This window comes from Rhodanobacter sp. DHB23, from assembly GCF_014842975.1.
Classification (GTDB): domain Bacteria; phylum Pseudomonadota; class Gammaproteobacteria; order Xanthomonadales; family Rhodanobacteraceae; genus Rhodanobacter_A.
In genome coordinates this window covers 1-45,301 of record NZ_JACYXK010000011.1, presented here as the reverse complement: position 1 = coordinate 45,301, position 45,301 = coordinate 1, and the positions used below count along the sequence as shown (strand labels likewise).

Sequence of the window (45,301 nt, the reverse complement as noted above, 5' to 3'; positions counted from 1 at the left end):
CGGCGCGGCGACGGGCGCACGCTGCGGCGCAGGGGCCGGCTTCGCCACCGGCGCGGGCGCAGGGGCCGGCACGGCGGCACGGGACGACGCCGGCGTGGCCGGGCGTGGCGCGGATGACGCCTTCGCGTCCGGCTTCGCCGGCGGCTGGAGCGCCACCAGTTCCGGCAGGCCGTGCTTGGCCGCCTCACGCACCAGCCCCTCGTCGTAGTCGACCGCGGCGATCACCTCGATGCCGCTGTCCAGGCGTCGCGTGGACAGGATCACCGCATCCGAGCCCTGCTCCTCGCGTACTTCGCGCATCGCCTGGCGCATGTCGGGCGCCACGAAACGTTTGATCTTCATGTGTTGCTCCGCGAGAGGGATTCGGCGGACGAGGGTCGAGATTCGGTAAAAGCCAGATCGCTACAAACCCGCCGCGCACCGCTTTCCGAATCCCGAATCCCGTCTCCCGAAATCCCGGTTCTTACCGCCCCAAGGCCTGCACCAAGCGCACCCGACGGTTGTCGGGCACCTCGTTGTAGGCCAGTACGTGCAGGTTCTGTGCCACGTGACGGGTGAAGCGTGCGAGCCATGGCCGCAGTTGCGGCGCGACCAGCAGCACGGCCGGTTCGCCGCTCATTTCCTGCTTGCGCGCGGCCTCGGCCACGCCCTGCTGCAGGCGGTCGGCCAGGCCAGGCTCCACCGCCGCGCCCGCCATGCCGCCGCCGGAGACCGAGCCGAGCAGGATCTGCTCCAGTTCCGGCGCCAGCGTGACCACCGGGATCTCGGTGCCCAGCCCGGCGATCTCCTGCACGATCTGGCGGCCCAGCGCCACGCGCACGGCGGCGGTGAGCACGCCGGGATCCTGACTCTGGCCGGCGTTCTCCGCCAAGGATTCGACAATGCCGCGCATGTTGCGGATCGGCACGCGTTCGGCCAGCAGGTTCTGCAGCACCTTCACCACCACGCCCAGCGTGAGGCGCTTGGGCACCAGGTCCTCGACCAGCTTGGGCGCGCTCTGCGCCAGGCGGTCGAGCAGTTGCTGCACGTCCTGGTGGCTGAGCAGTTCGTGCGCATGGCCCTGCAGGATGTGCGACAGGTGGGTGGCGATCACGGTGGCCGGATCGACCACGGTATAGCCGTAGCCCTGCGCCAGCTCGCGCTGACCCAGCTCGATCCATACCGCCTCCAGCCCGAAGGCCGGGTCGCGAGTGGCGATGCCCGGCACGGTGCCGTGCACCTGGCCCGGGTTGATCGCCAGCAGGCGGTCGGTATGCACCTCGGCCTCGCCCATCGGCACGCCCATCAGCATGATGCGATAGGTGGTGGGGCCGAGGTCGAGGTTGTCGCGGATGTGCACCGCGGGAACCAGGAAGCCCAGCTCCTGCGACAGCTTGCGGCGCACCGACTTGATGCGCCCCATCAGCTCGCCGCCCTGGTGCGTGTCCACCAGCGGGATCAGCCGGTAGCCAACCTCCAGGCCCAGCGGATCAACCGTGGTGACGTCCTCCCAGCCCAGCTCCACGCGCTCGGAGGGCGCCGTCGGGGCCGGCGCCGCCGCGGTGTCGGCGGCCAGTTGCTGGCGCGTCTCGCGCTGGCGCTTGGACAGCAGCCACGCCGCGCCGCCGCACACGCCGCCCAGCAGCAGGAAGGCGAGGTTCGGCATGCCGGGGATCAGGCCCATCACGATCAGCACCGCCGCCGCCACCGCCAGCGCGCGCGGCTGGCCGAACACCTGGCGGGCCAGTTGCCGCCCCATGTCCTGCGCCTTGGAGACGCGGGTGACGATGATCGCGGTGGCCACCGACAGCATCAGCGCCGGCACCTGCGCCACCAGGCCGTCGCCGATGGTGAGCAGGGTGTAGGTCTGCGCCGCCTCGCTGGCGGACAGGCCGTGCTGCATCACGCCCACGAAGAAGCCGCCCACGATGTTGATGAGCAGGATCAGGATGCCCGCGGTGGCGTCGCCGCGCACGAACTTGGAGGCACCGTCCATCGAGCCGTAGAAGTCCGCTTCCTCGCGCACTTCCTGGCGGCGCTCGCGCGCCTGCTCCTGGTTGATCAGGCCGGCGTTGAGGTCGGCGTCGATCGCCATCTGCTTGCCGGGCATCGAATCCAGGGTGAAGCGCGCGGTCACTTCCGACACGCGGGTGGCGCCCTTGGTCACCACCACGAAGTTGATGATGGTGATGATCGCGAACACCACCAGGCCCACCGCGAAGTTGCCGCCGATGACGAACTCGCCGAAGGCCTCGATCACCTTGCCCGCGGCGCCGGCGCCGTCATGGCCGTGCAGCAGCACCACGCGGGTGGAGGCGATGTTGAGCGCCAGCCGCAGCAGCGTGGCCATCAGCACCACGGTGGGGAACGCGGCGAACTCCAGCGGCCGCATCACGTAGACCACCGCCAGCAGGATCACCAGCGACAGCGCGATGTTGAAGCTGAACAGGATGTCGAGCAGGAACGGCGGCAACGGCAACATCATCATCGCCAGCATCACCAGCATCATCGCCGGCGCGCCAAGCCCCCGTCGCGCCAGTTGCTTGAAGCTGCCCAGTACCTGCGTGCCCGTCATGGATTTGACTCGTGCCTGTTAGCGATAAGGCCCCATGAGATCCGGATCGACCTCGGGGTTCGGTGCGGCCGGCGGCGCCTCGCCATGCGCCGCAGCCTGCTTGAGCTGGTAGACGTAGACGAGTACCTGGGCCACCGCCACGTACAGCGCGGCGGGGATCTCCTGATCCAGTTTGGTGGTGGCATACAAGGCTCGTGCCAGCGGCGGCGCCTCGACCAGCGGGATGCGGTGGCTGGCCGCCACCTGGCGGATCTGCATGGCCAGCACGTCCACGCCCTTGGCGATCACCCGCGGCGCGCCCATGCGGCCGTCGTCGTAGCGCAGCGCCACCGCGAAGTGGCTGGGGTTGACCACCACCACGTCGGCCTTGGGCAGTTCCTGCATCATGCGGCGGCGCGCCTGCGCCATCTGCACCTGACGGATGCGGCCCCTGATCTCGGGGCTGCCTTCGCTCTCCTTCATCTCGTCCTTGATCTCCTGCCGGCTCATGCGCAGCCGCTTGCCGTGGTCGTACTTCTGATACACCGCGTCGATGCCGCCGATCAGCGCCAGGATGCCGCCGAACCACAACGCCGCCTGCCCCATCAGGCCCATCGCCTGCGTGATGCCGGCCGCCACCGAACCACGCCCGGTGGTCTGCAGCGCGTCCTGCCAGTGGCGCAGCAGCAGCGCGAGCACACCGCCGATGAAGATGACCTTGAGCAGCGCCTTGCCCAGTTCCACCAGCCCGCGCATCGCGAAGATGCGGCCCAGCCCCTCGATCGGGTTCAGCCGCTCGAACTTCGGTTCCAGCGCCTTGCCGCTGAAGTTGATCCCGCCCAGCAGGGTGGGTGCGAGCAGCGCCGCCACCAGCGTGGCCAGCGCCACCGGCGCGAACAGCGACAGCGCTTCGTGCAGCGCCGCGCCCAGCGTGCGCTGGGGCAGCGCGTCGGAGAACAGGGCCTCGCGCGAATAGCCCAGGCCCAGGGAAAAAATGCGCTGCGCATGCTCGAACGAGCGTTCGCCGCCGGCCATCAACGCCGCCACGCCGGCCATCACCACCGCCGCGCCGGAAAGGTCGCGCGATCGCGGTACGTCGCCCTTTTCGCGCGATTCCTTGAGCCGCTTTTCTGTCGGCTGTTCGGTTTTTTCCTGGTCGCTGTCGTCGGCCACTGCTCAGCTCCCGCTCACGAGCCCAGGAGTTGCCGCATCAGCTCCCATGCATCGGCCTGCAGGGCCTCGAACGCACCGGGCAGGCTGCGCAGCGAAAGCCACAGGGCGACGAAGCCCAGCGTCACCGTGATCGGGAAACCCACCGCGAACAGGTTCATCGCCGGCGCGGCGCGGCTGATCGCGGCGAAGCCGATGTTCACCACCAGCAGCGAGGTCATCGCCGGCAGCGCCACGCGCACCGCGCCGCCGAACAGCTGCGTGCCGAAGGCCAGCACCGCGTGCAGGCCGCCGGCGTCGATCATCGATGCGGACGACGCACCATGGAAGCTGCCGGCGAGCAAGGCGATCAGTTGCAGGTGGCCGTCCATCGCCAGGAAGATCAGGCTCGCCAGGGTCAGGTAGAACTGGCCCAGCACGCCGGTGCTGCCGCCGGCCTGCGGATCGACGTCCTGGGCAAAGCTCAGGCTCATGCTCTGCCCCACCAGGTCGCCGCCGAACTGCACCGCGCCGAACACCAGCTTCAGCACGAACCCCACCGTCGCGCCGATCACCACCTGTCCCGCCAGCGTGACCACCCCGGCGATGCCGACCACCTCCACCGTGGCGGGCGCGAGCGGCGCCAGGATCGCGGCAAGCATCAGCGCCAGGCTCAGCCGCACGCGCGGCAGCATCGCCGAGGAACTGAACACCGGCGCCAGCAGGAACAGCCCGCCCACGCGCGCCAGCGCCCACAGGAAGCGGCCCAGCCACGGCAGCAGCAGGGCCACGTCCAGCGTCGTCACCGCACCACCCCGGCCAGGCTCTCGATCACCTGCGTGGTGTACTGCACCAGCAGGTGCAGCATCCACGGCCCGGCGATCAGCATCACCAGCGCCATCGCGATCAGCTTGGGGATGAAGGAAAGCGTCATCTCGTTGATCTGCGTGGCCGCCTGCACCACGCCGATCAGCAGGCCCACCAGCAGCGCCGTGAGCAGCAAGGGCGCGGCCACCAGCATCGCCACGTACAGCGCGTGCTGGCCGATCCCCATGATGGACTCGGGCGTCATCGGCGCAGCCCTTTCCGCACGTGACAAGCCGTCATGCCGCGGCTTCCGGCGCGCACGATGCACGACTGCTTTCCATGAAACCCTTCGGCGACGGCAAAAGCCCCTCTCCCCCAACCCCTCTCCCGCAAGCGGGAGAGGGGAGTGATGTGTGTGGCGGCGCTCATGTGTAGAAGCTCCCCGCCAGCGTGCCCAGCAGCAGCGTCCACCCATCCACCAGCACGAACAGCATGATCTTGAACGGCAGCGAGATGATCGTCGGCGACAACATCATCATGCCCATCGACATCAGCACGCTGGCCACCACCAGGTCGATGATGAGGAAGGGGATGAACAGCAGGAAGCCCATCTGGAACGCGGTCTTCAGTTCCGAGGTGAGGAAGGCCGGCATCGCCACCGTGAACGGCACGTCGGCCTTGCTGGCGTAGGGCTGCGCGCCGGAAAGCTTGGTGAACAGCGAAAGGTCCGCCTCGCGGGTCTGGTCGAGCATGAAGCGCTTGAACGGCGCGGTCGCCGCGGGCAGCGCCTGCTCGGCGCTCATCTGGCCGCTCATGTACGGCTTCACGCCGTCGTCGTAGGCGCGGTTCAACACCGGCGACATCACGAACAGGGTGAGGAACAGCGCCAGTCCCAGCAGCACCTGGTTGGGCGGCGTGGACTGCGTGCCCAGCGCCTGCCGCAGGAAGCTCAGCACGATGATGATGCGGGTGAACGACGTCATCATCAGCACGATCGCCGGCAGCATGGTCAGCACCGTGAGCAGTGCCAGCATCTGCAGGGACAGCGTCCAGTTCCTGGTGCCGTCCGGCGCCTCGCGCACGCTCAGCACGGGCAGGCCCGTGTTGCCCAGGCCCGGCGGGCTGGCCGGCATCGTCAACGCCGGCGCGGATGCGGCGCCATGCACCGCCTGCGGCGCGGCCGCTGCGCACAGCGGCAACAGCAGCAGGACGAGCGCGAGCAGCCAGCGCGTGCAGGACAGGCGACCGGCGCTCACGACTTGCCCTTCCAGCGCGACAGCAACTGCGCGATGTCGGGAACCGCCGGCAGCGCCGGCGGGTCGGCCTCGACCGGCGCCGCGCCCTCGTAGACGTGCAGGGTGCGCATGCCGCCCGGGCCCACGCCCACCAGCAGGCGCTTGCCGTCGGCGTCGAGCAGCAGCACGCGGTCGCGCGCGCCCACCGCCATCGTCTCCACGCAGCGGATGCGCCGGCCGCCGGGCCGGCTGCGCGCCTGCAGGCGCCGGCTCAACCAGCCCGCCACGAAGATCAGCGCCACCACCGCCACCAGGCTGAGCAGCACGCGCAGCAATTCGCCGCCCACGTCGACGTCCGCCGCCGGCAACGCGGCCGGCGCCAGCGCGGCGAAGCCGTTCCCGATTGTCGATAACCCGGCCACGATCCCGGTCACCGCAACTTGCGCACGCGCTCGGCGGGGCTGATCACGTCGGTAAGGCGGATGCCGAACTTCTCGTTGATGACCACCACCTCGCCGTGCGCGACCAGGGTGCCGTTGACGAACACGTCCAGCGGCTCGCCGGCGGCACGGTCCAGTTCCACCACAGAACCCTGGTTGAGCTGCAGCAGGTTGCGGATGCTGATGCGGGTGCGCCCGACCTCCATCGCCAGGGTCACCGGCACGTCCAGGATCATGTCGAGGTTGACTTCGCCATTGCCGGCGGGGCCGCCGCGCAGCGCGTCGAACTGGACCGGCTCGCCGGCGTCGTCGGCCACGGTTTCATTGGACTGGTTCATGCGGTTTCTTCTCTGCTGGTCTGCTCGCCGGCGCTACGCATTTCGCGTCGCCCGACCTGGGTTTGGAAGCGGATGGCATTGCGGCCGCCGGACTGGCCGTAGCGGCCGCGGAACAGCGGCACGTCCTCGGCGTACACGGTGACCAACTCGGGCAGCTGGACCGGGATCACGTCGCCGGGACGCAGGCGCAGGAAGTCGCCCACCGTGATCTCGAGGTCGAGCAGTTGCGAGCTCAGCGGTACCTCGGCGTCGAGCACCTCGTCGCGCAGCAGCTCCGCCCAGCGGTCGTCGCGGTCGACGCGGTCGCTCTGCACGCCGGCGTCGAGCAGGGTGCGGATCGGCTCGATCATCGCGTACGGCAGGGTTAGGTGGATCTCGCCGCCGCCGCCGTCGAGCTCGACGTGGAAGCGCGAGACCACCACCGTCTCGGTCGGGCTGACGATGTTGGCGAACTGCGGGTTGATCTCCGAGTTCTGGTATTCGAACGACAGGCCCAGCACCGGCGCCCAGGCCTCGACCATCGCCGTGAACAGCTCGCCCAGCAGGATCTGGATCACGCGGTTCTCGGTGGCGGTGAAGTCGCGCCCTTCGATGCGCGCATGGAAGCGGCCGTCGCCACCGAAGAAGTTGTCGATCACGCTGAACACCAGCCTCGGCTCGAACACCACCAGCGCGGTGCCTCGCAGCGGCTTGATCTTCACCAGGTTGAGGTTGGTGGGCACCACCAGGCCGTGCACGTATTCGGCGAACTTCACCATCTTCACGCCCAGCACCGACACCTCGGCGGTCTTGCGCAGCACGTTGAACACGCCGGTGCGGAAGTAGCGGGCGAAGCGGTCGTTGACCATTTCCAGCGTGGGCAGGCGACCGCGCACGATGCGATCCTGCTGGGTGAAGTCGTAGGACAGCACCGCATCGCGCGGCAGCGGCTGGTCGCTGCCGGTTTCCACCGCGCCATCGGTCACGCCGTCGAGCAGCGCGTCGATTTCGTCCTGTGAAAGCAGGTCGCTCATGGGCGCGATCCTTACTGCATCACGAAGCTGGTGAAGTACAAGGCATCGATGCCGGGCTTGCCGGTGCGTTCCTTGACGATCTTCTGCACGGTCGCCAGCGCCTGGTCCTGCAACTTGCGGCGCCCGTCGGCGCTGCTGATGACCGAGAAATCCTGGTTGCTGAACAGCGACACCAGCGCGTCACGGACCACCGGGCTGGCGTCCTTCGCCGCATCGAGCGCCTTCTGGTCGTGCGACATCAGCGTCACCGCCACCTGCAGGTAGCGCAGCGAGTCGCCGTCCTTGAAGTTCACCACGAAGGGCGGATCCAGCGGCAGGTACAGATCGATCTTGGAGGCCGCCTCGGCGGAGGCCTGCGCACGGGCGGCGCTCTCCATGTGCCAGAAATAGCCACCGCCAGCCAACGCCAGCACGGCCACCGCGCCGATCACCACCAGGAGTTTCGACTTGCGTGGCGCCGATGCTGGCGCTGCCTGTTCTTCGTCGGCCATGGAAACCTCGATGCATTCGATTGTTGGGGATGCGCGCATCGGCGCGCCTGCGGAGTGGAAGCAATCCGCGTGCCATGCATGTTATCCCTCACCATGGCTCGTTCGTGGCCATCGCTGCAGGGAAAACGGAAGCGACGGCGCTTTCTTGACGCACGCCGTGATTTCGCCGCGTCGCGTTGGCGACACCTGCCATCGGACAGCGTGGATGGCACCAGGTCGACGCCGGTGCCGTGCGAAGCACGGATTGCACCGCGCATGCCCGCCGATGTTCAACCGCCCCCTATCCCCTGCGATGTGACTGCCCAAAGGCTGCAGTCTCTCTCCGTCCGCGTGTGGAGCATGCGAAGGGGAGCGCCCCGGATCGCCGGGACCGCCAAGAGGTAAGGACATTGCCCGACCCGCTGAAACCCTGGACGGGCTCGCAACGTGCGGGACGCCGCAGCTCAGCCCCGCGAGCGGCGGATGCGGCAATCGCCCAGCGACTTTGCCGCCAGTCCCGCCCGGCCCCCGCCGATGCCCCTGCGCACAGCATCAAGAGGCCCAGGGCAGGCTCTCAGGCGAAGGCGTCGAGCAGGCCGATGCGGCTCGTCATGGCGACGGGCAGGGACACGCCCTGCACTTCGCCGGCCTCGTCGCCGGAAGTGGCCGACGCGCCGCCGCCCTCGCCACGCGGATGCCCACCGTTGCCCTGCTGGCCCACTTCGGCATGGCCCAGCGAGAGGCCATGGCGGCTCAGCATGCTGTCGAGCTGCGGCAGGCTTTGCTGCACAGCCGTGACGGCCGCCGGATGCTGCGCGCTGAACACCACGTCGATGCGGCTCTGGTTCACGGTGACATGCACGTCCAACGACCCCAGGTCCTGCGGATTCAGGCGGATCTTCGCCTGCTGGATGCCTTGCTGGCCCAGCCACATCACCTGCTGGCCGAGTTCGCCGGCGAAACCGGCGCTGCCGGCCGGCGACGACATCTGCAACTGCGGCGGCGGCGCCTGCACATTGGCCGCCTGCATCGTCAGGGGAGCGCTGGCGAAGGCCAGCGCATCCAGCCCGGGGCTGCCCTTCTGCGTGTCGTCGCCCGTTCCCGTCGACGAGCCGCCTGCGGCATTGAACAGGCTGGAAAAGTCCGCGAGTGCCGCGGCATGGCCCGCCGTGGCGCCCGTTGCGGCATCGGTGGCCGCGGCCTGGCCGTTCGCGCCCAGGGCCTGCTGCAGCATGGCCGCCCTGGCGTGCCCCGACGACGATCCATCCGCCGAAACCGCGCCGTCGTCCGCATCTGATTGCGCACCCGCCGTGTTGCCGTTCACCTGGCCAAGCATGGCCAGCATGGCGCCCGCCAGCGAGGCCGCGCCTTCGTCGTCGGTCGTTCCGGTTTTCGCCCCGGACGCCTTCGGTGCGACGTCGCCCGTTCCCTCGCCGTCCTGCGTGCCCTGGGGCATCGCCGCCAACGTGGCATCGGCCAGCGCGGCATCCGCCGCCTGTCCGTTCGCGGCGGCATTCGCCTTGGACGACGCGCTTGCCGGCGCCGCGCCCGCCGCTGGCGTTGCAGACGCCGGGCCTACCGTTGCCATGTGCGACTCCTGCGCGGGCTTCGCCGCCGTGGAGGGTGGATTGCCTTGTTTGCTCGCCGCTGGCGGCGTATTCGATGCCCCGGACGACGATGCACCGCCGGATGAGGGATAACGCATGGCCTGCAGTTGCTGGCCAAACGCCGTGCCCTGCGCATCACTGCCCGGCATAGGGACCGGTGCGCTGGGCGTGCTGGGCGCGGCGGGCATCGGGGGAAGTACGGCTGGTGCTGCCATGATGCAAGGTCTCCTCTGCCGGAGGCGGGTGCGGGATCGCGCAAGGCGCGTCAGCGCGGCCGCCGGTGCTGCATGCGTTCGTCGATCTCGGCCTGCTCGCGCCGGTCCTCGGCGCGGCGTTCGTGTTCCTGGTGCTGCGCGATCACGCTGTCCAGCGCGCTTTCGCGCGCATGCGCCTTCTTCCAGTGGTCGCGCATCTGGTCCAGCCGACGCCGCTGGCGGCCCACCTCGGCGACCTGCTGGGCAATCGCCTGGTCGATGCGCGCGACGAACTGCTGGCGGTTGAGCAGCGCGCTGACGCTGACCGCGCCTTCGCCCACGCCGGCGTATTCGCGCCGGTAGCGCTCGAGCTCCTCGAGCTGCTGCTCGGCCTTGGCCAGCGCCTGCTGCTGCGCGGCGAATTTCCCCAGCGCATCCTCGGCCTTCTGGCGGGCCTGGTCCGCGGCCGGTTGCAGGCGTTCGGAACGCGGCGTCATGCGACCACCCGCTCGGCAATCATGGCCAGCCGCTCGATGGCTTCGGCCAGCGTCACCGGCTCATGGACCTCCTGCTGCAGGAAGTCGCGCAATTGCGGCCACATCTCGATGGCCTGGTCCACCTGCGGGTCGGAACCCCGCTGGTAGGCGCCCACCGCGATCAGGTCGCGTTGCTGGCGGTACGCCGAGTAGACCCGGCGGAAACGCTGCGCCGCCTGCAGGTGCTCGCGCGACGCCACCTGCGGCATCACGCGGCTGATCGAGGCTTCGATGTCGATCGCCGGGTAATGGCCGGCCTCGGCCAGGTCGCGCGAAAGCACGATGTGGCCGTCGAGGATCGCGCGCGCGGCGTCGGCGATCGGGTCGTGGCGGTAGTCGTCGCCCTCGGTGAGCACGGTGTAGAACGCGGTGATCGAGCCCTTGCCCTCGGCATCGTTGCCCGCGCGCTCGACCAGCGCCGGCATCATCGCGAACACGGACGGCGGGTAACCCTTGGTGGCCGGCGGTTCGCCGATCGCCAGCGCGATCTCGCGCTGGGCCTGCGCGTAGCGGGTCAGTGAATCCATCAGCAGCAGCACGCGCATGCCGCGGTCGCGGAACCATTCGGCGATGGCGGTGGCGTACTGCGCGCCGCGCAGGCGCTTCAACGGCGGCGCGTCGGCGGGCGCGGCCACGATCACCGCGCGGCGGCGACCTTCCTCGCCCAGGGTGTGCTCGACGAACTCCTTCACCTCGCGGCCGCGTTCGCCGATCAGGCCCACCACCACCACGTCGGCGTTGGTGTAGCGGGTCATCATGCCGAGCAGGGTGGACTTGCCCACGCCGGAACCGGCGAACAGGCCCAGGCGCTGGCCGCGGCCCACGGTGAGCAGGGCGTTGATCGCACGCACGCCCACGTCCAGCGGCGCGTCGATGGGCTTGCGCGCCATCGGGTTGATGGGTTCGCGCTTGAGCGCGGCGTGTTCGTCGACGTCGAGCGGCCCATGGCCGTCCAGCGGCAGGCCGTCGGCACCCACCACGCGGCCCAGCAGGTGCAGGCCCACCGGCAGGCCGCCGCTGCGCACGAAGGGGCGCACACGCGCATTCGGCAACACGCCGCGCATGTCGTCCACCGGCATCAGCAGCAGGCGTTCGTCGGCAAAGCCGACCACTTCGGTTTCCAGCTTGTCGCCATCGGCGGCATCGACCAGGCAACGCGCGCCCAGGGCGGCCTCGCAGCCTTCGGCTTCCAGGGTCAGGCCGACCACGCGGCGCAGGCTGCCCTCCACCGTCAGGGTATGCGCGGCCTCGGCGCGCGCGGTCTGCCGCGCGATCTTCCGTCGCCAGCCCTCGTTGCACGCGGCAGGATCGACGGCGGCGCTCATGCGGCGCCGCCTGCCGGCTCCGCGGCTTCGCCGAGCACGGCATCGACCATCGCGGCGAGTCGGGTTTCCACCCGTGCATCCAGCCGCGAGTGTTCGCTTTCCAGCCGGCAGTCGCCGCGCTCCAGCCCGGGATCGGCCAGCAGCTGCCAGTGGCTCTCGGCCGAGCCCATGCTCTGCAGCAGGGCCAGGTCCAGCGGATGCAGGTGCACGCGCAGTTCGCGGGTCGCCGCCGGCAGCGCATTGGCCGCCTCGCGCACGGCGCGCGCGATGAGTTCGGGGGACAGCTGCAGCTCGCGCGCGATCACCCGGCTGGCCACCACCATCGCCAGCCGCGTCAGCTCCTGCACCACCTGTTCGTCGAGCGCCTGCAGCGGGCGCGTCGCCGCCACGCACACGGCATCGAATTGCGCCACGCGCTGGCAGAGCTCCTGCCGTGCCGCAGCACGGCCTTCGGCCAGCCCGGCGAGGCGGCCTTCGTCGCGCGCCTGTTGCTCCAGCGCTTCCAGGTCGCGCACGGTGGGCTGCGGCGGCGCCTCCTCGGCGGCCGCCTCGGGTTCAGGTGCGGCATCGAAGCTCGGCATCTCCCAGCGCCGGAATTCCGCCTTGGCATCGTGGATCATGGCGACCATCAGACGTACTCATCCCCGCCGCCGCTGCTCAGGTTGATCTGGCCGGCGTCGGCCAGCTTCCTGGCCGCGGCCAGCACTTCCTTCTGGGCGGCATCGACTTCGCTCAGGCGCACCGGCCCCTTCACCTCGAGGTCGTCGCGCATCATGTCGGCGGCGCGCTTGGACATGTTGGAGAAGATCTTCTCGCGTATCCCGGGCTCGGCGCCCTTCAGCGCCGTGATCAGGATGCCCGAGGGCACTTCGCGCAGCAGGGTCTGCATGCCGCGGTCGTCCAGGTCGGCGAGGTCCTCGAACACGAACATCAGGTCCTCGATCTTCCCGCCCAGCGCGCTGTCCTGGCCGCGGATGGCCGTCATCAGCTCGGCTTCGCGGCTGCTGTCCATCGCGTTGAGGATGTTGGCGGCCGCCTTCAGGCCGCCCACGTTGGCGGACTTGAGCTTCTTGGTGTTGCCGTTGAACTGGCGTTCCATGATCTCGTCCAGCTCGTTCAGCGCATGCGGCTGCACGCCGTCGAGCGTGGCGATGCGCATCACCGCGTCGCTGCGCGTGCGCGGCGGCAGGTAGCCGATCACCTCGGCCGCCTGGTCCGGCTCCAGGTGCGCCAGCACCAGCGCGATGATCTGCGGGTGCTCCTGGTTGATCATCTCGGCGATCGCGCGGCTTTCCATCCACTTCAGCGATTCCAGGCCCTTGCTGCTGCGGCCGAGCAGGATGCGGTCGATCAGGCCGCCGGCCTTGGTCTCGCCCAGCGCGTTGGTGAGGATCTTGCGGATGTACTCCTCGGTGCCCACGCCTAGCGAGGTCTGCCGGCCCATGTCCTCGTCGAGCTTGTCGAGCACGTGTTCGACCTGCTCGCGCGACACGCTGGACAGTCCCGCCATCGCGGTGCCCACGGCCTGCACGTCGCGCGCGCTCAGGTGCTTCAGCACTTCGGCCGCGTCCTGCTCGCCAAGCGTGAGCAACAGGATCGCCGCGCGCTGCGCGCCGGTGATGGCGGGATCGGAGCGGTTAGTTGCCATCTTCGTTCACCCAGTTCCTGACCACCTGCGCCACTTGCTTGGAGTTTTCGCCCACCATGCGACGGGCATGGCCGACGCGCTGCTCGTAGGCCTGCGTCGGCGTCACGTCGAGGCGCGCGTGCGCCGGCTGCTGTTGCTGGCCCGGCCCCGCCGCCTGGCCGTCGTCGCCCACGCGCACGGACACCGTCGGCATCGGCCTCGGCAAGGCGGCAGCCTCCACCCTCGCCGGCGTGCCGCGCAACAGGCCCTTGAGCAGCGGGCGCAGCAGGCCGAACGCCACCAGCAGCGCGATCAGCACGCCGACGCCCTGCTTGATGAGGTCCAGCATGCCGGGGCGGTCCCAGAACGGAATCGACGGCCCGTTGTCCGGCGTGGCGATGTCGTGGAAGGCCTGGTTGACCACGCTGACGGTGTCGCCGCGCGTGGCGTCGAAGCCCACGGAATTCTTCACCAGGTCGGTGAGGTGCTGCAGTTCCTGCGGCGTGAACGGCACGCTCTTCGGCGCGGCCTTGGCGCCGTTCGCGGCGGGGGCGCCGCCACCCAGCACCTTGTTGTCCACCACCACCGCCACGGTGAGGCGGGCCAGCCGGCCGGCGGGATCGCTGACGTGGCTGATGGTGCGGTCCAGTTCGAAATTGCGCGTGGCGCTGCTGGAACTGGAGCTGTCGCGACTCGCCGAGGCCGTGGCGCTGCCTGGCGTGGCCGCGGTGCCGGCATTGGGACGCGCGGCAGTGGGTTGCGCCACGGTCGCCGGCGGCTGGTTGCTGAGCGCGCCGGGGATGCCGTTGCTGGCATCGCCGCCGGTGTGCTGCTCGCTGCTGACCTGTTCGCTGCGCAGCGCCGGGTTGTCCGGGTTGTAGGTCTCGGTGGCCTTCTCGCTCTGGCTGAAATCGAGGTCTGCGTTGACCTGCGCATGCACCCGGCCAGGACCGACCAGCGGCGTCAGCAATTCCTCGATGCGCTGGGCATAGGTGTTCTCGATGCGCGTGGCCAGGCGCAGGCGGCTGTCGCCCGCCGCACCCGCGGCGTCCACGCTGTTGCTGGTGAGCAACTGGCCCTGCTGGTCGACCACCGAGACCTGGCCGGGATCGAGGCCGGGCACGCTGGACGCCACCAGATGCACGATCGCCGCCACCTGCCCGGGGTCGAGCGAGCGGCCCTGGTACAGCGTGAGCAGCACCGAGGCACTGGCCTCGTGGTTGTCGCGGATAAAGGGCGAAGGCTTGGGCAGCGCCAGGTGCACGCGCGCGGCGCGCACCGATTGCAGCGAGGCGATGGTGGAGCCCAGGTCGTTCTCCAGCATCTGCTGGTAATGCGTGCGTTCGGCGAGGTCGCTCATGCCGAACGGCGAGTCGTTGTTCGCCTGCGCGTTGATCGCGGCGCTTCCCTGTGGCAGTCCCTTCGCCGCCAGCCGCAGGCGCATGGCGCCGAGGTCGGAGGCCGGCGCCATGATCGAGGAGCCATCGTCACTCACCTTGTACGCGACGTTGGCGGCCTGCAGCTCCTGGGTGATCGCGGCGGCGTCCTTCTGGTCCAGCCCCGCGTACAGCAGGCCGTAGTTCGGGCCGCGCGACCACAGCACCACCGCCACGCCCAGCGCCACCGCCGCCGCCACCGCCACCAGCAGCACGAGCTGGCGCGCCGCAGGGTTGCGGGTGATCTGCTTGAGGGAATCCAGGCGCACGCCGGAGCTGTTGCTGTCGGTCGTCGCGATGGCGTTGTCGGCCATGCTTCTGCTCGTCTGTCAGGCTGTCGGTGGTCGAGGCAACGTCAGAACGACATGTTCATGATGTCTTGGTAGGCCGAGACCAGCTTGCTTTGCACCGAGACCGCAGTGCGCAGCGAGAGGTCGGCCTTCTGCAGCGCGACCATGGTGCGGCCGAGGTCGGCACCCGGATCGCCGCGTTCGTAGCTCGCTGCCATGCGCCCCGCCTCCATCTGGCTGTTGCCCACGGCGGCGATGCCCTGCTTGAGCAGCGCGGAGAAATCCCCGGGGCCACCACCACTGGGTTGCACCGCCTGCACGGCGGTTTCCGGCATGCGCACCTGCGCCGTCATCTGGCGCATCTGGGCAAGCAGGTTGTTGACGTCGATCGTGCTCATGGCGTGGATCCATGCCGCTGGAGGGAGACGGAATCCCGTCGCGAGACGGGTTCCAACATGGCAAATGCACGAGCCGTGCCACGTACCGCGCCGGCGGCGCAGCAGCGCTTACGCCGCGATGCCGCTGGCCTGCAGCCCGTACTTGCGCAGCTTCTCCACCAGTGTCGTGCGCTGCATGTGCAGCAGTCGTGCGGCATGCGCCACCACGCCGCCGGTGGCGTCGAGCGCCTGGCGGATCAATCCCACCTCGATGTCGGCGAGGTGGTCCTTCAGGTCGATGCCTTCCTCGGGCAGCAGGCGCAGCGACTCGTCCACCGGATGCACGCCAGCCACGGGCGCCAACGGCAGCTTTTCCTCCATCAGCGCCAGCAGGGCCGTGCCCTGCGTCTCCTCGACGGCGGGTCCATGGCGGTATTTCGGCGGCAATTCGCTGGTGCGCACTTCGGCATGCGGGCACAGGATCGCCATGCGCTCGACCAGGTTGGCCAGCTCGCGCACGTTGCCCGGCCAGGCGTGCTCGCGCAGCGTCTTCATCGCGCCCGCGCTGAAGTGCGCCACGCCGAGGCCGCGGGCGGCCAGGCGGTGATTGAACTCGTCGATCAGCACCGGCAGGTCTTCCAGCCGCTCGCGCAGCGCCGGCAGTTCCAGCGGGAACACGGAGAGGCGATAGAACAGATCCTCGCGGAAACGCCCGTCGGCGATGGACTGCTCCAGGTCGCGGTGGGTGGCAGCGATGACGCGCACGTCGCAGCGCTGGGTCTTGGCGCCGCCCACGCGCTCGTACACACGTTCCTGCAGCACGCGCAGCAGCTTCACCTGCATCGGCAGGCTCATGTCGCCGATCTCGTCGAGGAACAGCGTGCCGCCTTCGGCCAGTTCGAAGCGGCCCTTGCGGGCGCTGATCGCTCCGGTGAAGGAACCTTTCTCGTGGCCGAACAGCTCGCTCTCCAGCAGCTCGGCGGGGATCGCGCCGCAGTTGATCGCCACGAAGGGCTTGTCGCGGCGCTGGGAATGCTCATGGATGGCGCGCGCCACCATCTCCTTGCCGGTGCCGGACTCGCCCAGCACCAGCACAGTGGAATCGAACGGGGCCACCTGACGGATCAGCGCATTGACGTGCAGCATCGGCGTCGAATGGCCCACGAAACGGAGCGCGCCGGACTGCCCGCCCAGCAGGCGCGCATGGATGCCGCGCAGCGCCTCGGCCATCTGCTCGTAGCGCAAGGGGAACTCCACCAGCGCGGCGCGGGAACCCGGCACCGGCTTCGCATAGCGCGCGGCCAGCGGCGCGTCGGCGGCCACCAGCATCGGCACGCGGCCTGCCGCATCGCCAAGCAGGGCCAGCTGGCGCCCGACCATCGCCTCGTCTGCGTCGCTGCCTACGTATGCACCTTGCCAGGCATGGGTGGATGCGTCGACCGACCGGCACTCGGCTGCACACTGCGGACGGTAACCAAGGAAGTGGAGCGCCGACATCACGGCATCCGCACGAGCCGCATCGGACTCGACGACGAGAAAATCGAATTTTTGCATGACCCCTGGTCCTTAATTCCAACATCTATAAAAACCCACCATGCGTTCCCTCGTCTTCCTGCGGGGTGGCGCGGATCTCTTCAAGTGTCGGCGTTCCATCGCGGGCACGCCGAGTGGGAAGCATCAAAGAGGCCAACTACATGGAAGGACACGACAACAATCCGTCGCGCGACGTCAAAATATCGTGTAGGGCCGCTTGCCACATGCGCAGCCGTTCGGCGCAAACGCATGATGTGGAAAGGTTTCGACAAACCGCCACAAGCGTGACGCGGACAACCGAAGTCGTATGACGCGTGTCGAAAAAACCTACACGCGATCCGTCATTTCGTGATGACAATCACACTATTGGTGACGTTAGTCATCGCCACTCAGCCGAGTTGTTGACGCGCACCTGCCACTTTGCGTCGGTGGTGACGAAATACGAGTCGCTCGATGGCGTCACTCGTCGCGTCGTTCTGCTTCACGAATTCCACGTAGCTTCGACTTTCGTCGATTTTGCGTGAAGGGCGACCCGCCAGTTCCAGCGGAAGGCTGCGGCAGGCGTCAAAGCGCAGGCGCAACAACAGGCCTTCGCCCGAAGGCAACAATGCGGATGGCAAGACGGCGCCGATGGCATTGAAGCGCAACGCCTGCCGCGAAGGCAGCGAAGCACCGGGTGCCAGCATCTGGTTCACTATCTCCACCAGCGCGGTGAGCTTGGCATCCATGCGCAACATTTCCTGCATCAGCGGGTTGTCGTCGTCGCCGAGGTCCAGGCGACGTTCTTCCAACGCATCCAGGGTGGCCAGGGTATTCGCGTTGCGCTCGGCCAGGCGCTGCAACTGCTCCGGCGACGGCGGCCAGGCCAACGGCACGCAGTCGACGTGCAGGATCTCTTCGCTGCTCAGGCGTTGCTCGAATTCTTCCCAGCTGCTGGCAGTCATGATGGTTACGCCTTGGTAGGGTCGACAAGCCGTTCTGTCGCTGCAGCAAGATGCCCGCCGGAAGCCCGCCAATCAAGCGCCCCGTCCGTACCGGGGTCAGCGGCCCAGGCCAACGTACGTGTTCAAGGCCCGATGCGCGTAGCCGTGCCGGCTCAAGGTGTCGGCGATCTGCGCGCGCGCGCGGGCGGCCAGGCCCAGCATTTCCTCGTTGCACGCCAGCAATTGCTGCAGCAATTCGCGGCTGCGGTCGTCGCGCGGATGGCTGGCGCGAAGCAAGGGCGCGCGCTCCACTTCCATCCTGGGCAAACTGTCCCACTGGCCCTCGCGCGCGGCGGCCAGCATGGCATTGCTGACCTCAAGCGCTCGTTCCAGCGAGGCATGGCCTTCGCTCATGCGGCGTTTCCGGCGCGGCTGGCGAGGTAGCTGTCGCGAATGCCGTTCCAACCCCTGCGCACCGGTTCCAGCAGGTCCATGCATTCGGCCAGCGCATCCTCGTCGTTGTTCAATTGCGCGAACAGCAGGCGGCGGGTGATGTAGTCGTAGAGCGAGTCCAGTCGCTGCGCCACTTCACCGCCGGCCTTGTGGTCCAGGCTGACGCGCAGCTCGCCCACGATGGCCACCGCCTTGGTGACGGCGGCGCCCTTGGCGGACACGTCGCCGCGGCGCAGATGCCCGCGCGCCTGCGCGATGCGTTCGATCGCGCCATCCAGCAGCAGGGCGATCAACTGGTGCGGGTCGGCGCTTTCCACCCGGCCGGCAAGGCCGGTCTGCTGGTACAGCGCGCTGGCCTGGCGCATGTAGGCATTCGTCACGGGACGACCTCCGTCAGCCGTTCGTAGAAGAGTTGTTGTTCAGCAGCGCATTCAGCGACGTGGTGATGGAGCTGCTGGTGTTCTTGAGCGTGGACATCAGCGTATCCAACGCGGTGTATTGCTGGCGCAGTTGGGTCGCGTAGGCGGTCATGCGCGCGGTGAGCGCCGTCTGCTCCTGGCTCAGGTTGGTGAGCTGTGACTGGATGCTGCTGACACGCGTGGCGATGATGCCGCCGCTGCCGCTGAAGCTGGTCAGCGCATTGCCCAGCGTGGTGGCGTAACCGTTGGTGCCGGCGAACAGGTTCTGCACCGCGCTCGGGTTGCTCTGGATCTGGCTGCTCAACTGGTTGCTGTCCACGCTGAGCGTGCCGTCGGCATTGCGCGTGACGCCCAGCGCCGCCAGCGAACCGATGCTGTTGCCCGCCACACCGCCGCTCAGGATGCTGTTGACCTGGCGCTGGATCGACATCAGCGTGGAGTCGCCCAGCAACACGCCAGCCTGCTGCGTGGTCGGGTCATAGCTGTTCAGCGAACTGACCGTGGAGGCATAGCTGTTGTAGGCGGAAACGAAATTGTTGACCGCCGTGGTGATCGCGGTGGGATCCTGCGCCACCGTCAAGGTGGTGCTGCCGGTCGCCGCAAGGCTGAGCGTGACGCCCGGCAACGCGCTGCTCACCGTGTTGCTGGCGCTGGTCACGGCGATGCCGTCGATGCTCAGGCTGGCGTCGCTGGCCGCGCTGCTCGGCGTGTTCAGTGCGGAGGCAAGGCTGCTCAGGCCACTACTGCTGTCGGAACTGGCGGTCACGGTGAAGGCGTTGGCCACGCCGGTACTGGTGGAGGTCAACAACAATTGCTGGCCATTGGTGCCGCTGACCACGGTAGCCTGCACGCCCGGGTTGCTGCTGGAGCCGTTGATTGCCGAAGCAAGGGTGCCAAGCGAGTCGCCCGCGCCAACCGCGATGTTCATCGCGTTGCCGCCGACGGTCACCGTCAAAGTTCCGGCGCCCACCGCGGCGCCCGAGGCATAGGCACTGCTGACGCTCTTCTGCGCGGTAGCGAGACTGTTCACCACCACGCTATAGGTACCGGGCTGCGCACTGGACTGGGTGGTGACGTTGCCCACAGCGGTGTTGCTGAGTGTGGAATCGTAGGTTGTATAGGTGGTGACGCTGCCCAGCGTGGTGAGCGCATCCTGCATGGAGCTGAGCGCGCTGCTGAGCGCGGTCAGCCCCGCCTCCTGCGATTGCAGCTGCGTGGTCTGGTTGCTGATCTGTTGTTTTGGGCCGGCGGCCTTGGCGTTCACCAGCGCGTTGATGATCGAGTTCACGTCCAGCCCTGAACCCACGCCCAGCGAGCTGAGGATGGCTGTGCTGCCCGCACTGCTGTAACTGCCGCTGCTGGAGCCGCTACTGCCGGCGTAGTTGCCGGAGCTGGCGTAGCTACCGCCGCTCGTACCGCTGCTGGCACCGGTGCTGCCGGTATAGGTACCCGCCGTGGTGGACCCGACGCTGGAGATGGAAGTCATGGTGGTGTTCCTTTAATCCGATCCCGCCCGGCGGGGGTACCTGGGCACGGTACCAAGGTCACGATCCAAAGTTCTCAGGCAAAACTCACGCCAACGCATGGGTTTTACCGGGGAGCCTTGCACCAATGGCGACCCGTCGCCGGGTCGCCATGGAGTGGAGCCGCCCGCAGGATGCGGTGCGGGCGGTTCCGGTGCGCTGTTATTGCAGGAGCTTCAGCGCCATCTGCGGGTTGGAGTTGGCCTGCGCCAGCACCGAGATACCCGCCTGCTGCAGCACGCTCGCCTGGCTCAACGCCGCTGTTTCGGCCGCGAAGTCCGCATCTTGAATCGTGGACTGCGAAGCCTGCAGGTTGGTGGTCTGCGCCGACAACGTGGAGATGGTGGACTGGAAGCGGTTCTGCACCGCGCCCAACTGGGTGGCGAAGTCGCTGACCGTGGACAGGGCCGAATCGACCTGGGAGATCAGGGCATTGGCATCGGAAACCGTCAGCACGTCGCCATTGGCCAGCATGCCGGTCGATCCGCTGGTGGCAGCGGAAATGGCAGTACCTGAGGTGTAAGCACCCGAGGCAATGCCGGCCACACCGCCCGACGTGGCATTCGTCGTCAGGCTGCTGCCGCTTGCTACGGCATTCGCGTCAAACGAACCACCCGCCACGCTGATGCTGGTGTTGGTGACGCTGGAGAAGATGTTGATGCCGCCATTGCCGTCCACCGCCGCATTCACGGCACCGCTGGTCTGGGAGTTGATGGCATCGGCCAGCGACTGTGCACTGGTGGCCGTACCCGACAACGTGATGCTGCCGGTGGTGCCGTTGGTACCAGTGAAGCCGATGGTGACGCCGCTCAGCGACAAGCCGGTGGCGACGCCACCAGAGGTTACGAACGCACCGCTCAGGTTGCCCGAATCGAAGGCCGCAATACCGCCCATCGCGGCAGCCTGCACGTTGGTCTGCAGGTTCACGCTGATGGTCTGGCCCACATTGGCGCCCACCTGGAAGGTGGTGTTGCCCAACGCGCCGTTCAGCACGTTGGCGTTGTTGAACGTGGTCTGGTTGGCGATGCGGGTGATTTCCGACAAGCGCTGCTGCACTTCCTGGTTCATCGACGCACGATCGGTGGCGGAATAGGTGCCGTTGGCAGCCTGCACGGCCAGATCGCGGATGGCGTTGAGGTTGGAGGTGACCTGGTCCAGGGCGCTGCCGGCGGTCTGCGCCAGGTTGATGGCGTCCGAGGCGTTGGAGCTGGCCTGCTGCAGGCCGCCGATCTGGGTGGTGTAGCGGTTGGCGATCGCGTAACCCGCCGCATTGTCGGCGGCGCTGTTGATCTTGAGGCCCGAGGACAGGCGCTCGGTGGCCTGGTTCAACGCGTTCTGCGAGCTGACCAGGTTGTTCTGCGCCTGTAACGAGGCGATGTTGGTGTTGATAACCAGTGCCATGGGGTGTCTCCTGAAAAGGTCGGTCTTGAAGCTGTCGGATACGTTCTCCGGCGGTGCTCCTAAGACCGGAGTGCCAACCGCCTCATGGGAAGTTTCGGCGCTGACACAGGGTTCTTGAGGGATATTTTTCGTTGGCACGGAATGTGCGCCGAAGGCTTTAAAGCCCTTTCCCTCAAGGGGTTGGGATGCGAGTTCAGGCTAAACGTATCGTTGATCCTGATCGCAAGTTTCCATCCACATACCTCATCCGAACCCGCGCCAGCCTGTGGAATTCACCCCTGAGGGAGCGGTGTTCACTTGGCCGTGTCTACGCAAATGAAGGAGTAAGCCATACCCGTTGGCACCATGTTTGCTGCCGACCCTTGGATATAGTCCATCCGACGGAAAGCCGGCGGCGCATGCTCGCACCACTCGGCCTTACAGGGCGGCAAAATTGGAACTACCGACGACCCGACGCGCACAGGAACCCGCATCGATGCAGATTGAAGAACGCCTCGCGCAAAACCACGCTCGGTTCCAGCGTATGCTCGATGAGGTCGAAGCGTGCCTCGCTGTCGACAACCTCGAACAGGCCATCCAGGTCGCAGGCGAAGCCGCCATGCTGGCATGGCTGAAAGGCTGCGGCATTTTCGCGTCGCCCCGGCTTGAAGCCCTCTTGATACGCATCGGACAGGCCATTCCCTCCGAAATGCCACGCAAGCGGGAAACCGGCCGGCAACGTCACGTGCTCACGGTGGTTTCGCGTGCATTTGGCACTGGCGGCCATACGCGGCTGGCATGCCGGTGGATTGCGCTGGATCAACACTCCAGACACACACTGGTGATCACCCGCCAACACGACACGCCGATCCCGACCGTGATCGAGGCTCTCACCAACAATCACCAAGCCGCACTAGACCTACTTCCGACAAACTCCCATGTAGAAGCCGTGCGCGCTTTGCAACGCCATCTGGCTGACGCTGACTTGGTGGTGCTGCACATACACCCTGACGACCCACTGGCTGCAGTGGCACTAGCCGGCATGGATTCGCCGCCACCGGTGCTGTTCGAGGATCACGCAAGCCATGCATTCTGGAATGGTGCAACCGCAAGCAATCTTGTTGTCTCGTTGACTGAAAGCGCTACGCGCATATCCATAACGCGCAGGGGCGTACCTATATCACACATCGGCTGGGCACCCATCCCGCTCGATCTCGCCGCGCTCGATCAATCGCCTGGCATCGACATCCGCGAACAGAATGGCATTCCGCAAGATGCTCCACTGCTGATGTCCTGTGGCTCAGCCTACAAATTCATGCCCATCAACGGCGTCGCGCTGGCCCATCTGTTGCCCCCTTTGCTGGATGAGCGGCCTGACGTACATGTGCTGCTGGTCGGGCCAGCTGCCGACCCTGTGGGCACGCAACTCGCTACAGACTATCCTGGGCGCGTACATCTGGCTGGTAATATCACCGAGCCAGATGTGTTGCGGGCCACCTATGCCGCCTGCGACATCTACCTGGATGTTGTCCCGTTCCCATCGAACACCGCCCTTTGCGAGGCGGCGGCCCTGGGCAAGCCTGTCCTGAAGTTCGCGCCACAGGCATGGACCGATTGCGGCTTCACCGTGGACATGGACGCCATCCCTCAGCCGCTCTACGTCTCGCGCGATGCCGATGATTACCGCCAGAAGCTGCGCGCCCTGATCGATTCGCCGACTCTGCGCGCCGAACGCGGCAAGCTCATGGGCGACATGCTTCGCCTGTGCCACGGCGATGCGCTGTTCCAAAGCCAGATCGAGGTGCTTTACAAGCGGGCGGCTGAGCTCCCCCGCATAGAGCTGGACGAGAGCATCACCTCTTCCCGCGTGGAATTGATCGACATATTGCTCGGCAAGCTAGCCGACAACATGACCGAGGCTTCGCAATCGACTACCGCGAATGCCGCCATCGAGTTCAGCCCACTCTCTCCGAACGAGTATTACCGCCGCTGGCTGGGCACACAACAGTTGTCCGCCCATCGCATCGTGGCAGCGCGAACACGCATTGATGCCACGTGCAGTTTCCATGTGGTGATCGCCAGCACAGGCGACGCCGGACAACTGGAACGCACACTGCACTCGCTGGAACGGCAGTCGCTGCCAGCACAGACCATTACCGTGCTGGGCGAATCTGTCGCCACCCTGCCTGGAAGCGTCACAACACACTCGCTGGGCACAGGCTGGGTCAACGCGTGCAATGAAGTCGCCGCCACCAGCACTGCCGAATGGCTGCTCCCGCTGGAAGCTGGCGACGTACTGGCCGACGACGCGCTATTGCTGCTGGCCGACAAGGCCACGGCATGCTCCGGTCTTTCGTGCTGCTACGCCGACGAGGACACCCTTCTGCCCGAAGGCCCGGCAGCGCCCATCCTCAAACCGGACGTGAACCTTGACCTGTTGCGCAGCTACCCCTACACGGGGCACATGCTGGCCATGCGCCGCGAGCAGCTGCTTGCGATTGGCGGGCTGCAAGCGCAAGCCGGCGCGATGGCTACATACGACCACGTGTTCCGCTGCATCGAGCAATTCGGGCTGGGCAGCATCGGCCATCTTGCCGAACCTATCCTGCATTCGGCGGTTGCGTTCGGCACCTGGCTAGCCGAACCGGACACCGACCTGCTGGGCAAGCAGGCGTTGGCCGGCCATCTCGAACGTCTCGGCATTGCGCACGAAATCCATCCGGGCGTACTGGCCGGCTCCCATCGCATCAATTATCTGCATCAGCGCCAGCCGCCTGTCTCCATCATCATCCCCACGCGCGACCAGTTGCCGATGCTCAACGGCCTGATCGACAGCTTGCTCGCCAAGACAAGCTACACGAACTACGAACTGCTGATCGTGGACAACGACAGCCGCGAGCCGGCGGCCTGTGCCTATCTCGACGGCATCGAGCGCCTGAATAACCCGCAGTTGCGCGTGCTGCGCTGGCCGCATCCGTTCAATTATTCCGCCATCAACAACTTCGCCGCCGCACAAGCGCGTGGCGAATACCTGATCCTCCTCAACAACGACACGGCCATATTGCATGCGGACTGGATAGAAACGCTGCTCAACCACGCACAGCGACCCGAGGTGGGCATCGTCGGCGCCAAGCTTCATTACCCGGATGGACGCATTCAGCATGCCGGCGTGGCCCTTGGCCTGCGCGGCCCCGCTGACCATCTCTATATCGGCGAAGCAATGGATGCCCCCGGCTACATGCATCGGCTGCACGTGGACCAGAACTACACCGTCGTCACCGCCGCCTGCCTGATGATCCGCAAGTCGGTATACGACCAAGTCGGCGGCCTGGACGAGAAAGACTTCAAAGTCTCCTACAACGATGTCGATCTCTGCTTGAAGGTACACAAGGCGGGCTATCTCACCGTGTGGACGCCTTATACGCGCTTGATGCACGAAGGTAACGTCAGCCAGACCAAGGTAGACAAGACCGCCAGCGAAGCCAAGATCGTGCGCTTCAAGGGCGAACAAGAGGCGATGTACCGCAAATGGCTGCCACTGCTGGCGCGTGACCCCGCCTACAACCGCAACCTGGGTCTGGCCGGTAACGGTTTCGACCTCGCCGAAATGCGCGTCAGGGCATGGCAGCCCTTCGAGCAACCCGCCCTGCCCAACCTGTTCTGCATCGCCGCCGACGACACCGGCTGTGGGCAGTACCGCATCATCCAGCCTTTCCATGCCATGCAACGCGCCGGGTTGGCCGAGGGCATGATCGGCAACATGCACCTTCCACCAGTCATGATGGAACGCTATGCCCCGACGTCGCTCGTGCTGCAACGCCAGTACACCGATGGTCAGGTCAGCACCTTGCGCAACTACCGCGAGTTCATCCGTGCCTTCAAGGTGTATGAACTGGACGACTACCTGCCCAACGTGCCGCTCAAGAGCATGCATCGCGGCAACATGCCCAAGGACATCTTGAAATCCTTGCGCAAGGCGGTGTCACTCACCGACCGTTTCGTGGTATCCACCGAACCATTGGCCGAAGCCTTTGCCGATCTGCATAGCGACATCCGCGTGGTGCTAAACCGCTTGCCCGTGGACTGGTGGGGTGATCTGCGCGGTGCACGACGCAATGGCGCAAAACCCCGCGTCGGCTGGGGTGGTGGCAGTAGCCACCGTGGCGACCTGGAGCTGATCGCCGACGTGGTTCGCGACCTGGCCGACGAAGTGGAATGGGTGTTCTTCGGCATGTGCCCGGAAAAATTGCGGCCGCACGTGCACGAATATCACGATGGCGTGCCGATCAGCCAATATCCGGCCAAACTGGCCTCGCTCGACCTCGACCTCGCACTGGCGCCGCTGGAAGACAACCTGTTCAACGCCTGCAAGAGCAATCTGCGCCTGCTCGAATACGGCGCGTGCGGCTTCCCGGTGGTTTGCAGTGACATCGTGTGCTACCGCGGCGACTTGCCCGTGACGCGCGTGCGCAACCGCTACAAGGAGTGGACGGATGCGATCCGCGTGCACATCAACGACCTCGACGCTACCGCTCGCATGGGCGAAGCGCTGCGCGAAGCGGTGCATCGTGACTGGATGCTTACCGGCGGCAATTTGGTTGCCTGGCGTGATGCGTGGCTGCCGAGCTGACCTAGCCAAAACATATCGGCCATCCAGCCACATATCGCCAGAATCTCCGAGACAGACGCGATGAATTATTTTCTGCATCCCAACGGTCTTTGCGAATCCCTCCACGTGGGCGAAGGCACCCGCATCTGGGCATTCGCCCACATTCTTCCTGGCGCGAAGATCGGCAACGACTGCAACATATGCGATGGTGTATTCATCGAAAACGACGTGGTCGTCGGTAACAAAGTGACCATCAAGTGCGGCGTCCAACTGTGGGATGGCATAACCTTGAAGGATGAAGTATTCGTCGGACCCAACGCCACTTTCACCAATGACCGCTTCCCGCGCAGCAAGGCTTATCCGGCAACGTTCTCACGAACCGTAGTGGAGTGCGGGGCGTCCATTGGTGCCAATGCAACGATTCTTCCCGGCCTGCATATCGGTCGCAACGCCATGGTTGGCGCAGGAGCCGTGGTGACCCACTCCGTGCCCCCCAATGCCATCGTCGTCGGCAATCCCGCGAGGATCGTCGGTTATGCCGGCGCTGAAACCCTGGCACCACGGAGGGCTGCGGCGAGTACACCGGCACAGGTTGCCCGACCATCACGCGTACGCGGCGTATGCACGCATACGTTCAATGTGGCCGCCGATTTACGTGGCAGCCTTTCGGTCGGAGAGTTCGAGCGCGAAATTCCTTTTGCCGTGAAGCGCTACTTTCTCGTTTACGACGTTCCTTCGATGGACGTTCGAGGCGAACATGCCCACCGTCAATGCCATCAGTTCCTGATCGCCGCGCGCGGTAGCGTGCACGTTGTTGCCGACGACGGCAGGAACCGCGAGGAATTTGTCCTTGATCGTCCCAGCCTAGGCCTTTATCTACCGCCCATGACTTGGGGCATCCAGTACAAATACTCCACTGATGCGCTGCTTCTCGTGTTCGCCTCGCACATCTACGACCCCGACGACTACATCCGGGAATACGGAGTGTTCCTCGAACTCGTCACGCATGATGGTGAATCCGATCACTCCATTGGCGAACAATGACGAAATCATCACGTCGTGCATACTGGTCGTGCATAGCAACTCATCCGTAATCTTGCCATGCATTGCAGGCATCAATCACTTTGCTCACTTCGACATCATCAAGTTCGGGGAAGCAAGGCAGACTCAGGACGCTGTCGCATAAATTTTCTGTCACCGGCAATGTAGGCATATGCCCCATGCGAACCATGATTTCTTGGCGCGTATCGGCAGTCGGGTAATGCACTTCGCTCGCGACATTCATGCTCGCAAGATGCGCCTGCAGTCCTGTCCTATCTGCACTGCGCACCACGTACAAGTGCCCCGCATATTCCTCACCAGCGACTGCCGGCACTTGAATGCAGGGGTGAACGATACCTCGCGAATAAGCCTCAGCGATCTCACGACGGCGTGCATTCCAGCCGTCAAGTTGTGGCAGCATCACTTGCAGGAATGCTGCCTGCATTTCATCCAATCGGCTGTTGCGCCCACCGGCTAACTCGTTTCGATACTTCCCCGACCAACCATACTGGCGCAGTTGGCGCACCCGTCCAGCCAGCACCGGATCGCTCGTGACCACGGCACCACCATCGCCCAGCGCCCCCAGATTTTTGGTGGGATAAAAGCTGAAACAGGCCACGTCACCGTAACTGCCAGCACGACGACCATCCTCGCCCTTGGCCCCATGCGCCTGAGCACAATCCTCGACCACGGGGACGCCGTAAACTTGTGCCACTTTGAGCAGATGCGACATATCCGCGAGCCGCCCATACAAATGCGTCACTATAATCGCGGCAGGACGGGGATCCGCTTGCTTTAACAAACGCTCAAGGCATGCCGGATCGATGGTGGCGGAGGATGCTTCCACGTCCACATAGCTCGGCATCGCGCCACAGGCCATAGCAGCAGTCGCGCCATACATGCCTGCATTGGCGACCATCGCCACCGTGTGACCGCGCGTCACTCCTAGCGCACGCAACGCCAGCTCTAGGGCATCGGTGCCATTCGCCACCCCGATTGCTTCACTGACTCCGCAATAATTGGCGAACGCAGACTCGAATGCCTTCGTCTGGGGGCCAAGTACGAAGTAGCCGCTCGCAATCACTTGCCTGGCCACCTCGCCCAACTGCTCAAGAAACGGTTCCACATGGCGAGTCAGGTCATTGACTGGCACTTTCGTTTCAAGCGCCAACGCCCCAGCTTCAGTGGCACGTGCAATGACGGAGGACTCACGCATCATTGGATGTAATTGAACAGACTCATCCCCTGCACCTTCGCGAACACCTGCTGCGAGGCCTGCAGTGCGGTGGTCTGCAGCTCCAGCTGGCTGATGGCGCTGGCCATGTCGGTGTCCTGCACGCCGGAGAGCACGGTCTGGTAGGTCAGCGTGAGGCCGCTGTAGGCGGTCTGCTGCTGGGTCAGGCGGTTCAGGCGGCCGCCCACGTCGGTCTGGGTGGCGGAGATCTGGTTCTGCGCCTGGTCGAGCGATGCCATCTGCTGGCTCAGGGTATTGCTGAGCTGCGTATTGCTGGTACCGGTGCCGTTCAACGCGTTGATCATGTTGGTCAACGTGGAAAACACGTTCTGCGTCTGGCCGGATTGCACGCTCACCGTGTCGCCGGCATTGGGCGTGCCGCTCAGGGCGATGCTCATGCCGTTGAAGCTGATGCTGCCGCCGTCCTGGTAGGCGCCGGTGGCCACGGTGTTGCCGCCGGCGTCGGTGGCCGTCCAGTTGCCGGCGGCGTCGAAGCTGATCGTGTAGTTCACCGGGCCGGAGGCGGTGGCCGCGGCCCATTGCGTGGCGTTGGTAACGCTGTTGGCGCCCACCAGCAGGGTGCCGGTGTTGCCGGCCGCGGCGCTGGCGGCGAACGAGCCGTTGCCCTGCGGGATGTTCATGAACAGCGCGGCGCCATTGTCGCTGTCGGGCAGGGTGAGGCCGCTGCCGATGCTCACCATCTGGTTGGAGCCGTTGCCGTTGTAGGTCACCGAACCGTCGTTGTTGAGCACGAACGGCGTGGTGGTGGTGCTGGTGCCCGCGAACAACGCGTTGCCGTTGGCGTCCGAGGTGTTGGCCAGTTGCACCAGCTGCGCGCGGATCTGCACCAGTTGCGTGGCCATGTCCTGGCGATCGGACGATGACAGCGTGCCGTTGATGCCCTGGATCGCCATCGAACGCGCCTGGTTGAGCAGCGAGTTGAAGGAGTCGAGCGTACTGCTCTCGGTGGAGAGCCGCGCATTGGCGTTGTTGATGTTGGAGGTGTACTGCGTGTTGTTGGCCAGCACGTGATTGAGCGACACCACTTCCGCGGCGCCGTTGGGGTCGTCGGAGGCCAGGTTGATGCGCTGGCCGCTGCTCACCTGGTTCTGCGTGTCGGCAACTGCCGCCTGCTGGCTGAGCATGGAGCCCAGCGCCTGCTGGTACATCCAACTGGTGGAAACCCGGATCATGGACACGCTCCCACTTAGGCCTGGATGGCGGTGATGAGGCTGGAAAACAGGGTCTGCGAGGTGGAGATCACCTGCGCGGAAGCCTGGTAGGCCTGCTGGTACTTGATGAGGTTGGCCGCCTCCTGGTCCAGGTTGACGCCCGCCAGGCTCTGCTGCGCGCTGGTCGCCTGGTTGTAGAGGCCGGTCTGGGTGGTGAGGTTGCTGGACGCCATGCTGCCCGCCAGGCCGATCTGGTTGGTCAGGTTGGCATACGCCGCCACCGTGGTGGTCTTGCCGCCGTCGAGCACGCCGACGTCGCCCAGCCCGGCCATGGTCAGTGCGTTGGAGTTGTCGTTCAGGCCGCTGCTGTTCTCGGCCACGGCGAAGCTGTCGCCGCTGGCCGGGGTGCCGCTGAGGTTGAGGCTCCAGCCGTCGAACTGGATCGGCGTGCCGCTGGTGTAGGTCCCCGTGCTGGTGTTGCCCGCGCCGTCGGTGACGGTGTAGCTGTTGCCCGCGCCGAACGTCACCGTGGCGCCCGAGAACAGGTTGGCGTTGGTGCTGTCCGACACGTTCACCGAACTCACCGTGGCGCCGCCGGTATTGGCGCTGGCGGGCGTGCCGACCAGTGCCGCCGCCGCCGCGATGGCGTTGGGGTCGCTGGTGGCCACCGAGATGCCGGACGCCACGTTCTGGGTGGGCAGGATCTGGAAGCTGTCGCCGACCTGCGCATTGCCGGACACCGAGAAGGTGAGGCCGTTGGCGGACAGCGTGCCGTCCGCGTTGGCGGTCATCGCCACCGAACTGCCGCTGGTGGTGGCGAGCGACCAGCCGTTGACCGAGGGCGAGGCGTTGCTGCCGGTGTAGGTGAGGATGTAGTTGTCGTTGGTGAGCGAAGAAATGTCGCTCACGCTGGCGCTGACCGAAGCCGTGCCCAGGTTGGCCTTCATCGCGGCCACGCTGGGATACGGCACCACGAAGATCGGCTGGCCCTTGGCGCCGGTCAGGGTCAGGCCGTTCGCCTGCTGCTTGTTGACGCTCTGCGCCACCGCCAGCGCGGTGCGCCCCAGCTGGTTCTGCGCCGCATCGAGCGTGTTGGTGCGGTACGACAACAGCGCGCCCAGCGTGCCGCCGGAAAGGCTGTTGGTGATGTCGGTGCCGCTGGTGTTGAGCACGTCGGTGGTGCTGGTGTCGTAGGGGCTGCTGCCCACCTGGAAACCGTAGGAATAGCTGCCGCTCACCATCACCTGGCCCGATGTGCTGTAGATGCTCAGCGTGCCGTCGGGCTGCGCGGCGACGGAGATGCCGGTATCGCCCGCCAGCTGGTTGACCAGCTGGTCGCGCTGGTCGAGCAGCGAGTTGGGCTGGCTGCTGCCGGCCTGGCTGATGCTGGTATTGAGCGTCGCGATCTGCTGCACCAGCGTGTTGATGTCGCTGACGGTGCTGGAAATCTGCGTGTTGACCTGCTGGCGCTGCTGGTCGAGCTGCTGGCCAAAGGTGTTGAAGGCGGCGGTGAGCGTGGAGGCGTCGCCCAGCAGGGCCTGCCGCGGGGACAGGTCGCTCGGCGAATTGGCCACGTCGTTGAAGCCGCCGTAGAAACTGTCCATCGCGCTCTGCAGGTTGCCGCTGTTCTGCAACAGGCCGTTCAGCGCGGTGGTGAGGTTGGTGGTGGTGGTGGCGCCCTGCATCGAGCTGTTGCTGCTCCACAGCGCCTGTGTGAGGTACTGGCTGTAGGCGCGCTGCACGCCGATCACGTCCACGCCGGTGCCCATGGTGTAACGGCCGTTGTTCTGGCCCACCATGTCCACCTGCTGGACGCTCTGCTCGCTGTAGCCCGTGGTGCTGGCATTGGCAATGTTGTTGCCGGTGACCTGCAAGGCGAGCTGGGCCGCATTGAGCCCGGTGACACCGATGTTTAACAGGCTGGACATGGCCGAGACCTCCGGAATTCGACTACTGGATCGGCAGGCTGGCCGGAATCTTTAGGGCCGGGCCATGACCCGCGCCGGGAGCTGTTTGCACGCAGGCCAAGGAAGAAGGAGGAAGTGGACGTCCGTCCACGACCGAGCGATGACGCCGGCATGCGGGCAAGCAGACCCGGCCCGAAGGGTTGCCTTGCCGTGGTCATGGCCCGGCCCTCAAGGCTGCCAGCGCTTCGTTCATCTGCGAACTGTGGGCGATGGCGCTGATCTTTTCGGCGTAGCCGGGGTCGGTGGCATAGCCGCCGCGCGCCAACGCGTTGGCGAAGCCCCGCACGTCGTCGCCGTGGCCCTTCGCCGCGGCGTAACGCGGATCGGAGGCGATCAGCGTGGCGTAGTCCTGGAACGACTGCGCCGGCGAGTTGTAGGCGCGGAACTGGGCATGCCGGCGCACCGCCACGCCATCCTCGTACTCCAGCGTGGGCACGCTGACCTTCTGGCCGTCCCAGCTGCCGCCCGCCTTCATGCCGAACAGGTTGAAGCTGGTGGAGCCGTCGGAGCTGCGCGGCATGTGCTTGCCCCATTGGGTCTCCAGCGCGGCCTGGGCCAGCACGGTACGCACCGACACGCCCAGCTTCTGCGCCGCCGCCTCGGCATAGGGCGCCAGCGCGCGCACGAACTCCTGCGCGTCCTGCGGCAGCCATTTCATCGCGCTGCGGCCCAGCTCGCGCCCGGCCTCCACCACGTTGGCGAGGCGACGCTGGAACTGGTCGGCATTGGCCGGCAGCTTGGTGGGGTCGCCGATGCCGTCGGGATCGTCCGCCGAACCGCCTGCGCCGCCCGTGGCACCCGTTGCCGACGCGCCCTGGCCACCCAGTTGGTGAACCAGCATCTGCGCGATGCCCAGCCCCTTGCCGCTCTGCGACAGGCTCACCGAGAGCTGCTGGTCGAACAGGTCGCGGTAGGCCTTGCCGGCGTCACTGTCGCCCAGCGCGCTGCCGAGGCTGTCGCTGGCCTCGCGCATGGACTTCAGCATCATCTGGGTGAACAGGGCCTCGAACTGCTTGGCCACTGCCGGCAACACCGCCTTGCTGTCGCTCTGCGCCTGCGCGCGCAGCTGGTTGAACCCGGACAGGTCGGTCCAGGTGCTCAGCGAGGTGTTGGCGGGCAGCGCGGCGTCGCTCATGGCCAGAGCCTGCCCATGGCTTCCAAGCGTCCCGCGCCGGGAGCTGTTTGCGCGCAGACCAAGGAAAAGGGAGGAAGTGGACGTCCGTCCACGACCGAGCGATGACGCTGGTATGCGGGCAAACAGACCCGGCCCGCAGGGTTGTCATCGAATGGCCGCCATGCGGCAGCGCGCGGCTTGGCCTGATCGCCAGTCAGGCCGGCGCCACGCCCTACCACCTGGCGGCCACTCGATGACAACACGGGATGCTTGGAAACCATGGGCAGGCTCTCAGATGACCACCAAGTCCGCATGCAGCGCGCCAGCCTGCTTCAGCGCCTGCAGGATGGAGATCAGGTCGCTGGGCGAGGCGCCCACCTGGTTCACCGCGCGCACGATGGTGTCCAGGCTCACGCCCGGGCCGAACTTGAACATGTGGCCGCCGTCCTCGCTGACCTGCACGTTGCTGGAGGGAACCACCACGGTCTGACCCTTGCTGAAGGCCCCCGGCTGGCTGACCTGCGGCTGCTCGCTGATGGTGACCTGGATGGAACCGTGCGCCACCGCCGCCGCGGAGACGCGCACGTCCGAACCGATCACCACGGTGCCGGTGCGCGAGTTCACCACCACCCGTGCGGGCGGGTCGCCCGGGGTTACGTCCAGGTTCTGGATGGTGCCCAGCCATGCCACCTTCTGGGTCGGGTCCTGCGGCACGCGCACGTCCACCGTGCCGCCGTCCACTGCGCGCGCGGTGCCCGAACCGTAGGTGCGGTTGATCGTGTTCACGATGCGCGAGACGGTGGTGAAGTCCGGCGTGTTGAGGTTCAGCCGCAGGTCGTCCGTGCCCGCGAACGCGGAGGGCACGCTGCGCTCCACCGTGGCGCCGCCGGGGATGCGTCCGCTGGCGGAGATGTTCTTCTCCACGCTGCTGCCGCTCTTGCCCTTCGCGGTGATGCCGCCCACCACCACGCTACCCTGCGCGATCGCATAGACGTTGCCGTCGGCGCCGCGCAGCGGCGACATCAGCAGCTCGCCGCCGCGGATGCTCTTGGCGTTGCCGATCGAGGCCACGGTGACATCGATGGCCTGGCCGGGCTTGGCGAACGGCGGCAGCTCGGCGGTGATGGTCACCGCCGCCGCATTCTTCAGCTGCGGTGCCGTCACGCCCGCCGGGATGTTGACGCCGAACTGCTGCAGCATGTTCTCCACGCTCTGCGTGGTGAACGGCGTCTGCGTGGTCTGGTCGCCGGAGCCGTCCAGGCCCACCACCAGGCCGTAGCCGATCAGCTGGTTGGTGCGCACGCCGCCGACCGAGGCGAGGTCGCGGATCTTGTCCGCGCGGGCGGGAACGACAGGCAGTGCGAGCAACACGACGGCAAGCGCCAGCACGGCGCCCTTGACGCCCGCCCCCCGCCGGAGCGGGGGACGCGGCTGGCGGAGGGGCTTGGACAGGCAACGCTTGATGAAGGCCAGGGCAGCTTCCCGCGACCGCATCCCCTCCCCCCAACCCTCTCCCCGGCGTGGAGCGGGAGCAAGCGTGGCGCGCGGGTTCGCACGCTCGTTCCAGGCGGTGACCTTCAGTGTGTTGGGCCCATGGCGTTTCATTTAGAAGGGCATCCACTTGGAATTGAAGAAGCGCGACAGCCAGCCCTGTGTGTTCGCATCGGCCAGGGTGCCGCGGCCGGTGTAGGAGATCTGGGCGTCGGCGACGCGGGTGGAGGGCACGGAGTTGTCCTGCCCGATGTCCTGCGGGCGCACGATGCCGGCGATGCGGATCAGTTCCTGGCCCTGGTTGATGGTGAGCCACTTCTCGCCGCGCACCATCAGGGTGCCGTTGGCCAGGCGCTTCACCACGGTGACGGTGATGTTGCCGGTGAGCTGGTTGCTCTGGCTGCTGGAGCCGGTGCCGTCGAAGCTGCGGTCGCCGTCGGTGGCCACCGTGGCGCCGTTGATCGTGCGGCCGAGGATGGTGGGCGCGCCGAAGCTGGTCTTGTCGGTCTTGCTGGTGCTGGTGCTGGCCTTCTTCACGGCCTGCGTGTTCTCCACCAGCACGATGGTCAGGACGTCGCCGGTGCGGTGCGCACGCGAATCGGAGAACAGCTCCATGCCCTGCTCGTCGTGGTAGATCGAGCCGTCGGCGGGCGGCGCCGATTGCGCCGGCTCCGGCGGCGTGGCGGCCCACATCGCGTCGTCGCGCTTCTGCTTCTGCATGACGGCGCAGCCCGACAGCAGGAGCAGCGCGGCGGCGAGGACGGGATACGGGAAAAGGGCCGTGGTGCGCACGATGGCCAGCCTCACATGTTGGTGGTGAGCGTCTGCAGCATGCTGTCTGCGGCGCTGATGGATTTGGAGTTCATCTCGTAGGTGCGCTGGGTCTGGATCATGTCCACCATCGCCTCCACCACGTTGACGTTGGAGGACTCCAGCGAGCCCTGCAGCAGGGTGCCCATGCCGTTCACGCCGGCCTGCCCGGTCTGCGGCGTGCCGCTGGAGGCCGTTTCCTCGTAGAGGTTCTGGCCCACGGACTGCAGGCCCGCCGGGTTGATGAAGTCGGCCATCTGCAGCACGCCCACCTGCTGCGGCGCGGCCTGCCCCGCCAGCGTGACGCTGACCGTGCCGTCGGTGCCGATGGTGATGCTCTGCGCACCCTGCGGGATGGTGATGGCCGGCTCGATCGGGTAACCGTCGGCGGTCACGATCTGGCCGTTGGCGTCGGTGTGCAGGGAGCCGTCGCGGGTGTAGTCGGTGGTGCCGTCGGGCATGGTCACCTGCAGGAAGCCGCGGCCCTGGATGGCCACGTCCAGCGCGTTGCCGGTCTGTGCGATCGCGCCCTGGGTGAACATCTTTTCGTTGGCCACCACGCGCACGCCGGTACCCATCAGCAGGCCCGAGGGCGACTGCGTCTGCTGCGTGGTCTGCGCGCCGGGCTGGCCCAGGTTCTGGTACATCAGGTCCTGGAATTCCGGGCGCGAAGACTTGAAGCCGGTGGTGCTGGCGTTGGCCAGGTTGTTGGAGATGGCATCCAGGTTCGTCTGCTGCGCATCGAGGCCGGTCTTGGCGATCCAGAGGGAGGAGAACATGGGATGGCTCCGCTAAAAATGGCTTGAATCAGTCCGACTGCAGCAGCTTGATGCTGTCGTCGGCGTCGTCTTCGGCGGTCTTGATCGACCGCACCTGCATGTCGTACTGGCGCGACAGCGAAATCATCCGCACCAGCTCTTCCGACGGATTGACGTTGCTGCCTTCCAACGTGCCGGACACCAGCTGCACGCCGGGGTCGGCATCGGCGCTGCTGCCGTCGTTCATGTGCAGCAGGCCGTCGGCGCCCTTGGAAAGCTGCGAGGGGTCGGGATTGACTAGCTTGATCTGGTCGATCTGGTTGAGCGAACTCGGCGCCTGCCCCAGCGGCACGGAGGAAATGGTGCCGTCGCCGCCGATCACGACCTGGGTGCTGGCGGGAACGGTGATCGGGCCGCCGCTGCCGATCACCGGATTGCCGGCAGCGTCGGTGAGCGTGCCGTCGGCGGCCAGTTGCAGGCTTCCGGCACGCGTGTAGGCCTCGCTGCCGTCCGGCGCCTGCACCGCGATCCAGCCCGAGCCGCTTACCGCCACGTCCAGCGGGCGGCCGGTCTGCTGCAGGGTTCCCTGTCGTTCGTCCCGCCCGATGCCCTGCGCCACGGCGTTGATGCGCGAGGGGCTGCCCGGCCCCAGCACCGGCAGGCTGCGGAACGCGTCGAGCTCGCTCTTGAAGCCGGTGGTGCTGGCATTGGCCAGGTTGTGGCTCACCACGTCCTGGGCCCGCATGATCTGCGTGGCCCCGGTCATGGCGATGTAGACGGAACGATCCATGGTGACCTACCTCGGCGGGTTTACCGCGAGACGGCGCTGAACAGCGTGGAGGCCAGCGTGTCGTCGGTGGACAGCACCTGCGCATTGGCCTGGTAGTCGCGCTGCGCCTGGATCATGTCCACCAGTTGCGCGGTGGTGTCGCTGGTGTTGGATTGCTCCAGCGCACCGGACTGGATGGTGCCGTACTGGCCGCTGCCCGCCGTGCCCATCACCGCCGTGCCCGAAGCCGTGCTGGCCGCCCAGCTGGCGCTGCCGAGCTGGGTCAGGCCCTGCAGGTTCTGGAAGTTGGCCATCGCCAGTTGGCCCAGCTCGCTGCTCTGGCCGTTGGAGTAATTGGCGGTGACGACGCCCGTGCTGTCGACGTTGATCGAGGACAGCGCGCCGGCGGTGTAGCCGTTCTGGCTGATGGTGCCGGCGGCGTAGGCGGAGCCGTACTGCGTGGTCTGGCTGAAATTGATCGACAGCGCCTGCGCGTTGGCGCCGTTGCCGTAGTTCAGCGAGTTGAAGTTGACGATGCCGTTGGCCGGCGTGGTCAGCGTGCCGGACGAACTGAAGGTCAACGCCTGCGTACCGGCGGACTGGCCGTCCACGTACAGGTTCGCGTCCCAGGTGTTGGTGCCGGTCTTCACGTAGTAGACGGTGGCCTGGTGCGACGAACCAAGGCTGTCGTACACGGTGAACGTGGTCGAATTGTTGAAGGTGGCGGGATTGGTGGGGTCGAAGGCCAGCGTCGGCGCGGTGGCATCCGCCGGCAGGTTGGAGGTGATCGTCGCCGTGCTGGTGGGCGTGGCCGCGCTCTGTGCGGTGACCAGGTTCAGGTTGGTCAGCGTGCTGGTATCGACGCTTTTGCTGGCGGCGCTGTAGGGGTAGACCTGGACCTTGTAACCGTCCTGGGTGACCACGTTGCCGTTCGCATCCTGCTGGAACGCGCCATCGCGCGTGTAGGCATAGCCGTTGCCGGTATTCACCACGAAGAAGCCGTTGCCGCTGATCGCCATGTCCAGGCTGTTGCCGGTGGTCTCGATGTCGCCCTGGGCGAACTGCTGCGCCACGCTGGTCAGGCGCGTGCCGCTGCCCACCGCGGTGGCGCTGAGGTTGACGCCGCTCACCGCGTAGATGTCCGCGAACTCCGCGCGCGACCCCTTGAAACCGGTGGTGTTGGCGTTGGCGATGTTGTTGGCGATCACGTTGAGATCGGCCTGTGCGCCGTTCAGGCCGCTGAGCGCTTGGTTGAGTGCCATGACTTCGTTACCTCGTTGGAAGGGTTGTTGTCGGCGATCAGTTGATCTGCGCGATCGAACTGAGCGGCACGCCGCCCACGCCGTTTACCTGCACGTACGTACCCACACTGCTGCCGCCGTAACCGACGCCACTGACCGAGCCACTGGCATAGGTGGAAAGCGCGTTGCCGCTCTGGTCCGCCGCCGTGATGCTGTAGGTTCCCGCCGGCACCGGGTTGCCGCTGTCGTCCGTGCCGTCCCAGCTGAATTTGGCCAGGCCGGCCTGCTGGGCGCCCAGGTCGATCGTGCGCACCTCCTTGCCGCTGCCGTCCTTGATGACGAGCTGCACGTCGGAAGACGCATTGGTCACGCCCACGGCCCCGCCCAGCGCACTGCCGGCGTAACTGAGGTTGTCGGACGGCACCAGCACGTTGCGCCCCACCAGGCCGACCGAGCCGAGCACCTGCGAGGTCTGCATGGCGCTGGCGACCTGGCTGGAGAGGTTGCTGACCGTGGTGTTGAGGCTCTGCGTGGAAGCCAGCTGGCTGAACTGCGCCAACTGCGACACGAACTGGGTGTTGTCCATCGGATTGGTGGGGTCCTGCGCCTGCAGCTGTGCGGTAAGCAGCTGCAGGAAGTCGGCCTGGCTCATCGAGCTGCCGAGCGCGCCGCTGAGGGAGCTCGTGCCGCTGCTGGTGCTGCTGGTGCCCGAATAGCCGTAACCAGCCGCGCCGGCGGAGTTCGTGGTGTTGGTGTTGATCGTGGTCATGGCGGGAGACTCACTGGCCCAGGGTCAAGGTCTTGACCATCAATTGCTTGGCGGTATTCATCACCTCGACGTTGTTCTGGTACGAGCGGGACGCCGAGATCATGTTCACCAGCTCATCCACCGGGTTGACGTTGCTGCCGTAGACGTAGCCGTCGGCATTGGCCAGCGGGTTGCCCGGTTCATAGCGCTGGGGGATCGCATCCTGGCTTTCGGTGATGCCGAGCACCTGCACGCCCGCACTGGCGCCGGCATCGGCATTGCTGTTGCCCTGGCCGTCGCCGAACTGCGCGAGCTGCTGCTTCTGGATGGCGGCGAACAACGGCTCGCGCGAGCGGTAGGCGCCCTCGGGAGTGCCCGACACGCTCTCGGCGTTGGCCAGGTTGCTGGCCACGGTGTTGAGCCGCAGCGACTGCGCGGCCATGCCCGAACCGGCCACGTTGAAGATGGAATCGAGTGACATCAGCTCTGCCCTCCGGTGATGGCGGTGCGCAGCATGTGGATCTGCGCCGTGATGAAGGAAAGACTGGCCTGGTAATGCACGCTGTTCGCGGCGAAATCGGCCTGCTCGACCTGGGCGTCGACGGTGTTGCCGTCCATGCTGGGTTGCGTCGGCACGCGATACGCCAGCGCCGTGCCGCCGGCGGGCGCGTTGCCGATCTGCCCGGCCGAGGTGGTTTCCAGCTGCAGGTTGCCGCCGGCCTGGTTGCCGGCCGCAGCCAGCGCCTTGCGAAAATCGATGTCGCGCGCGAGGTAGCCGGGCGTGTCGGCGTTGGCCAGGTTGTTGGCCAGCACTTCGGCACGGCGCTGCCACAGATCCATCGCCTGGGTATGAATGCCAAACAAGTCTTGTGGGATGGTGCTCATCGGTCTGCTCCGCGTGCGATTGCCGCACGGAGCAGGAGGCAAGTTGCATGCCACTACGCCGGAACCCTTGCCACGACTGGGCTGGCGGGGTTTGCGCCACGCCACCGCGAAACGGCGCTCTGAGTGAAGTCGGATTGTTGACGCCCGCAGGGCGTCGGTTTCAAGGCATCAGCCCGGCGCCGCATCCGCCGGCAGCAGTTCGAATACTGCCTGCGCCAGCAGGTCGGGCTGGAACTTGGCGACGAAGGCGTCAGCCTTCACCTCTTTCACCATCGCCTCGTTGAAGCCGCCGGACAGCGAGCTGTGCAGCACCACCTTCAACCGGCACAACTGGGGGTCTTCGCGGATCGCACGGGTCAGCGCGTAGCCGTCCAGGCGCGGCATTTCGATGTCGGACACCACCAGCTTCACGCCCTCGTCCGGGGCGCCCGCGGCCAGCTTGCGCAGCTTGTCCAGCGCTTCGCGGCCGTCCTTCGCCACCACGCACTCGATGTTCATCTGCTTGAACAGCGCCACCAGGCGGCGGCGGGCGATCAGCGAATCGTCCGCCACCAGCACCCGTCGCGGCGACAGCACGCGGGCATCGGCAAGGCGCTGCATCTGTATGGAAAGGTCGGCCGGCGTCGAATCGATGCTGGCCAATACCTGCTCCACATCCACCACCGCCAGCAAGGCGCCGTCCAGCCGGGTCACCGCGTTGACCCGGTTGCCGAAGCCCAGCGCAGCAGGCGGTGCGGCCAGCTTGTCGCCATCGCACTGCACCATGCGCTGCAGGTCGGCGACCAGGAAACCCTGCACCGAGCGGCTGAATTCGGTGACCATCAGGTGCGCCGAGGCCTCGTCGCGCAACGGCGGATAGCCCAGCGCTGCGGCCAGATCGATCACCGGGATGGTCTGCCCGCGATAATCGCAACTGCCCGCCAGCAACTCGTGGACGCCCATCATGCGTTCCAGCGGCGGGCGGCGCATCACCTCGCGCACCTTGAACACGTTGATGCCGAACAGTTGCGCATCGCCGAGCCGGAACAGCAACATGGCCACACGGTTGTGGCCGGCCAGCCGGGTGTGTTGCTCCACTTTTTCCAGCAGCGTGCCGCCCATGCGGTCTCCTCAACCATTTGATCGCCGCGCGCAGCGCGCCCTACGCGCACGGTATCGACCACCCCACCCCCGGCTTGAGCCGTTGTCGTGGCACACGGCTTGCTTTCTCAAGACTCGGCGGGTTTGGCCGATGCAGTGCCCGGCACTGGTCTGCCGCCCCTCGACATTCAAGGTGATATTCACCCCATGAGCCTGATCTGGATCCAGCACCTCGCCCCCCTGGTGGAAGCCGCTGCCGCCGGCGACGACGCACGGCTTGCCGCACTGCGCCGCCAGTACCCCCGTGCGGCGCAGGTGCTGGCGCCCTTGCTGGCGCGCGTCGCCAGCCGCCCACCCGCGACCGTGGCGCTGCAGGCCGTGGAGCAGCAGAGCCTGGTGCTGGCCGCCGTGCAGCAACTCGCGCGCGAGCAGGCTTCGCTGGGCAAGGCGGCCGACGATGGCCGCAGCGGCGTCGACAGCTTGACGGAAGGCAGCGCCGGCATCTCGACGGCCCTGCAGCAAGTGGGCGCCGAGCTGGAGCAGGCCTGCAAGGCCAGCGTCGCCGGCAACGGCTCGGTCAGCGAGCTGGATGGCCAGCTGCGCCTGCTGCGCAGCGCATTGGCAGCCATGAACCGCAACCAGAGCAAGCTGGCCGAGCAAGTGGAGCAGATCCGCAAGCTCACCACCTCCGTGCAGGAAATCGCCCACCAGACCAACCTCGTGGCGCTGAACGCGGCGATCGAGGCCGCGCGCGCCGGCGAGGCCGGCCGCGGCTTCGCCGTGGTCGCCGACGAGGTCAAGCAACTGGCGGAAAAGACCTCCCTCACCACCGCCGAGATCGAGAACGTCACCAGCTCGATCGGCGACTTCTCGACGCAGTTGAACGGCGACGTGCAGCACAGCCTGCAGCAGCTGGAACGCGCGCAGGCTGGCGCGGCGCAGTCGGGCAGCACGCTGGATTCCGGCAACCAGTCGCTGCAGGCGGCCAGCGAGCGCGTGCGCAAGCTGCAGCAGAGCAATGACACCCAGCACGCCCGCGCCACCAGCGCGCAGGCCGCGCTCGGCTCCCTGCAACGCCGGGCCGGCGAGGCGCGGCGCCAGTCCGATTCGCTGCAACGCGCCGCCCTGCTCTCCCACCGGTTGAGCCTGGACTGGCTGGAAACCGGCAGCGGCAACGACCCGGGCAGCCTCAGCCTGATCGTGCGCGAAGCTTCCCTCAACCTGCGCCAGGCCGCCGAACTGGCCCTGCTCGATCCGGCCGCGGTCGATCGCCGCTGGTTCGACACCCACGCGATCCGCTCCAGCGTCGAACGGCTGCGAGCCCTGCAGCCGCACCACCCGGCCGCGGCCGGCCTTGCCAGCGCCGGCGCGCAGTTGTGCGAGCAGGGCACCCGCTTCGTCGCCCTGCTCTGCGACGGCGAAGCCGCGCAGGCCAGCGCACTCTCGCAGCAGATCGATCCCGCCCGCGATACGCTGCTGGGGCAGCTCAATACCCTGCTGGCGGACGCATGAGCGGACTCCATGCCAGCATCGGGCTGTTTGCGCTGGCATGGCTTGCCGTGGCGTGGCCGGGCGTCGGTTACGCCGCCGCCGCGTCGCCCGATGCCGTCCGGGCCGCCGCCGAACGTGCCGTGCAGGCCCGTTTCGACCTGCCCGGCAATCGCGTGGTGGCCCAGGCTTTGCCGCTGGATCCCCGCCTGCGACTGGCGAGCTGCGACCAGCCGCTGCGTGCGGAACTGCCCGACGCCGTCCGTCCCGCACCGCGCCTCAGCGTACCCGTGCAATGCCCGCAGGCCGGCTGGGCCGTGCGCGTGCAGGTGCAGGTGCAGCTGTTCCACCATGTCCTGGTGACCAACCGGCCGTTGCAGCGCGGCGACGGACTGGACCCGGCGGACGTGCACGTCGAAGAGCGTGACCTGACCCGGCTGGGCTATGGATACATCGACACCTTCGACCAGCTGACCGGGCGCAGCCTTGCCCGCGCCCTGCCCGGCGGCAGCGTACTCACGCCGGCCGCACTGGGCGGACGACAGACGGTGCGCGCGGGCGATCATGTCCAGGTACTGGCCCAATTGGGCGACATCGTCGTCCGTGCGGACGGCATCGCCCTGGGCAGCGGCGACAACGGCGCCCGCCTGCGCGTGCGCAACGAAAGCTCGGGCAAGGTGGTCGATGCCATGGTGCGCGGCCCCGGCGAAGTGCAGGCCTTGCCCTGAGGACCAACCATGCCTTCATCTATGCGCCTTCACCCTCTAAAGTTCCCATACGGCCGGCCGATGCAACGGCTACAGGGGCACTCTGAAACGAGTACGGACACATGAATACGACCATTTCAAACAATGGCTTGCCGAAACTCCAGCAGACCACTGGCCCTGCCAGCAGCAGCCAGGCTGCGGATTCTTCCTCCGCAGCCGGTTCCGGTGCCCCTGTTGCCCAGGCCGACGACCAGCTCAAGCTGACCGACTCGGCCAAGGCCTTGCAGCAGGCCTCCCGCACCAGCGCCACCGAAGTCGACTCACAGCGGGTCGAGCAGGTACGGCAGTCGCTGGCCAATGGCAGCTACAAGATCGATGCAGGCCGCATCGCCGATCGCCTGGTCTCCATGGAACGGCAGCTCGGTGGTGCGAGCAAGGCATGACTTTGCCCCTGCGACCCGAACTCGACCAGGCCATTGCAGCCGTGCTGGGTGACATGCGCCTGGCATTGGAGCTGCTCGCGCAGGCGCTTGAAGACGAACGCGCCGCGCTTGTTGCCGCCGATACCGTGGCACTTGGCCAGGCGGGGACGCGCAAGCAGGCACTCATGCAGCAACTGGAGCAACTGGATGCCGAGCGGCGTCACCTTGCAGGCGAAAGCATCGAGGCCAGGCCGGATCCAGCCTGGCCCTCCATCGTGCAATCGCTGCAGCATTGCCATCAGCTGAACCAACGCAACGGCAGCATCGTCAACCAGCGGCTGCAGATGGTGCGCCAGGCGTTGGCCGTGCTGACCGGGACGGATGGCGGCAAGGGGCTCTACGATCGCAGCGGCGAACTGCATACCACGGGACGCTCGCGTCCGCTGGCAGCCGCCTGAAGCGAGGCTGGCATACCACCGCCGGACACGCGGCTGGTTCAACAGCGAGCCATCGGCCACGGCTCGCCCAATCGACAAACGCGACGCCGGATCAACCATGAGCTCCTCCCCCACGACAACCGCTCCTGCCGCAGCCGCCACCTCCCGGGGCTACGACGGCGCATCCCCGCAGTTGCCGGTGTTGCGCGTTCCGCTGCTCAACCGCGAGCGCGACCTGTACGCCTACGAAATCCTGTTCCACCGCGAAAACGGCGACGAACAGGAATTGCTGCGCAGCATACTGGCGATGATCACCGACGGTGCCTTGACCCGGCTGGTCCGCGGCAATCGCGCGTTCCTCAACCTGCCGGCCGAATTGCTGCCGGAAGATGCCGACGTGTTGCTGCACCAGCCACGCATCGGCGTGGTGCTGCAGCCCCATGCGGCCAACGACGACGCGCTGATGGCGCGCCTGCAGCTGATGGCGCAGCGTGGCTGCCAGTTCATGCTGGACATCGGCGACATGGAACCCGGCCGCGATCCGTCGTCCGAGGCACTGCTGCAGATGGTGCAACTGGTGCGCCTCGACGCCGCCCTGTTGTCGCCGGAATTGTTCGCCCAGCGCGTGAAGAGCCTGCATGCCCGTGGCTTGCACGTCGTCGCAGGCCATGTGAACGACCACGCGACCTACGAACGCTGCCTCGAACTGCCGCTGGAAGCGATCCAGGGCCGGTACCTGCTGGTGCCGCAGCCGATGGCCGTGCCCGTGCTGACCGCCAACCGCCTCAGCATGCTGCGCCTGATGGGCGCTCTGCACGAAAGCAACCCCGGCCCGGTCGAACTCGGCAACATCATTCGCGATGACGCCGTGCTCAGCTACAAGCTGCTCAGCTGCGTCAATTCAGCCTACTTCGCGCTGCCGCGGCAGCTGAAATCGGTGCAGCAGGCCGCGATCTTCTTCGGCGTCGCCCGCATGCGCAACTGGATCGACACCATGGCCATGTGCAGCATGGACGATCGCCCTCCGGAGTTGTTGCGCGCCGCGCTCATCCGCGCCCACATGTGCGAGGAACTGGCCCAGGGCATGCCACACGGCAGTACCGAGATGGCATTCACCGTCGGCCTGTTTTCCTTGCTGGACACCCTGATGTGTGCACCGATGGAATTCCTGCTGACCCATCTGCGCCTGGTGCCGGAGATCAGCGATGCACTGACCGGCCGCGGCGGCCCCTTCGCCACGATCCTGCAACAGATCCTTGCTTGGGAAGCCAACGAGTTGACCAGCGCGCAGGTGCCTCCGCAACGGATCCAGCGACTGGCCACGGTTTACCTCAATGCCACCCAGTGGGCCGATCAGGTCTACGCCAGCGCTAACGAAAAGAGCGCGTAACAGCGGCTTCTGCGCAGACTCCCGCCCATCCCGTGCCCCATTCGTTGCAGTCGCAGCGGATGGATCGTCCGTGCGCTGAATCAGCCCCCCAAGCAAGCCCACGCCATCATCCCGTCTCCTTGAGGGACAGGTTGTGCGTGCTTGAGGGGCGAAGTCAAATGAGAAGAGTGGCGCAGGCTTGCTGCCATGCACGCGGAGAACGGTTATCGACGTGTACGAACAAGCGCGCGCTCCGAGCGGGCCGGTGGCGGCCGATGGAATAGTGATGATAGGCGAAGGGCGGCGGCGGGGTGGCGGGTTCGGTCCAAGGGTAGGCCGCAAAAGCAAACA

The 45,301-nt window shown here is 66.7% G+C and carries 42 protein-coding genes and 1 pseudogene; 7 read left to right on the top strand and 36 right to left on the bottom strand.

Going from position 1 to position 45,301, the window contains the following annotated elements:
- The 23 genes and pseudogenes from IHE47_RS17700 to IHE47_RS00275 form a co-directional block, all read right to left on the bottom strand.
- Positions 1–342, bottom strand: a pseudogene (locus IHE47_RS17700) (flagellar biosynthesis protein FlhF); the annotation flags it as partial.
- Positions 343–463: 121 nt separating this feature from the next.
- Positions 464–2,554, bottom strand: coding sequence for a flagellar biosynthesis protein FlhA (flhA, locus tag IHE47_RS00380; protein WP_192103007.1), 2,091 nt, complete (start codon positions 2,552–2,554; stop codon positions 464–466).
- An 18-nt stretch (positions 2,555–2,572) separates the two neighbouring features.
- On the bottom strand, positions 2,573–3,706 hold the full coding sequence (flhB, locus tag IHE47_RS00375) for a flagellar biosynthesis protein FlhB (RefSeq protein ID WP_192103005.1): 1,134 nt from the start codon (positions 3,704–3,706) through the stop codon (positions 2,573–2,575).
- Positions 3,707–3,720: 14 nt separating this feature from the next.
- Positions 3,721–4,488 (bottom strand): flagellar biosynthetic protein FliR, encoded by a 768-nt coding sequence (gene fliR, locus IHE47_RS00370; RefSeq protein ID WP_192103003.1) that lies wholly within the window; start codon positions 4,486–4,488, stop codon positions 3,721–3,723.
- Positions 4,485–4,754, bottom strand: a complete 270-nt coding sequence (fliQ, locus tag IHE47_RS00365; protein ID WP_192103001.1) for a flagellar biosynthesis protein FliQ — start codon at positions 4,752–4,754, stop codon at positions 4,485–4,487. Before fliQ ends, fliR begins: the two co-directional genes overlap by 4 nt.
- Positions 4,755–4,914: 160 nt before the next feature.
- On the bottom strand, positions 4,915–5,730 hold the full coding sequence (gene fliP, locus IHE47_RS00360; RefSeq protein WP_225561518.1) for a flagellar type III secretion system pore protein FliP: 816 nt from the start codon (positions 5,728–5,730) through the stop codon (positions 4,915–4,917).
- Positions 5,731–5,741: 11 nt separating this feature from the next.
- Positions 5,742–6,158 (bottom strand): flagellar biosynthetic protein FliO, encoded by a 417-nt coding sequence (gene fliO / locus IHE47_RS00355; protein WP_343227407.1) that lies wholly within the window; start codon positions 6,156–6,158, stop codon positions 5,742–5,744.
- A complete protein-coding gene (fliN, locus tag IHE47_RS00350; RefSeq protein WP_192102999.1) occupies positions 6,155–6,502 on the bottom strand; it encodes a flagellar motor switch protein FliN in 348 nt (115 codons plus the stop codon). Before fliN ends, fliO begins: the two co-directional genes overlap by 4 nt.
- Entirely contained in the window at positions 6,499–7,515 is a 1,017-nt protein-coding gene (fliM, locus tag IHE47_RS00345; protein ID WP_192102998.1) for a flagellar motor switch protein FliM, read from the bottom strand. The genes fliN and fliM overlap by 4 nt, the downstream gene beginning before the upstream one ends.
- 11 nt (positions 7,516–7,526) lie before the next feature.
- The gene (locus tag IHE47_RS00340; protein ID WP_192102996.1) at positions 7,527–8,006 is read right to left on the bottom strand and encodes a flagellar basal body-associated FliL family protein; all 480 of its coding nucleotides are present in this window, start codon (positions 8,004–8,006) and stop codon (positions 7,527–7,529) included.
- A gap of 553 nt (positions 8,007–8,559) precedes the next feature.
- On the bottom strand, positions 8,560–9,573 hold the full coding sequence (locus IHE47_RS00335; RefSeq protein ID WP_192102994.1) for a flagellar hook-length control protein FliK: 1,014 nt from the start codon (positions 9,571–9,573) through the stop codon (positions 8,560–8,562).
- 284 nt (positions 9,574–9,857) lie between these two features.
- A complete protein-coding gene (gene fliJ / locus IHE47_RS00330; RefSeq protein ID WP_192102992.1) occupies positions 9,858–10,283 on the bottom strand; it encodes a flagellar export protein FliJ in 426 nt (141 codons plus the stop codon).
- A complete protein-coding gene (gene fliI / locus IHE47_RS00325; RefSeq protein WP_192102990.1) occupies positions 10,280–11,647 on the bottom strand; it encodes a flagellar protein export ATPase FliI in 1,368 nt (455 codons plus the stop codon). The genes fliJ and fliI overlap by 4 nt, the downstream gene beginning before the upstream one ends.
- Positions 11,644–12,276: a FliH/SctL family protein gene (locus IHE47_RS00320; protein ID WP_192102989.1), complete on the bottom strand. Its 633-nt coding sequence runs from the start codon at positions 12,274–12,276 to the stop codon at positions 11,644–11,646. Before IHE47_RS00320 ends, fliI begins: the two co-directional genes overlap by 4 nt.
- The gene (gene fliG, locus IHE47_RS00315) at positions 12,276–13,268 is read right to left on the bottom strand and encodes a flagellar motor switch protein FliG (RefSeq protein WP_343227408.1); all 993 of its coding nucleotides are present in this window, start codon (positions 13,266–13,268) and stop codon (positions 12,276–12,278) included. Before fliG ends, IHE47_RS00320 begins: the two co-directional genes overlap by 1 nt.
- A 16-nt stretch (positions 13,269–13,284) precedes the next feature.
- Complete coding sequence (fliF, locus tag IHE47_RS00310) at positions 13,285–15,024, bottom strand: flagellar basal-body MS-ring/collar protein FliF (protein ID WP_192102986.1); 1,740 nt, start codon at positions 15,022–15,024, stop codon at positions 13,285–13,287.
- Positions 15,025–15,065: 41 nt separating this feature from the next.
- Positions 15,066–15,398 (bottom strand): flagellar hook-basal body complex protein FliE, encoded by a 333-nt coding sequence (gene fliE, locus IHE47_RS00305; RefSeq protein ID WP_192102985.1) that lies wholly within the window; start codon positions 15,396–15,398, stop codon positions 15,066–15,068.
- Between the two features lie 108 nt (positions 15,399–15,506).
- Positions 15,507–16,931 (bottom strand): sigma-54-dependent Fis family transcriptional regulator, encoded by a 1,425-nt coding sequence (locus IHE47_RS00300; RefSeq protein ID WP_192102983.1) that lies wholly within the window; start codon positions 16,929–16,931, stop codon positions 15,507–15,509.
- Between the two features lie 368 nt (positions 16,932–17,299).
- The gene (locus IHE47_RS00295) at positions 17,300–17,854 is read right to left on the bottom strand and encodes a PilZ domain-containing protein (RefSeq protein ID WP_192102981.1); all 555 of its coding nucleotides are present in this window, start codon (positions 17,852–17,854) and stop codon (positions 17,300–17,302) included.
- Positions 17,855–17,950: 96 nt separating this feature from the next.
- The gene (locus IHE47_RS00290) at positions 17,951–18,247 is read right to left on the bottom strand and encodes a flagellar protein FliT (protein WP_192102980.1); all 297 of its coding nucleotides are present in this window, start codon (positions 18,245–18,247) and stop codon (positions 17,951–17,953) included.
- On the bottom strand, positions 18,244–18,666 hold the full coding sequence (gene fliS / locus IHE47_RS00285) for a flagellar export chaperone FliS (RefSeq protein WP_192102978.1): 423 nt from the start codon (positions 18,664–18,666) through the stop codon (positions 18,244–18,246). The genes IHE47_RS00290 and fliS overlap by 4 nt, the downstream gene beginning before the upstream one ends.
- A 13-nt stretch (positions 18,667–18,679) precedes the next feature.
- Entirely contained in the window at positions 18,680–20,191 is a 1,512-nt protein-coding gene (fliD, locus tag IHE47_RS00280) for a flagellar filament capping protein FliD (protein ID WP_192102976.1), read from the bottom strand.
- A 199-nt stretch (positions 20,192–20,390) separates the two neighbouring features.
- On the bottom strand, positions 20,391–21,629 hold the full coding sequence (locus IHE47_RS00275) for a flagellin (RefSeq protein ID WP_192102974.1): 1,239 nt from the start codon (positions 21,627–21,629) through the stop codon (positions 20,391–20,393).
- Between the two features lie 475 nt (positions 21,630–22,104).
- Between IHE47_RS00275 and IHE47_RS00270 the strand changes: the two genes are divergently transcribed.
- Complete coding sequence (locus IHE47_RS00270) at positions 22,105–26,238, top strand: glycosyltransferase (protein ID WP_192102972.1); 4,134 nt, start codon at positions 22,105–22,107, stop codon at positions 26,236–26,238.
- A gap of 60 nt (positions 26,239–26,298) precedes the next feature.
- On the top strand, positions 26,299–27,261 hold the full coding sequence (locus IHE47_RS00265; RefSeq protein WP_192102970.1) for a WxcM-like domain-containing protein: 963 nt from the start codon (positions 26,299–26,301) through the stop codon (positions 27,259–27,261).
- 40 nt (positions 27,262–27,301) lie between these two features.
- Here IHE47_RS00265 and IHE47_RS00260 read toward each other — a convergent pair whose 3' ends face one another.
- From IHE47_RS00260 to IHE47_RS00200, 13 genes are all read right to left on the bottom strand, one after another.
- Positions 27,302–28,477 carry a DegT/DnrJ/EryC1/StrS family aminotransferase gene (locus IHE47_RS00260; protein ID WP_225561514.1) on the bottom strand — a complete coding sequence of 392 codons (1,176 nt, stop codon included), beginning with the start codon at positions 28,475–28,477 and terminating at the stop codon, positions 27,302–27,304.
- Positions 28,474–29,685, bottom strand: a complete 1,212-nt coding sequence (flgL, locus tag IHE47_RS00255) for a flagellar hook-associated protein FlgL (protein WP_225561513.1) — start codon at positions 29,683–29,685, stop codon at positions 28,474–28,476. Before flgL ends, IHE47_RS00260 begins: the two co-directional genes overlap by 4 nt.
- 14 nt (positions 29,686–29,699) lie before the next feature.
- Positions 29,700–31,592: a flagellar hook-associated protein FlgK gene (gene flgK / locus IHE47_RS00250; protein ID WP_192102967.1), complete on the bottom strand. Its 1,893-nt coding sequence runs from the start codon at positions 31,590–31,592 to the stop codon at positions 29,700–29,702.
- Between the two features lie 193 nt (positions 31,593–31,785).
- A complete protein-coding gene (gene flgJ / locus IHE47_RS00245) occupies positions 31,786–32,766 on the bottom strand; it encodes a flagellar assembly peptidoglycan hydrolase FlgJ (protein ID WP_192102965.1) in 981 nt (326 codons plus the stop codon).
- Positions 32,767–33,036: 270 nt separating this feature from the next.
- Positions 33,037–34,239, bottom strand: coding sequence for a flagellar basal body P-ring protein FlgI (locus tag IHE47_RS00240; RefSeq protein ID WP_192102955.1), 1,203 nt, complete (start codon positions 34,237–34,239; stop codon positions 33,037–33,039).
- Between the two features lie 111 nt (positions 34,240–34,350).
- Positions 34,351–35,028 (bottom strand): flagellar basal body L-ring protein FlgH, encoded by a 678-nt coding sequence (gene flgH, locus IHE47_RS00235; protein WP_343227406.1) that lies wholly within the window; start codon positions 35,026–35,028, stop codon positions 34,351–34,353.
- Between the two features lie 11 nt (positions 35,029–35,039).
- Complete coding sequence (gene flgG / locus IHE47_RS00230; protein ID WP_192102953.1) at positions 35,040–35,825, bottom strand: flagellar basal-body rod protein FlgG; 786 nt, start codon at positions 35,823–35,825, stop codon at positions 35,040–35,042.
- Between the two features lie 28 nt (positions 35,826–35,853).
- Positions 35,854–36,594 carry a flagellar basal-body rod protein FlgF gene (gene flgF / locus IHE47_RS00225; protein ID WP_192102951.1) on the bottom strand — a complete coding sequence of 247 codons (741 nt, stop codon included), beginning with the start codon at positions 36,592–36,594 and terminating at the stop codon, positions 35,854–35,856.
- A gap of 20 nt (positions 36,595–36,614) precedes the next feature.
- Entirely contained in the window at positions 36,615–37,835 is a 1,221-nt protein-coding gene (flgE, locus tag IHE47_RS00220) for a flagellar hook protein FlgE (RefSeq protein ID WP_192102949.1), read from the bottom strand.
- A 37-nt stretch (positions 37,836–37,872) separates the two neighbouring features.
- Positions 37,873–38,583 (bottom strand): flagellar hook capping FlgD N-terminal domain-containing protein, encoded by a 711-nt coding sequence (locus IHE47_RS00215; RefSeq protein ID WP_192102947.1) that lies wholly within the window; start codon positions 38,581–38,583, stop codon positions 37,873–37,875.
- Positions 38,584–38,593: 10 nt separating this feature from the next.
- Positions 38,594–39,043, bottom strand: a complete 450-nt coding sequence (flgC, locus tag IHE47_RS00210) for a flagellar basal body rod protein FlgC (RefSeq protein WP_192102945.1) — start codon at positions 39,041–39,043, stop codon at positions 38,594–38,596.
- On the bottom strand, positions 39,043–39,447 hold the full coding sequence (gene flgB, locus IHE47_RS00205; protein WP_192102943.1) for a flagellar basal body rod protein FlgB: 405 nt from the start codon (positions 39,445–39,447) through the stop codon (positions 39,043–39,045). Before flgB ends, flgC begins: the two co-directional genes overlap by 1 nt.
- A gap of 168 nt (positions 39,448–39,615) precedes the next feature.
- The gene (locus IHE47_RS00200; protein ID WP_192102942.1) at positions 39,616–40,548 is read right to left on the bottom strand and encodes a chemotaxis protein; all 933 of its coding nucleotides are present in this window, start codon (positions 40,546–40,548) and stop codon (positions 39,616–39,618) included.
- Positions 40,549–40,734: 186 nt separating this feature from the next.
- Between IHE47_RS00200 and IHE47_RS00195 the strand changes: the two genes are divergently transcribed.
- The 5 genes from IHE47_RS00195 (at position 40,735) to IHE47_RS00175 (ending at position 44,971) form a co-directional block, all read left to right on the top strand.
- Positions 40,735–42,039 (top strand): methyl-accepting chemotaxis protein, encoded by a 1,305-nt coding sequence (locus tag IHE47_RS00195; RefSeq protein WP_192102940.1) that lies wholly within the window; start codon positions 40,735–40,737, stop codon positions 42,037–42,039.
- Positions 42,036–42,743, top strand: coding sequence for a flagellar basal body P-ring formation chaperone FlgA (flgA, locus tag IHE47_RS00190; RefSeq protein ID WP_192102938.1), 708 nt, complete (start codon positions 42,036–42,038; stop codon positions 42,741–42,743). The genes IHE47_RS00195 and flgA overlap by 4 nt, the downstream gene beginning before the upstream one ends.
- A 101-nt stretch (positions 42,744–42,844) precedes the next feature.
- Entirely contained in the window at positions 42,845–43,165 is a 321-nt protein-coding gene (flgM, locus tag IHE47_RS00185) for a flagellar biosynthesis anti-sigma factor FlgM (RefSeq protein ID WP_192102936.1), read from the top strand.
- Positions 43,162–43,602: a flagellar protein FlgN gene (locus tag IHE47_RS00180; RefSeq protein ID WP_192102930.1), complete on the top strand. Its 441-nt coding sequence runs from the start codon at positions 43,162–43,164 to the stop codon at positions 43,600–43,602. Before flgM ends, IHE47_RS00180 begins: the two co-directional genes overlap by 4 nt.
- Positions 43,603–43,699: 97 nt before the next feature.
- Entirely contained in the window at positions 43,700–44,971 is a 1,272-nt protein-coding gene (locus IHE47_RS00175) for an HDOD domain-containing protein (RefSeq protein WP_192102928.1), read from the top strand.
- The last annotated feature ends 330 nt before the right edge of the window (positions 44,972–45,301 follow it).

What these genes read in the sequence shown, in the direction of transcription:
- fliF (WP_192102986.1), bottom strand. Translation starts at nt 15,024, where the DNA reads ATGGCCGACAACGCCATCGCGACGACCGACAGCAACAGCTCCGGCGTG.
- IHE47_RS00240 (WP_192102955.1), bottom strand. Translation starts at nt 34,239, where the DNA reads ATGCGGTCGCGGGAAGCTGCCCTGGCCTTCATCAAGCGTTGCCTGTCC.
- IHE47_RS00335 (WP_192102994.1), bottom strand. Translation starts at nt 9,573, where the DNA reads ATGGCAACGGTAGGCCCGGCGTCTGCAACGCCAGCGGCGGGCGCGGCG.
- IHE47_RS00295 (WP_192102981.1), bottom strand. Translation starts at nt 17,854, where the DNA reads ATGACTGCCAGCAGCTGGGAAGAATTCGAGCAACGCCTGAGCAGCGAA.
- IHE47_RS00265 (WP_192102970.1), top strand. Translation starts at nt 26,299, where the DNA reads ATGAATTATTTTCTGCATCCCAACGGTCTTTGCGAATCCCTCCACGTG.
- flgF (WP_192102951.1), bottom strand. Translation starts at nt 36,594, where the DNA reads ATGGATCGTTCCGTCTACATCGCCATGACCGGGGCCACGCAGATCATG.
- fliE (WP_192102985.1), bottom strand. Translation starts at nt 15,398, where the DNA reads ATGAGCACGATCGACGTCAACAACCTGCTTGCCCAGATGCGCCAGATG.
- IHE47_RS00260 (WP_225561514.1), bottom strand. Translation starts at nt 28,477, where the DNA reads ATGATGCGTGAGTCCTCCGTCATTGCACGTGCCACTGAAGCTGGGGCG.
- fliD (WP_192102976.1), bottom strand. Translation starts at nt 20,191, where the DNA reads ATGACTTCCATCTCCAGCGTCGGGTCCACCACGGCGGGTACCTATACC.
- IHE47_RS00340 (WP_192102996.1), bottom strand. Translation starts at nt 8,006, where the DNA reads ATGGCCGACGAAGAACAGGCAGCGCCAGCATCGGCGCCACGCAAGTCG.
- flgB (WP_192102943.1), bottom strand. Translation starts at nt 39,447, where the DNA reads ATGAGCACCATCCCACAAGACTTGTTTGGCATTCATACCCAGGCGATG.
- IHE47_RS00180 (WP_192102930.1), top strand. Translation starts at nt 43,162, where the DNA reads ATGACTTTGCCCCTGCGACCCGAACTCGACCAGGCCATTGCAGCCGTG.
- flgC (WP_192102945.1), bottom strand. Translation starts at nt 39,043, where the DNA reads ATGTCACTCGATTCCATCTTCAACGTGGCCGGTTCGGGCATGGCCGCG.
- fliI (WP_192102990.1), bottom strand. Translation starts at nt 11,647, where the DNA reads ATGAGCGCCGCCGTCGATCCTGCCGCGTGCAACGAGGGCTGGCGACGG.
- flgL (WP_225561513.1), bottom strand. Translation starts at nt 29,685, where the DNA reads ATGATCCGGGTTTCCACCAGTTGGATGTACCAGCAGGCGCTGGGCTCC.
- IHE47_RS00270 (WP_192102972.1), top strand. Translation starts at nt 22,105, where the DNA reads ATGCAGATTGAAGAACGCCTCGCGCAAAACCACGCTCGGTTCCAGCGT.
- flgG (WP_192102953.1), bottom strand. Translation starts at nt 35,825, where the DNA reads ATGTTCTCCTCCCTCTGGATCGCCAAGACCGGCCTCGATGCGCAGCAG.
- IHE47_RS00300 (WP_192102983.1), bottom strand. Translation starts at nt 16,931, where the DNA reads ATGCAAAAATTCGATTTTCTCGTCGTCGAGTCCGATGCGGCTCGTGCG.
- IHE47_RS00275 (WP_192102974.1), bottom strand. Translation starts at nt 21,629, where the DNA reads ATGGCACTGGTTATCAACACCAACATCGCCTCGTTACAGGCGCAGAAC.
- flgJ (WP_192102965.1), bottom strand. Translation starts at nt 32,766, where the DNA reads ATGAGCGACGCCGCGCTGCCCGCCAACACCTCGCTGAGCACCTGGACC.
- flgM (WP_192102936.1), top strand. Translation starts at nt 42,845, where the DNA reads ATGAATACGACCATTTCAAACAATGGCTTGCCGAAACTCCAGCAGACC.
- fliQ (WP_192103001.1), bottom strand. Translation starts at nt 4,754, where the DNA reads ATGACGCCCGAGTCCATCATGGGGATCGGCCAGCACGCGCTGTACGTG.
- flgA (WP_192102938.1), top strand. Translation starts at nt 42,036, where the DNA reads ATGAGCGGACTCCATGCCAGCATCGGGCTGTTTGCGCTGGCATGGCTT.
- IHE47_RS00290 (WP_192102980.1), bottom strand. Translation starts at nt 18,247, where the DNA reads ATGAGCGAAGGCCATGCCTCGCTGGAACGAGCGCTTGAGGTCAGCAAT.
- IHE47_RS00175 (WP_192102928.1), top strand. Translation starts at nt 43,700, where the DNA reads ATGAGCTCCTCCCCCACGACAACCGCTCCTGCCGCAGCCGCCACCTCC.
- flgE (WP_192102949.1), bottom strand. Translation starts at nt 37,835, where the DNA reads ATGGCACTCAACCAAGCGCTCAGCGGCCTGAACGGCGCACAGGCCGAT.
- flhA (WP_192103007.1), bottom strand. Translation starts at nt 2,554, where the DNA reads ATGACGGGCACGCAGGTACTGGGCAGCTTCAAGCAACTGGCGCGACGG.
- IHE47_RS00320 (WP_192102989.1), bottom strand. Translation starts at nt 12,276, where the DNA reads ATGGTCGCCATGATCCACGATGCCAAGGCGGAATTCCGGCGCTGGGAG.
- flgK (WP_192102967.1), bottom strand. Translation starts at nt 31,592, where the DNA reads ATGTCCAGCCTGTTAAACATCGGTGTCACCGGGCTCAATGCGGCCCAG.
- IHE47_RS00195 (WP_192102940.1), top strand. Translation starts at nt 40,735, where the DNA reads ATGAGCCTGATCTGGATCCAGCACCTCGCCCCCCTGGTGGAAGCCGCT.
- IHE47_RS00215 (WP_192102947.1), bottom strand. Translation starts at nt 38,583, where the DNA reads ATGACCACGATCAACACCAACACCACGAACTCCGCCGGCGCGGCTGGT.
- fliM (WP_192102998.1), bottom strand. Translation starts at nt 7,515, where the DNA reads ATGAGCGACCTGCTTTCACAGGACGAAATCGACGCGCTGCTCGACGGC.
- fliJ (WP_192102992.1), bottom strand. Translation starts at nt 10,283, where the DNA reads ATGACGCCGCGTTCCGAACGCCTGCAACCGGCCGCGGACCAGGCCCGC.
- IHE47_RS00200 (WP_192102942.1), bottom strand. Translation starts at nt 40,548, where the DNA reads ATGGGCGGCACGCTGCTGGAAAAAGTGGAGCAACACACCCGGCTGGCC.
- fliN (WP_192102999.1), bottom strand. Translation starts at nt 6,502, where the DNA reads ATGAACCAGTCCAATGAAACCGTGGCCGACGACGCCGGCGAGCCGGTC.